The 57,274-nt window shown below is 66.3% G+C and carries 54 protein-coding genes (2 of these 54 only partly in view); 23 read left to right on the top strand and 31 right to left on the bottom strand.

The genetic code is table 11. From position 1 onward, the window contains the following. The 7 genes from AADH62_RS01000 to AADH62_RS00970 all read left to right on the top strand — a co-directional run. Positions 1-741: the 3' portion of a glycosyltransferase family 1 protein gene (locus AADH62_RS01000; RefSeq protein WP_341577869.1), read on the top strand. The gene continues 318 nt to the left of window position 1, outside the view; only the last 741 of its 1,059 coding nucleotides appear in the window; the start codon falls outside the window, past its left edge; it ends in the stop codon at positions 739-741. Positions 742-765: 24 nt separating this feature from the next. After that, a complete protein-coding gene (locus AADH62_RS00995; RefSeq protein WP_341577868.1) occupies positions 766-1,653 on the top strand; it encodes a glycosyltransferase family 2 protein in 888 nt (295 codons plus the stop codon). A gap of 31 nt (positions 1,654-1,684) precedes the next feature. Next, a complete protein-coding gene (locus tag AADH62_RS00990) occupies positions 1,685-2,626 on the top strand; it encodes a UDP-glucuronic acid decarboxylase family protein (RefSeq protein ID WP_341577867.1) in 942 nt (313 codons plus the stop codon). 23 nt (positions 2,627-2,649) lie between these two features. Further along, positions 2,650-3,522 carry a glucose-1-phosphate thymidylyltransferase RfbA gene (gene rfbA / locus AADH62_RS00985; RefSeq protein ID WP_341577866.1) on the top strand — a complete coding sequence of 291 codons (873 nt, stop codon included), beginning with the start codon at positions 2,650-2,652 and terminating at the stop codon, positions 3,520-3,522. Beyond that, positions 3,522-4,523: a dTDP-glucose 4,6-dehydratase gene (rfbB, locus tag AADH62_RS00980; protein WP_341577865.1), complete on the top strand. Its 1,002-nt coding sequence runs from the start codon at positions 3,522-3,524 to the stop codon at positions 4,521-4,523. The genes rfbA and rfbB overlap by 1 nt, the downstream gene beginning before the upstream one ends. Then, positions 4,523-5,935 (top strand): bifunctional dTDP-4-dehydrorhamnose 3,5-epimerase family protein/NAD(P)-dependent oxidoreductase, encoded by a 1,413-nt coding sequence (locus AADH62_RS00975; RefSeq protein ID WP_341577864.1) that lies wholly within the window; start codon positions 4,523-4,525, stop codon positions 5,933-5,935. Before rfbB ends, AADH62_RS00975 begins: the two co-directional genes overlap by 1 nt. Positions 5,936-6,027: 92 nt before the next feature. Beyond that, positions 6,028-6,936, top strand: a complete 909-nt coding sequence (locus tag AADH62_RS00970; protein ID WP_341577863.1) for a glycosyltransferase family A protein — start codon at positions 6,028-6,030, stop codon at positions 6,934-6,936. Positions 6,937-6,959: 23 nt separating this feature from the next. Here the strand turns inward: AADH62_RS00970 and AADH62_RS00965 are convergent, their stop codons facing one another. The 8 genes from AADH62_RS00965 to AADH62_RS00930 all read right to left on the bottom strand — a co-directional run bounded on the left by AADH62_RS00965 (position 6,960) and on the right by AADH62_RS00930 (position 14,928). After that, complete coding sequence (locus tag AADH62_RS00965) at positions 6,960-7,712, bottom strand: ABC transporter ATP-binding protein (RefSeq protein WP_341577862.1); 753 nt, start codon at positions 7,710-7,712, stop codon at positions 6,960-6,962. Further along, the gene (locus tag AADH62_RS00960) at positions 7,712-8,593 is read right to left on the bottom strand and encodes an ABC transporter permease (protein WP_341577861.1); all 882 of its coding nucleotides are present in this window, start codon (positions 8,591-8,593) and stop codon (positions 7,712-7,714) included. The genes AADH62_RS00965 and AADH62_RS00960 overlap by 1 nt, the downstream gene beginning before the upstream one ends. A gap of 61 nt (positions 8,594-8,654) precedes the next feature. After that, positions 8,655-10,913: a hypothetical protein gene (locus AADH62_RS00955; RefSeq protein ID WP_341577860.1), complete on the bottom strand. Its 2,259-nt coding sequence runs from the start codon at positions 10,911-10,913 to the stop codon at positions 8,655-8,657. Between the two features lie 185 nt (positions 10,914-11,098). Beyond that, on the bottom strand, positions 11,099-12,184 hold the full coding sequence (locus tag AADH62_RS00950) for a glycosyltransferase (RefSeq protein WP_341577859.1): 1,086 nt from the start codon (positions 12,182-12,184) through the stop codon (positions 11,099-11,101). Positions 12,185-12,215: 31 nt separating this feature from the next. Continuing rightward, the gene (locus AADH62_RS00945; RefSeq protein WP_341577858.1) at positions 12,216-13,685 is read right to left on the bottom strand and encodes an LCP family protein; all 1,470 of its coding nucleotides are present in this window, start codon (positions 13,683-13,685) and stop codon (positions 12,216-12,218) included. Next, positions 13,682-14,149, bottom strand: coding sequence for a 5-(carboxyamino)imidazole ribonucleotide mutase (gene purE, locus AADH62_RS00940; protein ID WP_341578014.1), 468 nt, complete (start codon positions 14,147-14,149; stop codon positions 13,682-13,684). The genes AADH62_RS00945 and purE overlap by 4 nt, the downstream gene beginning before the upstream one ends. A 111-nt stretch (positions 14,150-14,260) precedes the next feature. Beyond that, the gene (locus AADH62_RS00935; RefSeq protein WP_341577857.1) at positions 14,261-14,683 is read right to left on the bottom strand and encodes a TA system VapC family ribonuclease toxin; all 423 of its coding nucleotides are present in this window, start codon (positions 14,681-14,683) and stop codon (positions 14,261-14,263) included. Continuing rightward, entirely contained in the window at positions 14,680-14,928 is a 249-nt protein-coding gene (locus AADH62_RS00930) for a CopG family transcriptional regulator (RefSeq protein ID WP_341577856.1), read from the bottom strand. The genes AADH62_RS00935 and AADH62_RS00930 overlap by 4 nt, the downstream gene beginning before the upstream one ends. A 73-nt stretch (positions 14,929-15,001) precedes the next feature. Here AADH62_RS00930 and AADH62_RS00925 point away from each other — a divergent pair, with 73 nt between their 5' ends. After that, positions 15,002-15,847, top strand: a complete 846-nt coding sequence (locus tag AADH62_RS00925; RefSeq protein WP_341577855.1) for a nitroreductase family protein — start codon at positions 15,002-15,004, stop codon at positions 15,845-15,847. A gap of 27 nt (positions 15,848-15,874) precedes the next feature. Here the strand turns inward: AADH62_RS00925 and AADH62_RS00920 are convergent, their stop codons facing one another. Genes AADH62_RS00920 through AADH62_RS00910 form a run of 3 tightly spaced genes read right to left on the bottom strand, consistent with a single transcriptional unit; the run spans position 15,875 to position 18,476 of the window. Further along, positions 15,875-17,152 carry a 5-(carboxyamino)imidazole ribonucleotide synthase gene (locus tag AADH62_RS00920; RefSeq protein WP_425355634.1) on the bottom strand — a complete coding sequence of 426 codons (1,278 nt, stop codon included), beginning with the start codon at positions 17,150-17,152 and terminating at the stop codon, positions 15,875-15,877. Beyond that, entirely contained in the window at positions 17,091-17,666 is a 576-nt protein-coding gene (locus AADH62_RS00915) for a PH domain-containing protein (protein ID WP_341577854.1), read from the bottom strand. Before AADH62_RS00915 ends, AADH62_RS00920 begins: the two co-directional genes overlap by 62 nt. 18 nt (positions 17,667-17,684) lie before the next feature. Next, positions 17,685-18,476: a biotin--[acetyl-CoA-carboxylase] ligase gene (locus AADH62_RS00910; protein WP_341577853.1), complete on the bottom strand. Its 792-nt coding sequence runs from the start codon at positions 18,474-18,476 to the stop codon at positions 17,685-17,687. A 126-nt stretch (positions 18,477-18,602) separates the two neighbouring features. Between AADH62_RS00910 and AADH62_RS00905 the strand changes: the two genes are divergently transcribed. Together AADH62_RS00905 and AADH62_RS00900 are read left to right on the top strand one after the other, a co-directional pair. Further along, positions 18,603-20,192, top strand: a complete 1,590-nt coding sequence (locus tag AADH62_RS00905) for an acyl-CoA carboxylase subunit beta (RefSeq protein ID WP_341577852.1) — start codon at positions 18,603-18,605, stop codon at positions 20,190-20,192. Between the two features lie 48 nt (positions 20,193-20,240). After that, the gene (locus AADH62_RS00900) at positions 20,241-20,438 is read left to right on the top strand and encodes an acyl-CoA carboxylase epsilon subunit (protein WP_300592312.1); all 198 of its coding nucleotides are present in this window, start codon (positions 20,241-20,243) and stop codon (positions 20,436-20,438) included. Between the two features lie 242 nt (positions 20,439-20,680). On the opposite strand, the gene AADH62_RS00895 is transcribed toward AADH62_RS00900, so the two are convergent. Genes AADH62_RS00895 through AADH62_RS00880 form a run of 4 tightly spaced genes read right to left on the bottom strand, consistent with a single transcriptional unit; the run spans position 20,681 to position 24,986 of the window. Further along, positions 20,681-21,757: a hypothetical protein gene (locus AADH62_RS00895; protein WP_341577851.1), complete on the bottom strand. Its 1,077-nt coding sequence runs from the start codon at positions 21,755-21,757 to the stop codon at positions 20,681-20,683. Next, positions 21,754-23,013: an ATP-binding protein gene (locus AADH62_RS00890; protein ID WP_341577850.1), complete on the bottom strand. Its 1,260-nt coding sequence runs from the start codon at positions 23,011-23,013 to the stop codon at positions 21,754-21,756. The genes AADH62_RS00895 and AADH62_RS00890 overlap by 4 nt, the downstream gene beginning before the upstream one ends. Further along, positions 23,010-23,684 (bottom strand): response regulator transcription factor, encoded by a 675-nt coding sequence (locus AADH62_RS00885; protein WP_300591951.1) that lies wholly within the window; start codon positions 23,682-23,684, stop codon positions 23,010-23,012. The genes AADH62_RS00890 and AADH62_RS00885 overlap by 4 nt, the downstream gene beginning before the upstream one ends. 9 nt (positions 23,685-23,693) lie before the next feature. Further along, a complete protein-coding gene (locus AADH62_RS00880) occupies positions 23,694-24,986 on the bottom strand; it encodes a class I SAM-dependent RNA methyltransferase (RefSeq protein ID WP_300591949.1) in 1,293 nt (430 codons plus the stop codon). Between the two features lie 35 nt (positions 24,987-25,021). Between AADH62_RS00880 and AADH62_RS00875 the strand changes: the two genes are divergently transcribed. Together AADH62_RS00875 and AADH62_RS00870 are read left to right on the top strand one after the other, a co-directional pair. After that, positions 25,022-25,690, top strand: coding sequence for a Maf family protein (locus AADH62_RS00875; protein ID WP_341577849.1), 669 nt, complete (start codon positions 25,022-25,024; stop codon positions 25,688-25,690). Between the two features lie 78 nt (positions 25,691-25,768). Then, on the top strand, positions 25,769-27,535 hold the full coding sequence (locus AADH62_RS00870; protein WP_341577848.1) for an acetyl/propionyl/methylcrotonyl-CoA carboxylase subunit alpha: 1,767 nt from the start codon (positions 25,769-25,771) through the stop codon (positions 27,533-27,535). Positions 27,536-27,701: 166 nt separating this feature from the next. Here AADH62_RS00870 and AADH62_RS00865 read toward each other — a convergent pair whose 3' ends face one another. After that, positions 27,702-29,150, bottom strand: coding sequence for an NAD(P)H-quinone dehydrogenase (locus AADH62_RS00865; RefSeq protein ID WP_341577847.1), 1,449 nt, complete (start codon positions 29,148-29,150; stop codon positions 27,702-27,704). A 63-nt stretch (positions 29,151-29,213) separates the two neighbouring features. Between AADH62_RS00865 and AADH62_RS00860 the strand changes: the two genes are divergently transcribed. After that, positions 29,214-30,047: a purine-nucleoside phosphorylase gene (locus tag AADH62_RS00860; protein ID WP_341577846.1), complete on the top strand. Its 834-nt coding sequence runs from the start codon at positions 29,214-29,216 to the stop codon at positions 30,045-30,047. Beyond that, positions 30,047-31,711, top strand: a complete 1,665-nt coding sequence (locus AADH62_RS00855) for a phospho-sugar mutase (RefSeq protein ID WP_341577845.1) — start codon at positions 30,047-30,049, stop codon at positions 31,709-31,711. Before AADH62_RS00860 ends, AADH62_RS00855 begins: the two co-directional genes overlap by 1 nt. A 96-nt stretch (positions 31,712-31,807) precedes the next feature. Here AADH62_RS00855 and AADH62_RS00850 read toward each other — a convergent pair whose 3' ends face one another. The 6 genes from AADH62_RS00850 to AADH62_RS00825 form a co-directional block, all read right to left on the bottom strand. Further along, complete coding sequence (locus AADH62_RS00850) at positions 31,808-32,956, bottom strand: mannitol-1-phosphate 5-dehydrogenase (protein ID WP_341577844.1); 1,149 nt, start codon at positions 32,954-32,956, stop codon at positions 31,808-31,810. Positions 32,957-32,969: 13 nt separating this feature from the next. After that, positions 32,970-33,407: a PTS sugar transporter subunit IIA gene (locus AADH62_RS00845; protein WP_228177532.1), complete on the bottom strand. Its 438-nt coding sequence runs from the start codon at positions 33,405-33,407 to the stop codon at positions 32,970-32,972. Between the two features lie 106 nt (positions 33,408-33,513). Continuing rightward, positions 33,514-35,049: a PTS mannitol transporter subunit IICB gene (locus tag AADH62_RS00840; protein ID WP_341577843.1), complete on the bottom strand. Its 1,536-nt coding sequence runs from the start codon at positions 35,047-35,049 to the stop codon at positions 33,514-33,516. Next, a complete protein-coding gene (gene ptsP / locus AADH62_RS00835; protein WP_341577842.1) occupies positions 35,046-36,734 on the bottom strand; it encodes a phosphoenolpyruvate--protein phosphotransferase in 1,689 nt (562 codons plus the stop codon). The genes AADH62_RS00840 and ptsP overlap by 4 nt, the downstream gene beginning before the upstream one ends. 2 nt (positions 36,735-36,736) lie before the next feature. Then, complete coding sequence (locus tag AADH62_RS00830) at positions 36,737-37,012, bottom strand: HPr family phosphocarrier protein (RefSeq protein WP_341577841.1); 276 nt, start codon at positions 37,010-37,012, stop codon at positions 36,737-36,739. 20 nt (positions 37,013-37,032) lie between these two features. After that, positions 37,033-37,350: a PTS sugar transporter gene (locus AADH62_RS00825; protein ID WP_341577840.1), complete on the bottom strand. Its 318-nt coding sequence runs from the start codon at positions 37,348-37,350 to the stop codon at positions 37,033-37,035. Between the two features lie 195 nt (positions 37,351-37,545). Here AADH62_RS00825 and AADH62_RS00820 point away from each other — a divergent pair, with 195 nt between their 5' ends. Further along, positions 37,546-39,453, top strand: a complete 1,908-nt coding sequence (locus tag AADH62_RS00820) for a BglG family transcription antiterminator (protein WP_341578012.1) — start codon at positions 37,546-37,548, stop codon at positions 39,451-39,453. 305 nt (positions 39,454-39,758) lie between these two features. Beyond that, entirely contained in the window at positions 39,759-40,079 is a 321-nt protein-coding gene (locus AADH62_RS00815; RefSeq protein WP_341577839.1) for an alpha/beta hydrolase, read from the top strand. Positions 40,080-40,106: 27 nt separating this feature from the next. On the opposite strand, the gene AADH62_RS00810 is transcribed toward AADH62_RS00815, so the two are convergent. The 8 genes from AADH62_RS00810 to AADH62_RS00775 all read right to left on the bottom strand — a co-directional run bounded on the left by AADH62_RS00810 (position 40,107) and on the right by AADH62_RS00775 (position 49,649). After that, entirely contained in the window at positions 40,107-41,222 is a 1,116-nt protein-coding gene (locus AADH62_RS00810; protein ID WP_341577838.1) for an adenosine deaminase, read from the bottom strand. Positions 41,223-41,271: 49 nt separating this feature from the next. Next, positions 41,272-42,570 (bottom strand): thymidine phosphorylase, encoded by a 1,299-nt coding sequence (locus tag AADH62_RS00805; RefSeq protein ID WP_341577837.1) that lies wholly within the window; start codon positions 42,568-42,570, stop codon positions 41,272-41,274. Continuing rightward, on the bottom strand, positions 42,567-42,968 hold the full coding sequence (locus AADH62_RS00800; protein WP_341577836.1) for a cytidine deaminase: 402 nt from the start codon (positions 42,966-42,968) through the stop codon (positions 42,567-42,569). Before AADH62_RS00800 ends, AADH62_RS00805 begins: the two co-directional genes overlap by 4 nt. A 62-nt stretch (positions 42,969-43,030) precedes the next feature. Next, the gene (locus AADH62_RS00795; protein WP_425355628.1) at positions 43,031-44,332 is read right to left on the bottom strand and encodes an ABC transporter permease; all 1,302 of its coding nucleotides are present in this window, start codon (positions 44,330-44,332) and stop codon (positions 43,031-43,033) included. After that, positions 44,329-45,624, bottom strand: a complete 1,296-nt coding sequence (locus tag AADH62_RS00790) for an ABC transporter permease (protein ID WP_341577835.1) — start codon at positions 45,622-45,624, stop codon at positions 44,329-44,331. The genes AADH62_RS00795 and AADH62_RS00790 overlap by 4 nt, the downstream gene beginning before the upstream one ends. Next, a complete protein-coding gene (locus AADH62_RS00785; protein ID WP_341577834.1) occupies positions 45,621-47,141 on the bottom strand; it encodes an ABC transporter ATP-binding protein in 1,521 nt (506 codons plus the stop codon). The genes AADH62_RS00790 and AADH62_RS00785 overlap by 4 nt, the downstream gene beginning before the upstream one ends. Positions 47,142-47,267: 126 nt before the next feature. Beyond that, positions 47,268-48,413, bottom strand: coding sequence for a BMP family lipoprotein (locus AADH62_RS00780; protein WP_425355627.1), 1,146 nt, complete (start codon positions 48,411-48,413; stop codon positions 47,268-47,270). A 120-nt stretch (positions 48,414-48,533) separates the two neighbouring features. Next, the gene (locus AADH62_RS00775; RefSeq protein ID WP_341577833.1) at positions 48,534-49,649 is read right to left on the bottom strand and encodes a mannose-1-phosphate guanylyltransferase; all 1,116 of its coding nucleotides are present in this window, start codon (positions 49,647-49,649) and stop codon (positions 48,534-48,536) included. 212 nt (positions 49,650-49,861) lie between these two features. On the opposite strand from AADH62_RS00775, the gene sdhC reads away from it, so the two are divergent. From sdhC to AADH62_RS00745, 6 genes are all read left to right on the top strand, one after another. After that, on the top strand, positions 49,862-50,296 hold the full coding sequence (gene sdhC, locus AADH62_RS00770; protein WP_228179563.1) for a succinate dehydrogenase, cytochrome b556 subunit: 435 nt from the start codon (positions 49,862-49,864) through the stop codon (positions 50,294-50,296). Next, a complete protein-coding gene (locus AADH62_RS00765) occupies positions 50,296-50,754 on the top strand; it encodes a succinate dehydrogenase hydrophobic membrane anchor subunit (protein WP_341577832.1) in 459 nt (152 codons plus the stop codon). Before sdhC ends, AADH62_RS00765 begins: the two co-directional genes overlap by 1 nt. A 36-nt stretch (positions 50,755-50,790) precedes the next feature. Next, positions 50,791-52,596: a succinate dehydrogenase flavoprotein subunit gene (gene sdhA / locus AADH62_RS00760; RefSeq protein WP_228179561.1), complete on the top strand. Its 1,806-nt coding sequence runs from the start codon at positions 50,791-50,793 to the stop codon at positions 52,594-52,596. Positions 52,597-52,598: 2 nt separating this feature from the next. Further along, positions 52,599-53,393, top strand: coding sequence for a succinate dehydrogenase iron-sulfur subunit (locus AADH62_RS00755; RefSeq protein WP_228179560.1), 795 nt, complete (start codon positions 52,599-52,601; stop codon positions 53,391-53,393). A gap of 144 nt (positions 53,394-53,537) precedes the next feature. Next, the gene (locus tag AADH62_RS00750; RefSeq protein ID WP_341577831.1) at positions 53,538-54,752 is read left to right on the top strand and encodes an MFS transporter; all 1,215 of its coding nucleotides are present in this window, start codon (positions 53,538-53,540) and stop codon (positions 54,750-54,752) included. 9 nt (positions 54,753-54,761) lie between these two features. Next, positions 54,762-55,991: a YihY/virulence factor BrkB family protein gene (locus tag AADH62_RS00745; RefSeq protein WP_292726354.1), complete on the top strand. Its 1,230-nt coding sequence runs from the start codon at positions 54,762-54,764 to the stop codon at positions 55,989-55,991. 15 nt (positions 55,992-56,006) lie between these two features. Here AADH62_RS00745 and AADH62_RS00740 read toward each other — a convergent pair whose 3' ends face one another. Next, entirely contained in the window at positions 56,007-56,663 is a 657-nt protein-coding gene (locus AADH62_RS00740) for a DUF1345 domain-containing protein (protein WP_341577830.1), read from the bottom strand. 102 nt (positions 56,664-56,765) lie between these two features. Here AADH62_RS00740 and AADH62_RS00735 point away from each other — a divergent pair, with 102 nt between their 5' ends. Next, a protein-coding gene (locus tag AADH62_RS00735; protein WP_292726350.1) for an exodeoxyribonuclease III crosses the window boundary here: on the top strand, positions 56,766-57,274 show its 5' portion. The gene runs 340 nt beyond the window's last position; the window shows 509 of its 849 coding nt (coding positions 1-509); it begins with the start codon at positions 56,766-56,768; its stop codon lies beyond the right edge, outside the window.

Raw genomic sequence — 57,274 nt, 5'->3', positions numbered from 1 at the left:
CGCCCGGGCGACTTCTCCCTTCTCTTTCGCATCCAGTGGCAGCTGTCGACCCGTCTCGGCGCGCTCCGCCGGGGCCGCGGCGTCGTGACGGTGAGCGAACAGTCCCGGGCCGAGATCTGCAGCTATTTCCGACTCCCGCGCGACCGTGTCGACGTCGTCTACAACGGGGCCGATAGCTTCGCTGCCCCCGCGGGCGCTGACGTGGCGGACCGGACACCTGTCGCGCTGGTGTTCGGCCGGCATGGCGCGGCCAAGAACGTCCGCCGTGTCGTGGATGCCGCGGCAGCTCTGCCCGATGGATCTCCGCTGCGCGTCCGTGTGGTCGGACAACTCGATCCGGCCCTCGAGCCGTACGCGCGCGATGTCGGCATCCCCGCGAAGCGCCTGGCCTGGGTGGGCCCCGTCACCGACGAGGAGTTGGCAAGGGAGTACAGCAGGGCCCGCGTGTTCGTCTGGCCCTCGCTGCACGAAGGGTTCGGTATCCCTCCGCTGGAAGCCCAGGCTCTGGGAACGCCCGTGATCGCGTCCGACATCCCCATCAACAGGGAGATTCTCGGCGACTCTGCCCTCTACTTCGCGCCGCACGATGCCGCGGCCCTCGCAAATCTGCTCCGCGCCGTCACCGACGACGACGCACTGCATACCGAGTTGGCCGCAGCCGGGCGGCGCAATGCCTCCCGGTTCACGTGGGCCGAGACAACGCGGCACTGGAACACGATGCTCTCGCGCGACAGTGCGTGACGCGGCGGACGAGAGAAGGACAGCATGAAGCCATCGTTCGGCCTGGTCGTGACGACCCTCGGGCGCCTGGACGCACTGCGGGCCCTGCTCGCCTCGCTCGACGGCCAGCTGGCATCCGACGATCACATCATCCTGGTCGCCCAGGGCAACCAGGATGCCGTCGCCGCGCTCGCCGCCGAGTTCGCCGCCGCCGGGCTGCCGGTGACCGCGACCACCTCGGGTCGCGGTGCGTCCCGAGGCCGCAACGCCGGGGTCGCCGCGCTCCCGTCAGGAGAACGCATCCTGACCTTCCCCAACGACAACACCCTCTACCCCGAGGGGACGCTCGCACGCCTCCGGGAAGCGGTCTCAGCGGAGAGCTTCGTGGTGGGCGGGTTCACATCGTGGGACGAGCGAGGACCCAAGACGACCCTCCCCGACCCGGGCACCCCGCTCGACATCTTCAACGTGTGGAATGTCATCGAGATGGGCATCCTCATGAAGAGGTCGCTTTTCAACGAGGTCGGCGGGTTCGACGAGAGCATTGGTCCCGGCGCCGAGACCCCGTGGCAGGTCGCGGAGGGAACAGATCTGCTGCTGCGGGTGATGCAGACCCGCCCTGCCGTCGTCGACTCCTTCGTGTGGGTCGACCGCGCTGTGCACGTGAATGGCATCTCCACTGCCTACGGGCTCACGGACGTCGAACGCCGCCGCAAGCTGCGAGCATATGGCCGCGGGACGGGCAGGGCGGTGAGCGTCCACCGCTACCCGCTGTGGTGGCGCGCCGCCTTCGTCGGAGCCGGACTGCTCTACGGCATCCGCAATCCGAAACCGGTGCGGGTCAGCGACGGCTGGCCCATGTTCGTCGGACGTCTCGAAGGCGCGCTCGGCCGCACCTTCGGGCAGCGGACGATGGTCTCCACCACCCGCTGAGCACCCAATGACCCGGTGCTAGGCTGTGGCAGTGTCATCGAGAGTTCTCATCACCGGTGGCGCAGGCTTCATCGGATCCCATCTCTGCGAGCGGCTGCTCGACGAGGGTCACGAGGTCATCTGCGTCGACAACTTCTTCACTGGCAGCCGCCGCAATGTCGAGCATCTGTTCCCCAACCCGCGGTTCGAGGTCATTCGCCACGACGTGACGTTCCCGCTGTACCTTGAGGTCGACCAGATCTACAACCTGGCCTGCCCTGCCTCCCCCGTGCACTACCAGCACGATCCCGTGCAAACGACCAAGACCAGTGTGATGGGCGCGATCAACATGCTGGGTCTTGCCAAGCGGTTGCGTGTGCCGATCCTCCAGGCCTCGACCTCGGAGGTCTACGGGGACCCGGCGGTGCACCCGCAGACCGAGGACTACTGGGGCAACGTCAATCCGATCGGCCCGCGTTCCTGCTATGACGAGGGCAAGCGCGCAGCCGAGACACTGTTCTTCGACTACCGCCGTCAGCACGACCTCGACATCAAGGTCATCCGCATCTTCAACACCTACGGGCCAAGGATGCACCCCAACGACGGCCGCGTCGTCTCGAACTTCGTCGTGCAGGCGCTGCGCGGCGAGCCCATCACGATCTACGGCGACGGCTCGCAGACGCGATCGTTCTGCTACGTGGACGACCTCGTCGATGGCATGGTGCGCCTTATGAATACGGGTCACGAAGTGACGGGGCCGATCAACGTTGGAAACCCCGGGGAGTTCACCATGCTCGAGCTCGCTCAGGCAGTTCTCAACATCACCGGCAGCGGGTCGGTGATCGAACACCGAGAGCTTCCGCAGGACGACCCAAAACAACGCCAACCTGACATCGATCTTGCGCGTCGAGAACTCGGATGGGAGCCGACCGTGGAGTTGCACGCCGGGCTGGTCAAGACCGTGGAGTACTTCCGGCGAGCTCTTGGCGGCTGATCTCGACGTGTCAGGATAGACCTGTGAAGGGTATTGTTCTGGCCGGCGGCTCGGGGACTCGGCTGCATCCGGTGACACTCGGAGTCTCCAAACAGTTGGCGCCGGTGTATGACAAGCCAATGGTGTACTACCCGTTGTCGACGCTGATGCTCGCGGGCATCAGTGAGATTCTGGTAGTCACGACCCCGCACGACGCGACGTCATTCCAGCGTCTCTTGGGCGATGGATCGCAGTTCGGCATATCGATCGAGTTTGCGGTGCAGCCATCCCCGGGCGGACTGGCGCAGGCGTTCACGATCGGCGCAGACTTCATCGGCGATGACAAGGTCGCGCTGGTGCTCGGCGACAACCTTCTGTATGGGCCGGGTCTGGGCACTCAGCTGAAACGGTACGCGCAGGTCGACGGTGGGGCAGTCTTCGCCTATTGGGTGGCGGAGCCCAGCGCCTACGGCGTGGTGGAATTCGATGACGCAGGGCGGGCGGTGTCGCTCGAGGAGAAGCCAACTCAGCCGACATCGAACTATGCGGTTCCGGGGTTGTATTTCTATGACAACGATGTGGTGGAGATCGCTCGCGGCCTGTGTCCATCTGCTCGTGGGGAGTACGAGATCACCGATGTGAACCTCGCCTACCTGGAGGCTGGCAAGCTGCAGGTAGAGGTCCTTCCCCGCGGCACGGCGTGGCTCGATACCGGAACGTTCGACGACATGTTGGACGCTGCCGAGTACGTGCGCACGATCGAGCGGCGCACCGGCATGAAGATTGGAGCGCCCGAGGAGATCGCATGGCGGCAGGGTCTCCTCACCGATGAACAGTTCGCCGAGCGCGGGCACGCGTTGAAGAAGTCCGGGTACGGTGCGTACCTTCTCGATCTGCTTGAGAGGGAGGGACGCTAATGGCACGCACGCTTCTGGTGACTGGTGGCGCTGGGTTTATCGGGTCGAACTTCGTGCACCACGTCATCGAGCACACGGATGACAACGTCGTCGTGCTCGACAAGCTGACGTATGCGGGTAACCGTGCCTCGCTTGCGGGTCTGCCCGAGGATCGGGTGCGGCTGGTTGTGGGTGATATCGCGGATGCTGCGGTGGTTGATCCTCTGGTGGCGGACGCTGACGCTGTCGTTCACTACGCGGCGGAGTCTCACAACGACAACTCGTTGCATGACCCGCGCCCTTTCCTCGACACGAACATCATCGGGACTTACACGCTGCTCGAAGCCGCACGGAAGTACGGCACGCGGTTCCACCACATCTCCACTGATGAGGTGTACGGGGATTTGGAGCTCGATGACCCGGAACGGTTCACCGAGCACACCCCGTATAACCCGTCGAGCCCGTACTCGTCCACCAAGGCCGGCAGCGACCTTCTCGTGCGCGCGTGGGTACGCAGCTTCGGCGTGCAGGCCACGATCTCCAACTGCTCCAACAACTACGGGCCCTACCAGCATGTGGAGAAGTTCATTCCGCGGCAGATCACGAACGTGATCCGCGGCATCCGCCCCAAGCTCTACGGTGCTGGCGAGAACGTGCGGGACTGGATCCACGCCGATGATCACTCCTCGGCGGTCCTCACGATCCTCGAAAAGGGTGAGATCGGGCAGACGTACCTGATCGGCGCTGACGGGGAGCGCAACAACAAGACGGTGGTCGAGTTGATCCTCACCCTCATGGGTCAGGCGCCGGATGCGTACGATCACGTCACCGACCGCGCCGGTCATGACCTGCGGTACGCGATCGATTCCACCCGACTGCGCGCCGAGCTGGGGTGGGCCCCGAGGTTCCAGGATTTCGAGGCCGGTCTTGCCGCGACGATCGACTGGTACCGGGCGAACGAGGCGTGGTGGGCACCGTCGAAAGACGGGGTTGAGGCGTTCTACGCCACCAAGGGCCAGTGATGACCGAGTACGGCAAACCGCTGCAGGTGACCGAGACCGGCATCCCGGGGCTGGTGGTGTTCGACCTTCCCGTCCACGGTGACGCGCGAGGCTGGTTCAAGGAGAACTGGCAGCGGGAGAAGATGACCGCTCTGGGTCTTCCCGATTTCGGTCCGGTGCAGAACAACATCTCGTTCAACGACGCGGTCGGCACCACCCGCGGCATCCATGCAGAGCCGTGGGACAAGTGGGTGTCGGTCGCGACCGGGCGGATCTTCGGCGCGTGGGTCGACCTGCGGGAAGGCCCCACGTTCGGGCAGGTGTTCACCACCGAGCTCGACCCGTCGCGCGCGATCTTCGTGCCCCGCGGGGTCGGCAACTCCTACCAAACCCTCGAACCCGACACCGCCTACACCTACCTCGTCAACGACCACTGGTCGCCCACCGCCGAGTACAGCTTCCTGAACCTCGCCGACGAAACCACCGGCATCTCCTGGCCCATCCCCCTCGACCAGGTGCAGATCAGCGAGAAAGATCTGAAGCACCCGCGGTTGGCGGATGTGACACCGATCGGGCCCAAGCGGATCCTCGTTACCGGCGCGAACGGGCAACTCGGCCGCGCCCTGCGCGACCAGTTCGGGGATGCCGCGCACATCGAGTATGCGGCCCGTGACGACCTCGACCTGACCAGCCCCGACCTCGCCAATGCACGCCGGTGGCGGGACTACGGCACCATCATCAACGCCGCCGCCTACACCGCCGTCGACACCGCCGAGACCCCCGACGGGCGCCGCGACGCGTGGGCCGCGAACGTCACCGCCGTCACCTGGTTGGCGCGCATCGCGACCGAGAACGGCCTCACGCTCGTGCACGTCTCGAGCGACTACGTCTACGACGGAACCTCTCCCACCCCTTACACCGAGACCGACCCGGTCAGCCCGCTCGGGGTCTACGGCCAAACCAAGGCGGCAGCCGACGCCATCGTGTCCGCCGTCCCACACCACTACATCATCCGCACCTCGTGGGTCATCGGCGACGGCAAGAACTTCGTCCGCACCATGGCCTCCCTCGCTCAGCGCGGCATCAACCCCACCGTCGTGTCGGACCAGACCGGTCGACTCACTTTCACCACCGACATCGCCGCCGGCATCCAGCACCTCCTCGACACCGGCGCACCCCACGGCACCTACAACCTCACCGGAGCCGGCGAACCCGCATCCTGGGCAGACATCGCCCGCGCCGTCTACCACCTCACCGGCCACGACCCCGCCCGGATCACAGACGTGACTACCGAGCAATACTTCGCCAACGCCACCGACCCCGTCGCACCACGGCCCACCAACAGCACCCTCAACCTCACCAAGATCCAGCGTGCGGGCTACGCGTGCGTGAATCACATCGATGCCCTGAACTCATACCTGGGAGACTCATGAAACACCCATCCGCAGTGACGGCGAGTTGGTCAACGCTCACAGTCCCGCTTCCGGTCGCAAGATCGATCGACTCCTAACTGGATGGGTCGCCAGTGAATAGCCTGCCTCGCGTCAGCGTCGTTGTACGAACGAAGGATCGACCGCGCTTCCTCCGTCGCGCCCTCGACAGCATACTCGCGCAGTCCTTCGTCGACTGGGAAGCGATCATCGTCAACGACGGCGGCGACCAAGTCTCCCTCGACCAGATGATCGCGGCTCTGCCGGAGGCTCAAAGGCCTCGAATTCGCGTTATCTCCAATCCGGTCTCACTCGGGCGCTGGCGTAGCGCGAATGCCGGAGTCCGTGCGGCACATGGGGAATTCCTCGTGCTTCACGACGATGACGACACCTGGCATCCCGACTTTCTTCGCCAGGCCGTCGCCTACCTTGACGCCCACCCCACCCGCGATGGCGTCGTTGCACGCACTGAGATCCTGTGGGAACGGCGGGGCGAGGATGAAGCCTTCCATGTGGACGCACGGGAGGTATTTCAGCCGCGGATCCACGACCTGCTCTTGAGCGACGCGCTGCTCTTTAACCGCTTCGTACCGATCGGCTTTGTCTACCGACGCTCTCTTCACGACGTCATCGGTCTCTACTCAGACGATCTCCCTGTCATTGGCGACTGGGCGTTCAACCTCCAGGTACTCACGCGTGGACCAATCCACTTCCTGGGGAGCGAACCGCTCGCATACTGGCACCAGCGCATCCAGGAGACAGGTACTGACGGGAACAGCGTCATTGAGTCCCGCAGTTCGCACGCGCGCTATGACGCACTCATACGCGACGCTGAACTGCGACGCTACGTGAACGAAAACGGTCTCGGCCTCGTGCTTTACCTTACGAAGTTCATAGATCAGCGGTTCGTGGACGTGGAGAACGGTATCCGAAACGAGATCGTTGCCTCATCGCTGTGGCGCAGGCTTTCCCGCCGCGTCAGGAGGCTTCGACGTTCCCGCTAGACTAGCAGGACACGCTCCGATGTTCAGCCCCGCAACAAAGATACGGCCTCAGCCACCGGTCCATCGAAAATCTTCGCGCCCTTCTCGATGACTATGCCTCGTTCGCAGAGCTGTTGGACCATGTTCATGTCGTGACTCACAACGAGCATCGTCACACCGCTCGCCGTAAGCTCCTTGATCTTCGCCGCACATTTCGCGCGAAACGGACCATCGCCGACAGAGAGAATCTCGTCTACCAACAAGACATCTAGTTCGACGTGAATTGCCACCGAGAAAGCAAGACGCATGAACATACCGGAAGAGTAATGCTTGACTTCCTGATCGATGAAGTCACCTATCTCCGAGAACGCTACGATGTCGTCGAATCTGGCCTCGGTCTCGCTACGCGACATTCCCAGAATCGCCGCATTGAGAAACACATTTTCTCTTCCAGAGAGATCGGGATGAAACCCCGCACCTACCTCGATCAGGCCCGCCACTCGCCCGCGAGTGAAGACTCTTCCAGAGTCCGGCTCCAAGACTCCGGAGATGAGCTTCAATGTTGTCGACTTTCCCGAGCCATTCAACCCGAGAACGGCCACCGCCTCGCCCTCACCGACGTGAAAGCTCACGCCCCTCAATGCCTCGAAGACATCGGCCCGAACACGCTTCCCCTTGATCCAACCGATGAACGCTTCCTTGAAGGAATGCGTATTGCGCCGCATGAATCGTTTGGACACGTCGTCCACGATGATCGCCGGTCGCTCCGACGCGTACATCTCCATAGTGGTCTTCATCAAAGGTCCTGCGCGAATGAACGCTCGAATCGACGGAAGGTAAATTGGCCCAAAACAAGCACGATCAACGTGATTCCCGAAGCGACGATTGCATACGTGACGAAGTGCGGAGGAAGCCCGGGGCTGCTGCTGACTGTTGCCTCCCAGAACCCGTACTGGAACAACTGTACTGCGATCGTGATCGGATTCAACATGTATATGTGAAAGGCCCAGGCGGGGAGTGCAGCCTCGACATATGTCCAGAGATAGAGGATGGGAGAGGTCCAGGTCGAGAACATCCGAATGATTTCTACAACGTTCTGAGCGTCACGAAACCTCACGTTTATACCCGCGAAGAACAACCCGAGCCCGAGCGCAAAGCTCAAGATCAATAGAGCACCCAGCAGAATACCCACGATGCCAAGAAGCGTCGGACTCCAACCGATGATCAAACATATGACGAGGAGAATGGCAAGCTGCGGCAGAAAGTGAATAAATGCGACGATGATCGATGCGACTGGAAATAGCTCACGCGGCAGGTAAATCTTCTTTACGAGCGATCCGTTATCAACGATCGAACTCGTCGCGTTCCCGAAGCCCTCGTTGAAGAGATTGATGACCACAACCCCGGAGAACAGGTACACAGCAAAGTACTCGACGTCATGATGGATTCCGAGAACGATCCCCATCACGAAGTAGTAGACGGCGAACTGCGCCGCTGGCTTGACATACGACCATGTCCATCCCAAGACGGAGTTGCGATACCGGGTTGCGGTGCCCTTACGCACCAGCAAGGTGAGGAGATATCGGCGCCGGAACACATCCAAAACTCCCCGGCCGCGGCCCGGGGTATCGTACTCCGACAAATTGACAACGAAGCGGTCGGCGGTCAATACGGTCACTCCTCCAGGCCCGTCGAACGGCGGACCCCGTTGATTGTATCCGAGCTATCTCGCCGAAGTTTCAGGTCGTCGGCGGTCGAAGCCATGCGAGATATGCAGCGGAAACGGTCTGACCCGTCGGGGCGACCCCGCCATTGAGTTGCGCTGCCTCATCAGCGGAGCTAAGCCGACGGAAGCCACCTGATTCCGCGACAACCCACGAGGTGCCATCGGTCAGGAAGACTCGCCCTGTGACGTCGGAACCACTGAGATCTAGCTTGCCGCAGGTGCCGCTCGACAAGGCGACCACCGGATTTCCTGCCGAATCGCCGGAGGTTACTCGGCTGAGCACGCCACCTGCCGGAGAGAAGAGGGCTCCGTCGCAGCTCACGAAATGGCTGAGCGGGTCGGTACTCTCAGCCAGGCGGCTCATTGTCGCCGAGCTTACAGAGATCGCTGAGGTGCCGAGACCGAGGTTCTGCGCTACGAGCCAGCTCGGCAGATGATGCAGCTGTAGGTCGTCCACGAGGTAGACCGCGGGGGTGCCGGATTGTGCGATGAACGCTCCTGATACCACGCCGAGCTCCAGGACCGGCAGCCGTGCGACGGCGGAAGCCGAGACGCTGATGACACGGGGGGTTGCACCGCCAGCAAGTTGGGCCAGCTTCGACGGATTTTCGACGTGTTGAAAGAGACCATCTACCGCAACATAGACGTGGTAAGAGCCGGCGGGTGCGATGAACAGCGGGCCAGCGGCGGACTCCGACACGGTTAGCTTGGCGCACAGATCATCAGGTAGCGCGACAATCGAAAAACCCGTTGCCGCGTCCGGGGAAATCGGATACAAGACGCCCTCGCCGCCGAAATAGGAACCCCCACGACAGCTGACGAACGACGTGAGACTACCCGACTGTGCGTAGCCCTCCATCGCGGCGTCCTGTAGACCGACGTAGGACACCGCACGCGTGAGTCCGATCTGAGAAGCAGTCTCCCACGAAGGCAAGTAGATCAGCCGACCATCCGAGAGCGGCATCCACACTCGACTGCTGCCTGCGATAGTGATCCACGATCCAGTAGGGAAGATCATTCGTGACTTCGTGAATCGGCTGACCACTGAATCGGGCATTGTTGCGGCGTAAGGCGTCTTTCCGCCATTGGATGCTGCAGCGGTGGCCATGTCTACGTAGGGCTGAAGGCCCCCTTCGACAATCCGATACACGAAACCGCCTGACGCGGCCGACGCAAACTCCGTCATTGTCGAGCCGCTCGGTATGCGGGCGAAATCGTCCCCATCCATGCGAGTCAGAGACGCGCACCACCCTCCTCCCCACGACGAGACGAGACCACACGTAGGGAATCGATGCGTTGCGCCGGCGTCGAGGTAGGCAACAACCCCGCGCGCATTGTCGTGCAAGAAGAGTGTCGCCTTCCCTGCGTCTGTGAAGTGATCAATGAACGACTGATCGACGTTATACGCATCACCGAATGCGCGCTTGTAGGCTGGCCAGACTGAGGGCAGGATGTGATACCTCGCGCCCGCGGAAACGAAGTAGATGGCTCCGCTAACTGAATACAGCACACTATCTGGCGCCTGCGTGGAACCGAACCAGTCGGTGAAGTAGTTGTAGAAGTTGCGGTTTCCGTAACTCGAACAGCTGTCACCGGTACCGTAGCCCGCGCGCAGTGCGGCTGCGTTGGGACGGTAGGGCGTGAAGATATAGAGATTCGCGGTGGCCTGGTTCTCGATGTATACCTGCGACGTACCACAGGCGGCCTTCGGGCTCCAGTAGATCGTGTTGGTGCGGCCAGCCTGGTAGTTGAACGACGTGGGATACACCGTGTAGATCTTCAACTGGCGGGCGGCCCCGTACATCTGGTTGAAGAAGCCGTAGTAATACACATCGCAACCCGCCGTATCAGGGCACCCCTGCCCCATGGCTGCCTGGTAGGCCCACGAGCTCGGAGCCGTCGACGTGACGAGCCCCTGCTCTTTCTGCAGCATCACGATAAGCACCTGCGGGTTGATCCCACACGCCTGCGCAACCTTGTAGATCACGCGAGAAGCACGTTCCGTCCCTCCGCCCGAATAGGCTCCGCACATCGCACTAGCACCGATGGACCGCGTCTGCACGTAGTAGTCCTTGAGACACGTGTACCCTGACCGGCACGAAGAGACCTTCGATGCGAGGAACGACTGGATCTGCGCCTCGGTCATCGTGGCCGAGTTGTAGAAGACCGTGTCACTGATGATGTTGCCGGGGTTGAACTGGCTGAGATCGGCAGTCTTTGCAATCGATGCATCAACAAGAGACGCCGAAACCTCGGAGGCTGACGTCTGCACACCAGCTGCGCTCGGCACGGGGGCGAGACCAACAAGACCGCCCGCGACAACAAGCCCGGAGGCCACCACAGACCAGGCGGCCAGCGCTAGCCGTCGAAGTCGCCGTCGATCCCGGCCTATAAATCGCGCCATGTTACTAGTGTGACGCAAGTATGCTCTCGTGGCGCGGAACGCCGGGCCGGTAACTAGAGATCCGCGTGCAGTTGCCAGACGCGATCGCCGGCTTCGCGCCAGGAAAAGCCCCGGCCACGGTCAGCAGCGAGGGTCGCGGCCCGCGTGTGATCGGTATCCGAGGCTAAGAGTGCCGCAACGGCCGCCGCGAGATCCTCGGGGCCACCATCGACAACGGTTCCACCGTCTCCTACGAGCTCCCGGTTTACAGCGGATGCCGCCGCCACAATGGGCGTTCCCAGTGCGAGCGTCTCGAGTGCTCGCCACCCGTAGGCGGGCGTGACCCGGGGAGCGAGGAACACGGACGCCGCGGCCAGCGCAGATGAGCGATCCGCCGCATCCGTCGCAGAGAGAGCAGTAAAAGAACCGAGCGCAGCCCCCGCATCCGACGGCGCGTCGAGAACAACCACAGGCGCATCCGGAACGTTCCGACCGAGCGCGGCAAGGACCTCTCCCAGCTCGCCTGCCGAAGACCCAGCTGCATCGACAACGACCGCGCCTTCTGGAACCCCCAGCGTGCGCCGACGGCCAATCACGTCGCGCGGTTCAGCGAAACCCTCGGGCGCAGCGCCAGCGATCACCCGGATTCGCCCGCGGAGCTTCGTGCGTTCCGCGAGCTCGTCGGCCATGGCGTGCAGCGGCACGATGACAGCATCCGCGTGCTTTTCGGCGCGCTTGAGCATCGCCCGATGCCACGCGAGGGACGTCTTCGAAACGCGCTCAGGATGGGTCCAGGGCGTGAGGTCCCAGATCGTGACGACGGTCTGCTCGTGATTGTGAACGCGGTCGTGACGCACGAGCGGCGCGAAGAGCGTCGGCGAGTGCAGCATCTCACCGCCAAGGCCGCTGGGGAGGCCCAGGGAGAGCGCGGTCGACAGTTCCCGGCGCGGGATCGGGGAAGACTCGACGCCCGCAAGCCCTTCCAGTGTCCGCACCTCGGCGAGCGCGTCGTCGCCGGCCGCCGGAACAACCGCAGAGACCTCACACCCCCGTGGCGCAGCAGCGATCAGGGCACGCGTCAACTCCCGCGAAGCCATCGCCAGGTCGGGATCGGTTGGCGTGACCAGCTGGTCGAGCACCACGCGCAAAGTCGTCGTCACAGAATGGAGCCTCTTCGTAGAGCCGAACGCATCACGCGGCAGGCGTGGGCGTGGGTGTCGGCGGATGCAGCGCCTGCTGCAGGTAGTTCTGGATGAAGGCAACATCATCGGCCGAAAGTTCTTCGGGGATGATGCCGATGCCGCCCACGCCCGAGGGAGTGAGCTCGATGGTGGTGACCGGCTGCTCCTTGGACTTGAGGGCAAGCTCAGCGAAGTACGGAACCATCGACTGCGGGATGTCGGTCTGCACGATAGCCGTGCCGGCGTCCAGCACCTCGTTAAACCGATTGAGGACGTTCATCGGCGTGAACTGCGCGAGGATCGCCTCCTGCAGCTGGCGCTGGCGCAGCATCCGATCCCAGTCATTCGTGGTGTACCGAGAGCGCGCGTACCACTGCGCCGTGTCACCGTCCATGTGCTGGAACCCCGGCTCGATCCAGCCGGTTGCCCATTCCTCCGCAGGTTGCCCGTCGTACGAAGGCCCGCCGCCCTCGGGAAGCCGCTCGGACACGTCGATATCGACGCCGCCGAGCGCATCGATGAGGGCGGCGAACCCGTGCATGTCGATGAAGACGTAGTACGGGATCTCGATCCCGAGCAGGCCCTCGGCGGCATCCTTGGTCGCCTCGATGCCCGGCGCGGAGCCGTTGGCGGCAGCCTCCGGATACAGCGCGTTGCCGTCGCGGCAGACTTCGACCTCGGTGCGCAGCTGATTGATGCCACTCCCCCACCCGCAGACCGGGTCCGAGTGACCGGTGTGCCCGTTCGGGTAGAGGTCTTGCATGGGCCCCGGCGCGAACGGGACGTTGACCATGTCGCGCGGGATGCCGGTGATCGTCACGGCACCCGTGTCGGCGTTAATCGAGGCGACCGAGATGCTGTCGTACCGCATTGAGTCGCGGCCTTCGCCGCTGTCGGCGCCGAGCAGCAGGATGTTGTAGTAGCCGTCCGACGGTGGCACGGACGGTCCTGACTCGGCGAAGATCGCACCGAACGAATCACGCACGCCTCCGAGCCGGTCGGATGCCCAGACCACGCCGCTGCCGGCGAGAACGAGAGCCCCGACGCCAACGAGTGCAACGGCGAATCGCGTGATCGACCCGGTGCGCACGAGCCGTACGAGACGCAGGGTGTCGATCGTGAGGATGATCCACAGAACCAGGTAGGCGAACAGAAGACCCTGCACGCCGAGCAACACGAACCAGTTCGTCGCGATCGCGACGAAGGCTTGCTGCCAGAGCAACAGCGTGACGATGGAGAGCGCGATCAGCATCCAGCCGAAGAGAGTCGCACCGAGCCCGAACCGACCGAGGCGACGGTTTCCGGCAAGAACCTGCGCCGATCCAGGGATGAGGAAGTTCAGAACCAGCAGCCACCACGCCCGACGCGTCATCATCGGTCGCGACGCCGTGTTGGGATACCGAAGCGGACGGTTCTCGATCACAGGCCGCCGCGCTGATTGCTGCGCTCCGGCCATCCGTGGGGGGCTTGCGACGCTCACAGCGCCTCCTTGAGCCGCCGGTTCTTCTCCTCGACGACGCCCTCGAGTTCGCGCGCGTAGTTCTCGATGGCGTCGGCGTGCGCGGGATCGGCGATTCCCAGCATCCGTACCGCCAAGAGCCCAGCATTGCGGGCGCCGCCGATCGAGACGGTTGCGACCGGGATGCCGGCGGGCATCTGAACGATGCTCAGGAGTGAATCCAGGCCGTCGAGGGTAGCCAGAGGAACGGGAACGCCGATGACCGGAAGTGCGGTGACAGAGGCGAGCATGCCGGGCAGGTGCGCGGCGCCGCCAGCTCCCGCGATGATGACACGGATGCCGCGCCCTCGCGCCTCTCGGCCGTAGGCGACGAGCTTGTCGGGCGTACGGTGGGCAGAGACCACCTCGACCTCGTGGGGCACACCGAAGTCTGTGAGCGCCTGGGACGCATCGCTCATGACCCGCCAGTCGGAGTCTGAACCCATGACGACACCGACGAGCGGGGCGGGGGAACTGTGGAGCGCAGCGGTCACCGGACCAGGCTAGGGTGCATGGCTGGGGATTGCCCGGAACGGCACCCCCGAAGGGAGAATCCGTCAGGAAGGGCGGATCGCGTCGATGCCCTCGAAGCGACCGAAGTCACGATCAAAAGTTGCGACCGGGCACGCGTGGGCACGGGCGACTGCCGCAATGTAGGCATCCGACACAAGGTTTCCGATCGCACCGGAAGCAACGCACATGTCGAGGAACGGCTCGATCCCGTCAGTGAGGCCGGGAACAGACCGGTAGCCCGGAGCCCGGGTGATGGCTTTGGCGTAGGAGGCCGCTTCGGGAAGTGTCAACGGCTTCTCGAAGACTCGACGACTCGTGGCCACTCGTACAAACCCTGACCACACCGCATCGGGGACGAGCACCTCATCCGAAGCCAGACGCTCCACGAGGAAACGTCTGGCCGGCTCATGGTCCGGATGTCGGGTGGCGCTGGCAGCAACCAACACGTTGACATCGACCAGAATCACGGGGATACCGACTCGTCCTCATCGAGCAGGTCGTAGAGCGCTCGATTGGAGCTGACGTCTACCCCCGGCAGCACTCCGCCAGCCTCGAAAGAGGGCAGGTCGACGACAGCCGCGGTCTCTGGCTTCTCGACGAGGTAGGCACGCAGGGCGTCATCCAGAAAGGCGCCGAGGGTGACGCCCCGGTCGGCTGCGCGCTTCTTGGCGCGCGAAAGTAGCGCGTCATCGATGGAAAGCGTGGTGCGCATGATGCCGATTCTAGAGCATCACGCGCATCACCTCTCAGCACTCGGCAAGATAGGAGGCAAGATAGGGGATCTGATGACAGAACAACACGTCAGCATCGCGGACGACATCGATGCTCTGCTGCGCGCCCGGTATGGCGCTGCGGCTCCCGAGCTGACCGAGCCGGCCGCGCTCAACTCGGCAACGCTGGCAGGGCTCTTGCGTCACCACACGGTGCGCAGCTTCACTGACGCGCCGGTGAGCGACGAGGCAATCACCGCGATGGTCGCTGCCGCCCAATCGGCCGCGAGTTCCTCGAACCTGCAGCTGTGGAGCGTCGTCGAGGTTCGGGATGCTGCGACCCGCCGTGCCCTCGTGGGCGAGGTCGGCGCGAGCACCTTCGTTGCTGACGCTCCCGTCATTCTGCTGTTCATCGCAGACTGGGCCCGCGCCTCGGCGATAGCGGCGGCTCAGGGCGCATCGGACGAGGCTGCCGACTACCTTGAATCCACCCTCGTTGCCTTCGTCGACGCTGCGCTCGCCGCGCAGAACGCGGTCATCGCGGCGGAGTCGTTGGGGCTCGGAACCTGCTACCTCGGGTCGGTTCGCAACAACCCTGAGCGCGCTGCCGAGCTGATCGGGCTACCCGCCCGGACGATGGTGGCGTTCGGCCTCGCTGTCGGGTATCCCGATCCCACCGACACCGCAGGGATCAAACCGCGCCTCGCGCCGGGCGTCGTGCACTCCCGCGAGCGCTACACGCCGATCACGGATGCCGACGTCGCCGCCTACGACACCGAGATCGCCGCCTACCACGCGAGCCAGGGACGCCCGACGGGATGGAGTCAGGCCGTCATCCGTCGCGTGAAGGATGCGGCGGGGCTGAACGGTCGCGACCGGATGCGCGCGTGGCTGACCGGACGCGGCCTGCCCTCGAACTAGGCATCCGTCCCGGCGCCCGGTATCGCCTCAGTCCTGGAAGAACGCGGCTGCCGCGCGCGCGTCGTAGACGACGTCGTCGAGGTCCGCGCCGAAGGCGTTCACGTGCCCGACCTTGCGTCCCGGGCGCGGCTGTTTGCCGTAGGTGTGAATACGAGCAGCCGGATGCTGAGCCATCGCCGCAGCGAACCGCTCTGAGAGGCCGCCCTCGCTGGGCCCGCCGAGGATGTTGATCATCACCGACCACGGCGCAACGGGCGACGTATCCCCCAACGGGAGGTCGAGCACGGCACGCAGGTGCTGTTCGAACTGGCTCGTCACGGCACCGTCCTGGCTCCAGTGGCCGCTGTTGTGCGGCCGCATCGCGAGCTCGTTCACGAGGATGCGGTCATCCGCCGTCTCGAACAGCTCGACGGCGAGCATCCCCGTGACACCGAGCCCCTCGGCGATCCGCTCGCCGACTTCGGCAGCTGTCGCGGCGAGGCGAGCACTGGCGCCCGGCGCCGGCGCGAGCACCTCGGCGCACACACCGTCACGCTGGACGGTCTCGACCACGGGATAGGCGCGAACCGCGCCCGACGGCGTGCGGGCCACCTGCTGCGCGAGCTCTCGGGTGAACTCGACGAGTTCTTCGACCAGCAGCGCACCGCCCCCGGCATCCTCGGCGAGCGCCGTGAACCAGTCGGCAGCACCATCCGGCGACGAAACGACCCGCACACCCTTTCCGTCGTACCCGCCTCGAGGCGTCTTCACGACAGCACGACCGCCGTGACTGTCGAGGAAGGCGCCGAGTTCATCGGGGCCGGTGACGGCTGCCCAGTCAGGCTGCGGCATCCCCATCTCTTGCAGCCGCGTGCGCATCAGCAGCTTGTCCTGCGCGTACCGGAGGGCGTCGGGGCCGGGGTGCACTGCCACGCCGGCGTCCACCAACGCGCGCAGGACCTGCTGCGGCACGTGTTCGTGGTCGAAGGTGACGACATCGACTTCACGCGCGAAGGCGAGCACGGTGTCAGCATCTCGGTAGTCACCGACAGCGGATGCCGCGAGAGCCGCCGCCATCCCTTCCTGCTCGGCGAGCACCCGGATCTCGACGCCGAGTTCGACAGCGGGCGCGATCATCATTCGCGCCAACTGTCCGCCGCCGATCACACCGACGCGATAGGTCATAGCAGTCCTCCCGTTCGGATCCATTCTGTCGCGAAGCCGGTGGATCGCTCGCGTCGTTGGCGCCCAGGCCTGGGTCACCTCAGGACTCGGACGGTGCCTGACCGTCGCGGTGGGCGAGGATCTGGTTGACCTCGACCTGATCGATGAGGACTTCGTGGACGAGCGCCACCTGCGGAACACGCGTCATCCTCATCGGTGCGTCGACACCGTTGGAGAGGATGAGCGTGCCGCTGCCGGCGAGGCGCTGCAGCGGGCCCCGGCGCATCTGCACCGAGTACCCGCGAACGTGCGCGAGTTCGCGCCGCCGCGTCACGAACAGCCCGCTGCGCTCGATGACACGTCGCGTCGTGATCGTGTACACGTGCGCGCGCCACGCCAGAAACGGCAGGAACACGAGCACAAAGATGACCACGGCAGCTGCTGCCAGCAGCATCCAGTTCTCGAACGGCGCCGGCAGGTTGTCGTAGAAGTAGCCGGCCGCAGCGGCGACAGCGACGAGCACGATCGCCGACAGGATCAGCGCGGGCCGGCGACCCCGTATCTTCGCGATCAGCAGCTCAGGCGTCGAGACGCCCGGCGCGGGAGCCAGCGGCCGCCCGACAGAGCTCGGCGGCGGGGAGTAGCCCGACGGACCCGTGCCTGAATGCAGCGACATACCCCCATTGTGGGGGTCTCAGCGGACATGGATGACGTCCCCCGCCGCGACCGGCACTGATTCGCCGCCCACCGCGACGACGAGTCGCCCGGCATCGTCGAGCCCGGCGGCGGCACCCTCCAGCATCCGGTCATCGGGCAGCATCACGCGGACCTCGCGCCCGAGGGTCCCGCAGAGCCGCTGAATCTCGGCGCGAACGTCGCCGGCGCCCGCCACGGACACGGCGGCCCGCAGCATCCGGTCGAGAACCCGGAGGTAGTCGGCGAGCAGGCGATCGAGGTCGACGCCTGCTCCGGCGATCGCCAATGACGTGGCAGTGGGCACGGGAAGCTGCTCGGGCGTCATCCGTGTATTGACCCCCGCGCCGACGACGATGGCATCAGGCTCCTCAGGCACCATCTGCGACAGGATGCCGCACACCTTCGCCCCGTCGATCAGAACGTCATTCGGCCACTTCAGCGCCACGCGCGAGCTGTCGTCTGGAACGTCGGCGGCGAACTGGCCCCGAATCGCGAGTGTCATCGCCGCACCGGCGATCAGCGGAACCCAGCCACGCTGGTCGGCCGGCAAATGCGGTACCCGGAGAAGGACCGAGATCGCGAGGGCAGCCCCCGGCGGCGCCGTCCACGTGCGATCCAGGCGCCCCCGGCCGGCCCGCTGGTCGTCGGTCACCAGCACCGACAGGTGCGGGTACGCATCCGGCTGCCGTGCCACGCTCGCCAGAAGGTCGGCGTTCGTGGATCCCGTGTGCGCGAGGACATCCAGTCGGCTAGCGATGGCCGCCGTCCGCGGAAAGTCGACTGCCTGCATCCGTTCACTGTAGGGCCGCCAGGTAGCCGCTGCCGCCCCGTCGCAGCGGGAAAGGCATAACGGATGCCGCGGCGCGTTGTCGCAGGTCTCCAAGGGCTTCCCGCGACACGCCGATAGTGTGGAGGCGTGACCGACGACAACGACCTGTTCACGACGGCCGGCAAAATCGCCGATCTGCGCGCGCGCTACCAGGAGGCTGTCGTCTCCGCCGAGGAATCAGCCCGCGAGAAGCAGCACGCGAAGGGCAAGCTCACCGCCCGCGAGCGCATCGAACTGCTCGTCGATCCCGGCAGCTTCACCGAGCTCGACGAATATGTGCGCCACCGCACGACGGCGTTCGGGATGGACAAATCGCGCCCCTACGGCGACTCCGTGGTCACCGGCACCGGCACGATCCATGGCCGCACGGTAGCGGTCTACGCCCAGGATTTTTCAACCTTCGGCGGTTCGCTGGGCGAAGTAGCCGGCGAGAAGATCCTCAAGGTCATGGAGCTGGCGCTGCGGTGCGGGATGCCGATCATCGGCATCCTGGATTCCGGCGGCGCGCGCATCCAGGAGGGTGTGGTTGCCCTCGGAAAATACGGTGAGATCTTCCGACTCAACACGCGCGCGTCGGGTGTCATCCCGCAGATCTCGATCATCATGGGGCCTGCTGCCGGTGGCGCCGTGTACTCCCCCGCCCTCACCGACTTCGTCATCATGGTCGACAAGACGAGCCAGATGTTCGTGACAGGCCCCGATGTCATCAAGACCGTCACCGGCGAGGACGTCGGGATGGAAGAGCTCGGCGGCGCCTACACGCACAACACCCGGTCGGGAGTTGCGCACTATCTCGCCGAAGACGAGGATGACGCGATCGACTACGTCCGCACGATGCTGGGCTTTCTTCCCGACAACAACCTCGCCGAGATCCCCGAGTACGAGAGTCCGTTCGAGTGGGAAACCACTGATGCCGACCGCACCCTGAATGCGATCATCCCTGACTCCGCCAACCAGCCCTACGACATCCACGACGTCATCAGCCACATCGTCGACGACGGGGATTTCCTCGAGGTGCAGCCGTTGTTCGCCCCGAACATCGTGATCGGCTTCGGCCGGATCGAGGGACGGACGGTCGGCATCATCGCGAACCAGCCCTCTCAGATGGCGGGCACCCTCAACATCGAGGCCGGCGAGAAGGCCAGCCGCTTCGTTCGCTTCTGCGATGCGTTCTCCATTCCGATCGTGACCCTCGTCGATGTTCCGGGATACCTTCCAGGCACCGACCAGGAGTGGACGGGAGTGATCCGCCGTGGCGCCAAGCTGCTCTATGCGTACGCCGAGGCGACAGTGCCTCTCGTGACGGTGATCCTGCGCAAGGCCTACGGCGGCGCGTACATCGTCATGGGATCCAAGCAACTCGGCGCCGACGTCAACCTCGCCTGGCCAACCGCCGAGATCGCGGTCATGGGAGGCCAGGGTGCGGTGAACATCCTGTACCGGGGCGAGCTCAAGAGGGCCAGCGAGACCGGCGAGGATGTCGCCGCCGTGCGAACGCGGCTTGCCAACGAGTACACCTACAACGTGGCATCCCCGTTCCTGGCCGCCGAGCGCGGCGAGCTGGACGGGATCATCGAACCGGCCCAGACGCGCGTGTCGATTGCCAAGGCGCTGCGGTCCCTGCGCGGCAAGCGCGCAAGCCTCCCGCCGAAGAAGCACGGAAATATCCCGCTGTAGGACGCGATGAGTACCCGAGAACCAGCGCCCGAAGAACGCGAGCCCGCCGTGCCAATCAACATCGTGCGCGGCGACGCGACCGCCGAAGAGATCGCGGCAGTCGTCGCCGTCGTGGCTGAGCACTACGTCACCGAGCACGCCGAGGCCGTCGCCGACGAGCCTCAGCGGTCGGCCTGGGCACTCTCGCAGCGGGCGCTGCGGGAGCCGCTTCGGCGCGAACTGGGCTGGAACCGCACGCCCTGTTGACCTCGGCGACAGAATTGGCCTGGTCGCCAAGCAGTCCAATTTTGTCCCCCAAAATACCTACAGACGAATCGTTGCGACTCGGCAAGACTGGAACCGCTGGAACGCAGTAGCGTTCGGCTGAACCGCCGTCACCTCTCGTGTGACGCGGCCCAGGTTCGGCCACGCGGCCGGTTTTCGGGTAACCGTCCGCACCGGTGGGGGTGGACTATCTGTCCACCCTCACCATCTTTTTCGTACGGCTGTCAGGCCCCAGCGTCGGGGTCGGCGGGGAATCGAGTGATCTCGGTCCACAGGTCGACGGTGTCTTCGTCGCTGAGGCCGCGACCGGCATCCGATCTACCGACGACCGTTACCGCGACGCTCTCGTGGGGGGACGTGCGGATATAGAGCCGGTCAGAATGCGCCGAGCGGAGAGCTGTGACCAGACGCTCGCGGATACTCGCCAGCCCCTCGGGGTCGATGCCGTCCAGGCCTCCCTCATCGAGAACCGTGACGGTCGCGCCACGGCGGCGGGCTGACTCGAGTTCGTGGCGAACCGCATCGTCGAGCAGGCGCGCTCCGCGCAGTTCGTCGCGCAGACTTCCCTCGGCAAGCCTCGCCTCGACGCGTTCGTCGGGGGTCAACGCTCCGCCCTGCGCGATCGTGCGCGCAAGCACCGGACCAGCTACCGACAGCGCTCGCTGAATCTGCACGCGGCGCTCCCGCTGACGCACGGTGTGGGCTGCCTGCCACGCCGATGCCGCGCGCTGCAGTTCCACGAGCTTCGCGGTGTCTTTGGCGGCACGATCGGTGAGCATCACCAGAAGCTGCGCCAACCCCACCCACAGGATCGAGCCGACAAGACCCTTCTCGAGCGCGTCGAGGATGCCGAGCCAGAACCACGAGACCGCGGCGAGGAGACCGATACCCACCCACGCGAAGATCGGGCGACGCCTCACCATGACGATGACCATCAGAGCGCCGATGCCGCCGAGATACCAGACGACGTAGGGCTCCTCGATCGCCTCCCGCGGCACAGCCAGCGACAGCGCATTGGGAACGATGACCGTCGTCCCCAACGCCATGAGCGCAGCTGCCAGCGGCATCCGATCGGACGACGCGCGCGGCGCCACCGCGGGCGCGGCCGGCGTGACGTCGTCGTCGTCGGGATCCCGGTTGCCCCACAGCAGCGCGACCCCGGTGGTCACGACGTAGAGCGCCACGGAGGCGACGAGCACGAGAGGTTCGGTGAACGGGCCGGTCCACCACAGCCCCCGCACCGCCAGGTATGCGGTGAACGCAAAGGCCAAGCCGATGAGGAGCCGGCGGACGCTGATCATGCTCGGGCCCCCTGCCACGTGAGGCGCACGAGCGTTCCGCTCGAGTCGGACGTGATGTGCACGGTGCCACCGACGGCTGCAACCCGAGCAATGATCGACCCGCGTATTCCGAGTCGGTCATCCGGGACCGTGTCGAGATCGAACCCATCGCCGAGGTCCTGCACCTCGATGTGCAGCCGCTGGGTGTCATGCTCGTGGCGGGCGGACACCGTCAGGCCGATACCGCCCGCGTGCTCGATCGAATTGGCAATCGCCTGCATAGCGGCGAGGATCAGCGCGTTCGCGACCCGACCAGGGATCTCGGGCGCGTCGTGGCCGTACGCGCGTTCCACGACAAGATCGACACCGAGCCCGCGGGCGCCACGTTCGACTTCCTCGACGAGCGTCCCGAAAGGTCGAGGGGCGTCGCTACCAAGACCCACATCGGTTTCGGCGTTCGCAAGTCGCGTCAGTGCCTCCCGCGCCATCGCCACGGCAAGGCCCTGCTCACGCGGCGTTTGCGCGCGCTCAGAGGCGATGAGTGCCGCGAGGACGCTGTCGTGCATGAGGGCTGCGACAGCGACGCGCTCGCTCTCAGCCGCTTCGGTGACCGCCGCGGCGGTGTATGTCTCCACCGCAGTGCGGCGTGACTCGTCGACATTGTCGGCGATCGAGCGAAACATCCAGCCCAGGGTCACGAAGACCCCGCCCAGGATGATGGCGAACGAGACGTCCAGCAGCGTCGGCCACCAGAAATCAACAGCGAATCCAGCCTGGGCCAAGCGGGTGATCCCGAACAGCACGGGCACGAAGACCGTCCACGCCATCTGCCAGACCAACGGCAGAAACATGATCGAGGACGCCGTGACCACGCTGACGAGGAACCACGTCCACGGCGGATCCGACGCCGGGATGTCCTGCCCCGCCACGACGAATGGCCAGGCGACGAGCGTCACGACGAAGACGGCGCAGAAGGCTATCGCGGCGGGTGGGATGCTCCGACCCACGACATAGGTCACGAGCAGGGCCGTCAGCGACCCGAAGTTCGCGACCATGAAGGCCACGTGCCACGCTTCGGGCTCCTGCACCGAGCCCAGTGCCGCCACGAACGCCTGCGCACCGAGAGCGAGCGATCCGACAGCCAAGACGATGCTGATCATCCGCTCGATCCGCCGCCGGGTGAACGACCCGAGCCCCGCCGTCGGATCGTGGGCAAGGGGAATCTGCGCCCACGCGGCGGCCAGCGCTCGCTCGCGGGGGTGAGTGTCGGCGCTCATCGCTTGTCCGATGCTCCGGCAGCGAACCCGTCAGCCGAGACGAGGCCGTCTTCCAGCGCACGACGAATGAGGTCGAACTTCGTAGAAGCCGAGCGCCCAACCTCGACGTACTTGAGCCGCACGCGGCTGATGTTCTCTTTCGCCGTCGAATACGCGATGCCCAGGCGCTCCGCGACAGCTTTCAGAGGCAAGCCGGCGGCATACAGACGCAGCACATCTCGTTCCCGCGCCGACAGCTGCGCGTCCGCGAACTCACGATCGCCCTCGATGGCGCTCGCCCATTCGACGTTGTTCAGGGGATCGCCGTCGGCCACGGCGTGGATCGCCGAGATCACGTCATCGATCGGAGAGGCCTTGCTCACGACACCAATGGCCCCGGCGACGAGAGCTTCTCGCACTGCCGACGGTCGGTCCGCCACCGAGTGCACCAGAATGCTGGAGCCGTCGGCCACGAGCCGCCCGACGTTCTCTCGTACTGTCGTTCCGTCGCCCAGGGTGAGATCGAGCACGACCACGTCGACCGGTGGCGCGCTCGTCGCGCGCCGCCAGCGGACGTACTCGGTGACAGTGCTTCCCGAGAAAACCACCTCGGGACCCCCGTCTGTCACACACGCCGCCTCTACCCCCAAGCGGACGGACTCATGGTCATCGATCAGAGCCACCCGCGTCATGGGGTCACTCTACCGAGCAGCATCGGGTCTGAGCAGAGCGACAGCCTCCATGTGATGCGAATGGGGAAACAGATCGATGCCGCGGACGCGATCGGCTCGGTAGCCGTGGTCGGCGAAGCGGGCGAGATCGCGGGCGAGAGCTACCGGGTCGCACGCGACATAGACGATGGATGCCGGCCCCAAAGCTGCCAGATCGTCGACCACGGCAGCACCCGCGCCCGTACGGGGCGGGTCGAGCACGACGGTTCCGCGCGCGAGCCGTTCCCGGTCGCGGTCGCTTATCTTCTGGCGAAGTGCGCGCGTCCACCGGTCTACCCGCGCCGTCTCCACTCGCGCTCCGACCCACTCGGCGAGGTTCTCGCCGGCGTGCTCTGTGGCCTGCTCGTTCCCCTCGACCGAGGTGATGCGCGCCGCGGGGCCGGCCAGGTCACCCAGAAGCGCCCCGAAGAGGCCGACGCCGCCGTAGAGATCGAGGTGCCACCCGTCAGGGTCGATGCCGTCAGCGAGTTCTTCGGCGACGACGGTTGTGAGGGTGGATGCCGCCAGGCGGTGGACCTGCCAAAAGCCGCCGGCATCGACGCGGAAGCGCCGGGCACCGACGTGTTCGACCACGACCTCGCTGGGTCGTCGGGCTGAGCCACCACGTCGATCGGCGGCGTCGGGGCGCGGGAGCACGCGAACGTGGCCGTCGGCGGGCTGGACCAGGTCGACGCGCCCGGGTGCGTGACGTCCGAGCGCCGCGGCTGCCCGCTCGATCGCGGCCGTCGCCAGCGGCATGCTCTCGGTCGGAATGACGCGATGGCTGCGCGCGGCGTACGCACCCAGACGACCGTCATCGTCCACGTGCAACGAGACCCGGGTTCGCCACCGCGTGCCGTCGGGCTGCTCGGCAACGACGTGGTTGCCGACGGATGCCGGGCGAGGGCCCTCGAACTCGACGGGCACCTCCAGGTGGCCGGTGCGCTGCAGGGCTGTCGCCAGGATGTGCCGCTTGAGTTCGCGCTGGTGGCTGAGCTCGATGTGACCGAACTCGGCGCCCCCGGGCCGATCTACGGGATCGCGATCGACATCGGCTTCAGGCCAAATGTGGCGCTGGCGATGGGGCGATGGGTCGGTCACCTCGACGGTGTCCGCGCGCCAGAATGACGCCTTCGAAGCGTCGGTGAGCCGGGCGCGCACCCGTTCACCGGGGATCGTGTCTGCCGTGAACACCACGCGACCATCGAGCCTGCCGACGAACACGCCGCCGTGTGCGGCATCCGTGATCTCGAGGTCGACGATCTGTCCCACTTCGCCGGTCATGCATCGAGGATCTCACGGCCCGCTACCTTGGAACGATGCGCGTCCTGCTGGCATCCACCTCCCCGGCCCGGCGCGCACTGCTGCACCAGGCCGGTATCGAACCGCTCACCATGGCTCCGGAGGTCGATGAAGATGCGGTCATCCACGCCGTCGAGACAGCCGAGGGGCGAACGCTCCCGCCGGACGAACATGTGTTGCTGCTCGCACGACGCAAAGCCCTGGATGTCGTCGCGCGGCTCGCGCTCGAGGACGCCGAATTCGACGGGCTCGTGATCGGTGGCGACTCGATGTTCGAGCTCGACGGCCGGGTGCTGGGTAAACCGCACGAGCCGTCCATCGCAACCGAGCGGTGGCACGCGATGCGGGGGCGTACCGGCATCCTGCACTCCGGGCACAGTGTGTATCGCGTCATCCCCGGGCAGACTCCGATCGAAGCCCATGCGGTGGCTTACGCCTCGGTGACGTTCGTCGACGACATGACGGATGCCGAGATCGAGGCCTACGTCGCAACTGGCGAACCGCTCGCCGTTGCTGGCGCGTTCACGGTCGACAGCCTCGGCGGCCCGTTCATTTCCCGTGTGGAGGGCGATCCTTCAACAGTGGTCGGGATGTCACTGTCGACATTGCGAAGACTGGCTCGCGAGCTCGGCGTCGCGTGGACAGAGCTGTGGAATCGCTCAGAAGATTCAGCGCAGCATCCGTAGACCTCGCTGCACGTTCACCGGGGTTTCTTGTCGGATCAATCCAATTTCGCACCCTGGGGCCTCGGTAGGCTGACATCCATGCCTCACATCGCCAAGGTCCTCGTAGCGAACCGCGGCGAGATCGCCGTCCGCATCATCCGCGCAGCACGGGACGCCGGCAAGGGCTCGGTGGCGGTGTACGCCGACCAGGATCGCGACGCTCTGCACGTCCGCCTCGCCGACGAAGCGTACGCCCTAGAGGGCGTAACGAGCGCCGACACCTACCTCTCGATCGACAAGATCCTTTCGATCGCCCGGCGCTCGGGTGCCGACGCGGTTCACCCTGGCTACGGCTTTCTGGCCGAAAACGCCGAGTTCGCGCGCGCCGTAATCGCCGCCGGCCTCACCTGGATCGGCCCTTCCCCGGAAGCGATCGAAGCACTCGGCGACAAGGTCACCGCGCGCCACGTCGCCGAGAAGGTGGGCGCGCCGCTCGCCCCCGGGACCCCCGGCCCCGTCTCTGGCGCCGACGAGGTTCTCGCGTTCGTCGATACCCACGGGTTGCCGATCGCGATCAAGGCAGCGTACGGCGGCGGCGGGCGCGGCCTGAAGGTCGCCCGCTCTCGCGACGAGGTTGCCGAGCTCTTCGAGTCAGCAACGCGGGAGGCAATTGCAGCCTTCGGGCGCGGCGAGTGCTTCGTGGAGAAGTACCTTGACCGACCTCGTCACGTCGAAACCCAGTGCCTCGCGGATGCCGAGGGCACGGTTGTGGTCATCTCCACCCGTGACTGCTCGCTGCAGCGACGCCATCAAAAGCTTGTCGAAGAGGCACCGGCACCGTTCCTGAGCGACGAACAGCACCGCATCCTCGTCGGATCGTCCAAGGCGATCCTGCGCGAGGTCGGTTACCTCGGCGCCGGCACGTGTGAGTTCCTCATCGGGGCCGACGGCACGATCTCGTTCCTGGAGGTGAACACGCGCCTGCAGGTCGAGCACCCCGTCTCGGAGGAGGTCACGGGGATCGATCTCGTCCGCGAGCAGTTCCGCCTCGCCGAGGGAGAAGCGCTCGGCTACGACGACCCCGAAGCAGTCGGCCATTCCATCGAGTTCCGCATCAACGGCGAAGACCCGGGCCGGAACTTCCTGCCCCAGCCCGGCGACATCCACGTCTTCAAGACCTTCGGTGGTCCCGGCATCCGCCTCGACTCGGGTGTGACAGCGGGCGACTCCGTCAGCGGTGCGTTCGACTCGCTGCTGGCCAAGATCATTGTGACCGGCCGTGATCGCGCCGAGGCGCTGGACCGCGCTCGGCGGGCACTCGACGAGTTCGAAGTGGCCGGGATGCCGACAGTGCTGCCCTTCCATCGCAAGGTCGTGCGCGACCCCGCCTTCACGGCCGAGAACGGTCAGTTCGGGGTCTACACAAGCTGGATCGAAACCGCTTTCGACAATGACATCCCGGCCTGGGATGGCGAGCTCGGCGCACCGCGCGCGGAGGAGTCCCGCCACACCGTGGTCGTCGAGGTCGCCGGAAAGCGCCTCGAGGTGAGTCTGCCCGACCGCGTCGTGACGGCACCTGCCGGCCGCGGGCGTCCCGCTGTTGTGCCGCCGTCGCGCCGCTCGCACGCTGGCAGCGCCGTGTCAGGCGCCTCGGGCGACGCGGTGATGGCGCCGATGCAGGCGACGGTCGTGAAGATCGCCGTCGAGGACGGCCAGCAGGTCGTCAAGGGTGACCTGGTGCTCGTTCTCGAGGCGATGAAGATGGAACAGCCGATTCAGGCGCACAAGGATGGCGTCATCGGCGCGATCAATGCCACGCCCGGTGCGACGGTGTCGGCGGGGCATCCCCTGCTCACCATCTCCTGAGACGGCCTCCGCGTCCCGTTCAGTCGCGCCTACCTGCGAGGTGCGCGCGCAATCATCCGCACGACGACGCGACCGAAACGGAAGAGTGCCGAATCTCAGTCGCGCCGATCTGTGGGGTCAGACCGGACCCATCCGCACGACGACGCGACCGAAACGGAAGAGCGACCTATTCTTCGGGCTCGTCGCGGTCGACGATGTGCATTGCGCGCGCGGCGTCCGTGATGGTGCCGGCCAGCGACGGGTACACCGCGAACACCCGGGAGACCTGGTCGACCGTGAGGCGACGCTCGACGGCGATCGCGATCGGATAGATGAGCTCGGACGCACGGGGCCCGACAATGACGCCGCCCACGACCGTGCCGCTGCCCTCGCGGGCGATGAGCTTAACGAAGCCATCCGAGATCCCCATCATCTTCGCCCGGGGGTTCGACGACAGGGGCAGCTTGTGGACGACACCGCCAATAAGGCCTGCGGCGATGTCTTCCTCACCCCACCCGACGGTTGCGATCTCGGGCGCCGTGAAGATGTTGGCGGTGATACGGCGCTTCTCGAGCGGGATGACGACATCACCGAACGCGTGGAAGACGGCCGTGCGCCCCTGCATAGCCGCAACGGATGCCAGGGGGAAGAAGTTCGTGCAGTCGCCGGCGGCGTAGATGTTCGGGACGGAGGTTCGTGCCACTCGGTTGACGCGGATGTGCCCGCTCTGGGTCAGCTGCACACCGGCCTGTTCGAGACCGATGCCCGCGGTGTTCGGAATTGAGCCGACAGCCATCAGGCAGTGGCTCCCCTCGACGCGGGTGCCGTCCGAGAGGGTCACGACCACACCGTCGCCTTCGCGCACCACGGACTTGGCTCGCGACTTGGGAAGAAGCGTCATACCACCGCGCAAGAAGACGCTCTCGATGACGGCAGCGGCATCCTTGTCTTCACCCGGCAGAACCTGATCACGACTCGAGATGAGAGTGACCTTGGAACCCAGGTTCATGTACGCCGAGGCGAATTCTGCACCGGTCACACCCGAGCCGACGACGATGAGGTGCTCGGGCAGCGTCTTCATGTCGTAGAGCTGCGTCCAGGTCAGGATGCGTTCGCCGTCGGGCTTGGCGCTGGCAAGCTCCCGCGGTGAGGCGCCCACCGAGATCACAAGGGTGTCGGCTTCGACGCGGTCGAAGTCCGTGCCGCCGGGGCCCGTCGAGACGACGACAGCGTTGTCATCCTCGACGCGACCGTGCCCCTCGAGGATCGTGACCCCCGCCTGCAGCAAAGACGCACGCATGTCTTCGGACTGCTGGCGCGCCAGGGCGAGGAGCCGCTTGTTCACCTGCGCGAGGTTGATCGCGATCTCGGGCTTGAGCGGACGCCCGTCCCCACCCTTGGCGAACAGCTGCACACCCAGCTCGCCGGCGCCGGCGATAGCGACAGCTGCGTCGGCCGTCGCGATAAGTGTCTTGGACGGCACAACGTCAGTGATGACCGCGGATCCGCCGACGCCGGCCCGCTCGACGAGCGTGACATCCGCCCCGAGTTGCGCTGCCGCGAGCGCCGCCTCGTATCCGCCGGGGCCCCCGCCGATGATCGCGACGGATTGGGTGCGCTCGAAGCTCAAAGACATGCGTCCATTGTTTCAGCACGGCCCCCGTTGTTCACGCCAGCGCAAGGTTCCTAGAGTGGGAGCATGTCAGACACGCTGAGCAACCCGCTCGATGATCCTCACGCCGACCCCTTCGAGGTCGCGCGCACCGCTGCATCCGATATCGCTCGTCTCACTGGTGTCGAGCATCATGACATCGCACTGACCCTGGGAAGCGGCTGGGGGAAGGCAGCCGACCTCCTCGGCGAGACCGTCGCGACGATTGCGGCGACGGATGTCACGGGCTTCAGCAAGCCGGCATTGGAAGGGCACGTGGGGTCGCTGCGCAGCATCCGAACCCCCCAGGGCAAGCACGTGCTCGTCATCGGCGCGCGCACCCACTACTACGAGGGTCACGGGCCGCGCCGCGTCGTGCACAGTGTGCGCACCGCAGCGGCGACAGGCGCGAAGACGATGGTGCTCACCAACGGCGCTGGCGGCATCAAGCCGTCGTGGAAGCCGGGTCAGCCCGTGCTCATCAGCGACCACATCAACCTCACTGGCGCGTCCCCCCTCGAGGGCGCGACCTTTATCGACCTAACCGACCTCTACTCGCTGCGACTGCGAGACGTTGCCCGGATGGTGGATCCGACCCTCGATGAGGGCGTGTACTGCCAGTTCCGCGGCCCCCAGTACGAAACTCCGGCCGAGGTCCGGATGGCAAAGACCATCGGCGGACACATCGTCGGGATGTCGACCGCCCTCGAGGCCATCGCCGCGCGCCAAGCCGGCATGGAGATCCTCGGGTTCTCGCTCATCACGAACATGGCTGCCGGCATCCAGACGACCCCGCTCAGCCATCAAGAAGTGATCGAGGCCGGCAAAGAAGCCGAGCCGGTGATTTCGGCGCTGCTGGCGCGCGTCATCGGCGAGCTGTGATGGCGCTGATCGACACAGCCCGGGCCTGGCTCGAGCAAGATCCCGATCCGGTCACGCGGGAAGAACTCGCCGCGCTGTTGGAAGCAGCGGATGCCGGTGACGCCGCTGCGCTGGGCGAGCTCGACGATCGCTTTGGCACTCGCCTCGCGTTTGGAACCGCGGGGCTTCGGGGCGCGCTGGGAGCCGGATCGAACCGGATGAACCGGGTCCTCGTGACACAGGCCGCGGCGGGTCTTGCCGCGTATCTGCGCGAGCGAGCAGGGGCTGACGCCACCCCTCGCGTGGTCATCGGGTATGACGGACGTCGGAACTCCGATGTCTTCGCTCGGGACTCGGCGGAGATCTTCGCGGGAGCGGGGTTCGAGGCCGTGCTGCTGCCCCGGCTGCTCCCGACTCCCGTGCTCGCGTTCGCCGTACGCCACCTGGATGCCGCAGCCGGTGTCATGGTGACGGCATCGCACAATCCGCCCGACGACAATGGCTACAAGGTGTATCTCGGCGGCGCTGACGCCGGGTCGCAGATCGTGTCGCCAGCGGATGCCGAGATCGCGGCTCACATCGACGCGGTGGCTGGTGACGACATCCGTGATCTGCCGCGCGGCTCGGGGTACGAGATCGCGCCGGAGTCCGTTGTCGACGCCTACGTCAAGGCTACAGCGGCGGTCGCTCCCGCAGGTCCCGGAGCGGACGGGATGCGGTGGGTCTACACCGCCATGCACGGCGTCGGGTGGGAGACGCTCGCCCGCATCCTCGACGCTGCCGGGTATCCGGCGCCGACGCCGGTGACCGCCCAGATCGAGCCCGACGGGCGGTTCCCGACCGTGTCGTTCCCAAACCCCGAAGAGCCCGGGGCGATGGACCTTGCCTTCGAGACGGCTCGGCAGGTCGGGGCGGAGTTCATCCTCGCCAACGACCCAGATGCTGATCGACTCGCCGTTGCGGTGCCCGACCCGGCCGCGCCGGAGGAGTGGCGGCGCCTGACCGGGAACCAGATCGGGCTGCTCCTCGGGTGGCGCGCGGCGCGGGCGGCGGATGCGGCATCCGGTGCAACCCTCGCCTGCTCCCTGGTGTCTTCACCAGGCCTCGCTGCCGTCGCCGAGCACTACGGGCTGGGCTTTGCGGCAACCCTCACCGGGTTCAAGTGGATCTCCCGTGCCCCGGGAATGATCTACGGGTTCGAGGAGGCTCTCGGCTACCTCGTGAACCCCGAGACCGTACGCGACAAGGACGGGATTTCGGCGGCGGTCGCGATGCTGGGGATGATCGCCGAAGCGCGAGCATCCGGTCGCACGGTCGGTGACCTGTTGGCCGAGTTCGACGAGACATTCGGCGCGTTCGCCAGCGACCAGATCTCGCTGCGGGTGAGCGATCTGTCGCTGATCGGCCGGATGATGTCGGCGCTTCGGGCAGCTCCCCCGGCGGCGATTGGCGGCGTGACGGTGGCGCGCATTGACGACCTGCTGCACGGGGTCGACGGCCTTCCGCCCGGCGACGTGCTCCGCCTATGGCTCGAAGACGGGTCTCGCATCATCATCCGGCCCAGCGGCACCGAGCCCAAGCTCAAGGTGTATCTCGATGTTCGCGCAGAGACGGCCGACGCGGCATCCACCCGCCTGACCGATCTGGCCGCCGGCGCGCGCGACTTGCTCGCCGCCGTCAGCTGACGGGGCCGCAGCCAACTCCTCGAATCCGGGTCCGGGGCGCAGCCGCGGCGCCGCGAACGCGCGGTTTGCCGGCGATGTTGAGGAGTTGGCTGCGGCTCACAGCTGGCGCTGGCGGGCGTGGACGACCTCGAGAAGGTCGACGAACAGCGGATGCTGGGGTGTCAGGCCCGCGATCCGAGTCACGGCGGCGGCGGCATCCGTATCGCGAAGCAGCTGCTGCAGCTCCTGGGACTGCGGGTCGTCGGGGTCGTCGAACTCCAGGGCAGCACCGACAGCCGCGAGCAGTCCCGACACCGACATCCCCCGCTCCGCGGCCTCAGCGGCAGGGCCGATGAATCGCTCGTGCCGCGACAGCTTGCGCAGCGGCTGGCGCCCGACCCGACCGACGGTGTCGGGCAGCGCAGGGTTCTGGAATCGCCGCAGGATCGTCGCCCGATAGTCGGCGAGCTCTTCGACGGGCAGTTCGTGCTTGGCCGTCAGAAGCGCCGAGGTCTCTTCGAGGGCCGCGATCACCTGACCTGCGATCGCTGGGTCGGCGAGAGTCTGCGCGATCGTCACGTGCCCGGCGCGAGCGCCGAGGTACGCGGCTGCGGCGTGCCCGGTGTTGACGGTGAAGAGCTTGCGCTCGATGTAGGGCGCGAGGTCGTCGACGAAGTGGGCGCCGGGAATCTGCGGCGGGTCGTCGCCGAACGGCGGCCGCTCGATGGCCCATTCGAAGAAGGGCTCAACGGTGACATCCACCCCGGCACCCTCAGGCTGCGCCGGCACGATTCGGTCGACGGCGGTGTTCGCGAAGACGGCCCGGGCCTGGAGGTCAGTCCAGCTCTCCCCCGCGGCTGCGGCGACCTCATCCCGCAGCAGGTCGGTTGCGTTGATGGCATTCTCACACGCCATCACGTGGAGCGCCGCCTGCGAGGCCTCCCGCGCGGCGAGCCCTGCGGCGATGTGCGGGGCGACGAATCGAAGGACAGTCGGACCCACAGCGGTCGTTACCACGTCGGCCGTCGCGATCTCAGCCACGAGAGCATCGGGGTCGGTGGCGGAGTTGATCGCCCGAAACCCCGTCACCGTCTTGTCGACACCACCCTCGCCGACCTCGTGGACGGTATACGAGGATGCCGCGTTGATCGCATCGACCAGGGGCGCCGCGACATCCGAGAACACAAGCTCGTAGCCGCCCTCGTGGAGGAGCAGCCCGACGAAGCCGCGTCCGATGTTGCCCGCGCCGAAGTGGACGGCCTTCATGACTGCCTCCTCCTCAGACGCCGGCGGCGGAGACGATGGCGAACAGGTCGTCGCTTGTCGCGGCAGCCTTTAGTCTTGCGACGTCATCCTCGTCGGAGAACAGGATCGCGATCTGCGACAGGATCTCGAGGTGCTCATCGCCGACACCGGCGATACCGACGACGAAGGTCACGGTTTCGCCGTCCCAGTCGACGCCGCCGTCGTACCTGACGACGGACAGGGCCGACGCGAGGATGGCGTCCTTGGCGTCGTTCGTGCCGTGCGGGATCGCAAGCTCATTGCCCATGTAGGTCGAGACGGTCTGCTCGCGGGCAAGCATCGCGTCGTAATACGCCGAGGTCACTGCTCCGGCAGCGACCAGAAGATCTGCCGCCTCCCGGATCGCTTCGTCCCGCGTTGCCGAGCCCGCATGAATCCGCACGCGGTCGCTCGTGAGAACCTCACTGGTCATAATGAAACCTTCCTCCCCGGGAAAATTGCCGTCTCGTCGCATACGGGTGACGAGACGAAGGACGAGGGTGCGGGGCGGCCTGCGCCGCCCCGCACCGACTCATCGGTTATGCACCATCCTGGTGCTGGTCGCGGACCAGCTCCACAACCTCGTCGTACTTCGGCGAGTTCATGAAGTTGTCGACCGACACATGTACGGCATCCGGAGTCTTCTGCCGGGCCCGGTCGGTGAGCTGGTTCTGCGTGATCACCAGGTCGGCGGAAGCATCCAGATTCGCGATCGCCTTGTTGGTGACCGTGACATCGGTGATCCCCGCCTTCGTGATCTTGTTGCGCAGCACGCTCGCGCCCATCGCGGACGAGCCCATGCCGGCATCGCACGCGAACACGATGTTCTTGATCTCTTTCTGGGCGGTCGCCGCTCCGGCGCGCTCGGAACGCAGACCCTGGAGGTAAGCCGACTCCTTGCCCTTGGCGTTCTCGCTCTGCGTGATCGCGGCACCGAACGCGTCGTCGGTGTCTGCCATAGCCTGCAGATCACGCTTGCGCGAGGCCCGCAGAATCAGAGCCGAGACCAGGAAGGTCACGGCCGCCGAAAGAACGACAGACAGGATGACGGCGAAGTACGCCCCGGGAGCAGTCTGAAGCATCACGGCGATGATGCTTCCCGGCGCCGCCGGTGCGCGCAGGGCGCCACCGAGCAGCATGTTGGTCGTGACCCCGGTCATGCCACCGGCGATCAGACCGAGGATCAGGGCAGGCTTCATGAGCGCGTACGGGAAGTACACCTCGTGGATACCGCCGAAGAACTGGATGATCGCAGCACCCGGGGCCGACGCGCGAGCTGCGCCGAGACCGAAGAATGTGAAGGCAAGCAGCAGTCCGACGCCGGGGCCGGGGTTGGCCTCGAGCAGGAACAGGATCGACGATCCACTCTCGGCTGCTTCCGACAGACCCAGGGGGGTCAGCACGCCGTGGTTGATGGCGTTGTTGAGGAAGAACACCTTCGCCGGCTCGATGATGATGCTCGTCAGCGGCAGCAGGTTCATGTCGACCAGCCAGTTCACGGCGTTGCCGAGCACCTGCATGATCCCGTTCACCAGCCAGGCGATCGGGTAGAACCCCACGACCGCCATGACGAAGCCCCAGATTCCCGCCGAGAACATGTTCACGAGCATCTCGAAGCCAGCGCGGACCTTGCCTTCCCACAGGCTGTCGAGCAGCTTCATGGTCCAAGCTGCGAGAGGACCAAGAATCATCGCACCGATGAACATGTGGATCTGGCCGAGCTGATCAGCCCCCTCGGGGAGCGCCGCATTGAAGTTCGCGATCAGCAGGTCGGAGCCCGCGATCGCACCCATCGTCGCGATGGAACCGACGACGCCCCCACGGACGCCGTACACCATGGTTCCGCCGGTGTAGGCGATCAGAATCGGCAACAGGTAGTGGATGAAGGGACCCACGATGGTCGCGAGATCCGCGTTCGGCGTCCAGCCGACACCGATGAAGAACGCGGTGAAGATACCCCACGCGATGAGCGCGGGGATGTTCGGCATGATCATGCCGGAGAGGAAGGTACCGAATCGCTGAACTGCGACTCGGGCGCCTCCCTGCTTCGCCACTCCAGGCGACGTCGTTGTCATTGCATTCTCTCTTTCTGTGAGTCGGAGGCTGCGTGTGCCGCCTCCCGTGCGGTTGCCGCATCCGTTGCGGCCATCGCGGCCTCGGCGATGCGCCGGGCATCGTCGAGGGAGTAGGTGAGCAGGGTCGCGCGCACGTCGGCGAGCGCCGTGGGCGCCATCGAGAGCGAGGTGGCTCCGAGCCCGACGAGCACGACGGCCAGCAGCGGGTCGGCTGCCGCTTCGCCGCAGATGCCGACGGGCTTGCCTGTCCGCGCGCCGGCTGCGCCGACCTCGCGGATGAGGCGCAGGACCGCCGGATGCCACGGATCCTGGTAACCCGCGACCGAACCGAGCAGGCGATCGGCGGCCAAGGTGTACTGCGTCAGGTCGTTCGTCCCGATGGAGGCGAAGTCCGCGTGCGCGAAGATGTGCTCGGCTAGGAGTGCCGAGGAGGGAACCTCGACCATGACCCCGGCGGTGCGGATGCCGTACTCCCGCGCGATCGTGGTGAAGTACTCAGCCTCATCAACGGTCGAGACCATGGGAGCCATGACCCACAGGTCGGCCCCGGAGCCGTCCTTCTTGGTCTGCCCGTCAGCCTCGGCGAGCGCGGTGAGCTGTTCGCGCAGGATGTCTTCGCTGGCACGGAGGGCCCGCAGGCCGCGCAGGCCCAGCGCGGGATTCTCTTCGTGGGCGTCGTTGAGGAAGGGCAGGGGCTTGTCGGCTCCGGCATCCAGGACGCGAACCACGACCTTCTTGCCAGCAAACGCCGCGAGGAGCTCGGCGTACGAGGCACGCTGCTGCTCGATAGTGGGCGCCGAGCTGGCGGAGAGGAAGAGGAACTCCGTGCGGAACAGGCCCACACCCTCGGCCCCGAGCGCGACGGCTTCGGCAGCCCCAGCCGGGTTTCCGAGGTTCGCCAGAAGTGGCACCGGCGTGCCGTCGGCAAGAGCTCCAGCGGTGATCGGGGCACCCGCTGCTGCCGCCCGCGCGTTCGCCCGGTTCTCGGCCCGAGTCAATTCGTCGGTTGTCGGTTCAGTCGTGACGGCGCCGGCCGCGGCATCCACGATCACGGTCTCGCCGTCGACCAGGTCGGCGGCGCCCGCAACACCCACGACCGCCACGATGCCCTTCTCGCGCGCGAGGATCGCGGTGTGCGAGGTCGGGCCGCCCTCCGTGGTCACCAGCGCCAAGACCTGATCGAGGTCGAGCAGGGCGGTGTCGGCTGGAGCAAGGTCTTTGGCGACGAGAACGAACGGATGCCCCGGCTCGGGAACTCCGGGGGCGGGAACACCCTGCAGCCGAGCGATCACACGCTGCGCGACATCGTCGAGGTCAGCGGCACGCTCGCCGAGGTAGCCGCCGACAGCTTCGAGCTGAGCGCGGAAGGACGCGAACGCCTCGTGCACGGCACGCTCGGCGGTCTTGCCCTGCGCGAGCGACGCATCGACCTCATCGGTGAGCGTCGGGTCCTCGGCCATCATGGCCTGCGCCTCGAGCACCTCCTGAGCCGCTCCCCCCGCCTGCTCTCCGCGCTTCTCGAGCTCCCGCGCGACAGCCGCGAGCGCCTCCTGGACCCGGGAGCGCTCCTCGTCGACCCCGATGGCGCTCGGGGTGTCATCGGGTGCGGGCAGGGGTTCCGCCATCCGTGCGACGGGGCCCTGGGCAACGCCCAGGCCGATGCCGACTCCTCGCAACTGCGCCATGATCAGGCGGCGTCGTGGTCGGTGGTGAGCAGTTCCGCGAGTGTGTCCAGAATCGCCTCCGCGCCGTCACCGTCGGCGGTCAGCGTGACGTAGTCGCCGTGCTCGACGCCGAGCGAGATGACACCGAGGATGCTCGCCGCGTTCACCGGAGCCCCGGCATCCTTCGCGATCGTGATCGGAATGCCGGCATCCTTCGCGGCCTGGGCGAACAGCTTTGCGGGGCGTGCGTGCAGGCCGTGTGACGAGCCGATGCGGACGGTGCGGGTGATCTCAGACATGGTTCCCTCCCTGGAACTGGCTATTCGGTGGCGGATGCGGCGCGAGCCGCGGTGAGGAGCTGAAGAATCCGCGAACCATCGCGGTCTTCAAAGGCATCGGACGGAAGAAGCACCGCGATCGACCCCGCGACGCTCGCGACGGCGCGGACCCGATCGAACGCGGATTCGAGATGAGGGCCCACAAGCACGATGTCCACGGGTTCAGTGAGACCCGCGAGGGTGTCCTCGGTTCCCGCAGCAACCTCAAGGGGTACGCCGCTTCGCACGGCGGCGCTTCTGAGCCGCTGTGCGACGAATGTGCTGGACGCACCTGCGCCGCATACCACGAGGATCCTCATCGACCCGCCTCCTTCGGATCGATTCTTGTGAGAACGCTGAGAGGCAACAACCAGTCCTTTTTCCGCGGGGGCGGAAGAGCGTTTCCGCCCCCGGAGCACTGCGCGAGCGCTCGTCATGATTGACTGACACGGTCGAGGACGCGCCTGGTGCGACCTCGCGCGAGGAGTTCGGTGACACGACCACGACAAGACCGGATGCTGAGCCTGCTCGTCCGGGAGGGCGAGTGGGTCACTGCCGCGACCCTCGCCGACGCCCTCGGTGTGACCCCGCGCAGCATCCGTTCGTATGTCACCGCCGTCAACGCGCGCGTCCCATCGGGCGCCGCGATCGAGTCGGGCCCGTCCGGGTATCGCGCCGGCGTCGACGCCGCAGCAGCACTCCGCGCGTCGGCGGCAGCTGACGCCGGGACGCCGCGAGACCGGCTCCACACGCTCGTCCGAGCGCTCCTGAACGATCCGGCCGGTATCGACGTGTTCGAGACCGCCGACGAGCTGCATGTGAGCCCCGCGACACTCGAGGCAGATCTGGGCCGAGTGCGGAGCCTGCTCGGGGGCACCGGCATCACTCTCGAACGGTCGGCTTCGATCGCGCGTCTTCGCGGTACGGAAGTCGCGCAGCGGCGACTGCTGAGTTCGCTCGCGCACGACGAGATGGAAGCCGGCGCGTTCGACTTCGATGCGCTGCGCCGATCCCTCGGCGGATCCTCCATGGGCGCCAATGTGTTCGGGCCGTTCAAGCCCGCGCTTGTCGCCCGCATGGGTGAGCTCGGGTACTACGTCAACGAGTTCGGCATCGCCGACGTGCTGATGCACATCGCCATCACCGCCGACCGGGCCTCGCAGGGCCGCTCGCTCGAGGCGACTACCGGCTCACCGATCTCGGAGGATCGTCGCGCCGTCGCAGAGGTTCTTGATGCCCTTGTGCGTGAACACATCGGGGTCGAGCTCGGACACGGCGACCTGGACCATCTGGCGATCCTCGTCCTCACGCGAGTGGTCGCTCCGGGCGCCGCAGCGCCGAGCGAGCGGGCGCGGGAGAACCTCGACCCCCACCTCGAACAGGTCGTTCGCGAGATCGTCCAGGACGCGGCATCCGAGTTTCTCGTCGACATCGCGCACGAGGATTTCGTCGTGCGGCTCTCGCTTCACGTGCAGAACCTCCGGCAGCGCGCTGCCGCCCAGGCATGGTCTCGAAACCCGCTCACCCGGTCGCTGAAGACGAGCTACCCGATGGTGTTCGAGGTCGCCGTCTTCATCGCGGGTCAACTCCACGAGCGTCTCGGCATTCCGCTGCTCGATGACGAGATCGCCTACATCGCGATGCACGTCGGTGGACGGCTGGAGCGCAGCCGCCGCAGCGAACAGCTGCTGACCGCGACCATCGTCTGTCCCGGGTACTACGAGCTACATGAACTGCTGCGTTCGAGCGTGGACCGCTCTCTCGGCCGCGCGATCGAGGTCATCGGCGTCGACACCCGCGCCGACCCCGACTGGGATGCGATCCACACCGACCTCGTGCTCTCGACGATCGACCCGCCGACGCCGTCGGAGCGGATCGTCAGGGTGCAGCCGTTTCTCACCGAGAGCGATGTCGATCGCGTGCAGGGGGCTGCGAGCCGCATCCGTCGCGGGCGGCGCCTGGCGCGGCTGCGCGCGGACCTCGCACGCTACTTCGTGGCCGGCGCGTTCAGCCGGGAGCTTGCCGCGGCAGGCAGCGAGGAAGACGCGATCCGGCTGCTGGGCGCACCCCTGGTCGCGGAGGGCGTCATCGACCAGGACTACATCGAGCGCGCCATCCACCGCGAGCAGCTCTCGTCGACGGCGTTCACGGATGCTCTCGCCGTTCCTCACGCGATCGGGATGACGGCAACGCGAACGGCGATCTCGGTCGGGGTCTCCGAGAGCTCGATCGCCTGGGGTGACTCGCGCGTTCAGGTTGTCGCGCTGGTGGCGTTCTCGGAGTCCGACCGCGCCGCGTTCCAAACGGTCTTCGAGCAGTTCGTCGAGGTGTTCTCCGAGCGTGAGAGCGTGCAGCGCATCGTCCGCCGGTCGACGGATCTCGCCGGTTTCCTCGACGAATTGGCCGCGGTCATCGACGGCTGATCCCTCTCCGGTTCACTACGCTCACAGTGTGGATGCCGACTCTGCCCCGCCCCCGCGACGACGCCGCTCGCGCGCGGTACGGATCGTTGGATGGATAGGGGCAAGTCTCGGCATCCTGTTGATCGTCGCCTTTGTGGGGATCGTCATCTACTCGCAGGTGGGCGTCATGGCAGCAGAGCCCGAGCCGCTTGCTGCCGTGCAGGCTAATCCCGCGATCTCGATCACGCATGATTCGGCAGCCATCGTGCTCTCCCCCGCCGAGGGCGCGACCGGCGACGGTCTCGTCTTCATCCCGGGTGCGAAGGTTGACCCGTGGGACGCAGGATGCCGAGGCGCTGATTCTGTTCGCGTCATACTGCGCGAACGACCTCAGCGCGTCGGGGTTGCCGGTGCTCAGCCTGGCCGGCGAACTCGACGGCCTCTCGACTCCCGAGAAGATCGCGGATGCCCGGCCGCTGCTGCCTGCGAATGCCGACATGGTCGAGATCGCGGGCGCGGCGCACTCGTCCTTCGGCGACTACGGCCTGCAGCCGGGCGACGGCACACCGACCATCTCCGATGCCGACATGACCGAGACCATCACCTCCGAGATCGACCACTTCTTCCAGACGCAGGTCGCCGGCTGACCCGCCCACGCGGGCGCCAGGACGGGTCTAGCGGTCGAAGCCCTCGCCGATGAGTTCGATGAGTTCCTCGCGCTCCTCGACCGGCAAGAAGGCACCCGCCGCGGCGTTGAGCTGGAAGACCTCGAGGTCGTCGAGGTCATACTCGAAAGCGTCAGCCAGGAGGGCCAGCTCGCGGGTCAGCGACGTGCGGCTCATGGTGCGGTTGTCAACATTGACCGTCACCGAGAAGCCGAGCTGATAGAGCAGGTCGAAGGGGTGGTCGGCGAGCTCCTCGCCCCACTTTTCGATCGCTCCGGTCTGCAAGTTAGAGCTCGGCGAGAGCTCAAGCGGGATCTCGCGGTCACGTACCCAGCGAGCAAGGTCACCGAACTGCACCAGCACCTCGTCACCCGCGCGGGAGACGACATCGAGGTCTTCCGCGATCCGCACACCGTGGCCGAGGCGCAGCGCCCGCCCATCCAGAAGAGCCGAGCGGATCGAGTCCAATCCGGCAGCCTCACCCGCGTGAACCGTGACGGGAAAGAACTCCCCCGCGAGGTAGTCGAAGGCCTCGCGGTGGCGTGAGGGAAGGAATCCGTCTTCGGGGCCCGCGATGTCGAACCCGACGGCCCCGCGCTCACGCCACTGAACGGCCAGCCGCGCGATCTCCAGGGACCGGTCGGTGTGCCGCATCGCGGTGATCAGTTGCCCGACACGGATGTCGTGACCGGCCTGTTCTGCGGCATCCTCACCCTCCTCGATGCCGTCCTGCACGGCCTCGACGACCTCCTCGAGCGACAGTCCGCCCGACAGGTGCTGCTCGGGCGCCCACCGCACCTCGCCGTAGATCACGCCGTCGGCGGCAAGATCCTCGACGAACTCGCGGGCGACGCGCGTGAGCCCCTCGCGAGTCTGCATGACCCCGACCGTGAGGTCGAAGGTCTTGAGGTACTCGACGAGCGATCCGGAGTCCGAGCGCTCGGCGATCCAGTCGGCAAGATCGTCAGCAGTGTCCTCGGGGACATCGAGCCCGACCTGGTCGGCAAGCTCGAGGATCGTCGCCGGGCGCACACCGCCGTCGAGGTGGTCGTGCAGCGACACCTTGGGGAGCTTGCGGATCGACATCCCTTGCAAGACGTGGTCACCGTGCTGATCGATCGACATGGGGGCTCCTGAGTGTGGGGATGGCGGGCGCGGGAAGAACGAAGGATGCTCAGGCGGTGATGCGTTCGAGAACGATGGGTGTGCGCGAGACCTCGGCCTCCCCAATCTCCCACGCGTTCTCGAGCGCGTCCAGCGCTCGCGGGAACCGCGCGGCATCCTGCGCCGACAGCGTGAACAGCGGGGCGCCGGCGGCAACCGCGTCGCCGGGCTTGACGTGAAGATCGATACCCGCGGCATGGATGACGGGGTCTTCGGCACGCGCCCGACCGGCACCCAGCCGCCACGCGGCGATTCCGAACGGCAGGGCCTCCATGCGGGTCACGATCCCCGCGCGAGGCGCGGTCACGGTGTGGGTCTCGCGAGCGACGGGCAGCTCGGCATCCGGGTCCCCGCCCTGCGCGAGGATCATCGCGCGCCAGGAGTCCATGGCGCGTCCGTCGGCCAGCGCCGCCTCGACATCGGCGTCGGGCTGTCCGGCCAGAGCCAGCATCTCCCGCGCAAGGGCGATCGTGAGTTCCACGACGTCGGCGGGCCCACCGCCGGCAAGCACCTCGACGGACTCCCGGACCTCGTTGGCATTGCCGATCGCACGTCCCAGCGGCGTGTCCATATTGGTCAGTAGCGCTGTCGTGGCAACCCCGGAGTCGGTCCCGAGAGCGACCATCGTGCGGGCGAGCTCGCGGGCCCGGTCAACGTCACGCATGAAAGCGCCCGACCCGAACTTGACGTCCAGCACCAACGAATCCGTGCCCTCGGCGATCTTCTTGGACATGATGCTCGAGGCGATGAGAGGGATTGCTTCGACGGTGCCGGTCACATCGCGCAGCGCATAGAGCTTCTTGTCGGCGGGGGCAAGGCCGGAGCCGGCGGCGCAGATCACGGCGCCCACATCCCGCAGCTGCGCGGTCATCTCGGCGTTCGAGAGCGCCGCGCGCCAGCCCGGGATCGACTCGAGCTTGTCGAGGGTTCCCCCGGTGTGTCCGAGGCCTCGTCCCGACAGCTGCGGCACGGCGACGCCGAAGGACGCCACCAACGGCGCGAGCGGCAGCGTGATCTTGTCTCCCACCCCGCCCGTGGAGTGCTTGTCGACGGTGGGCTTGCCGAGTCCCGTGAAGCTCATCCGCTCCCCCGAGGCGATCATCGCATCGGTCATGACCCGGATCTCGTCGCGCTGCATGCCGTTGAGCAGGGTCGCCATCGCAAACGCCGCCATCTGCGCATCGGCAACATATCCGCGTGTGTAGGCGTCGACCATCCAGCGCAATTCCGCTTCGGGAACGGCACCACCGTCTCGCTTGATACGGATGACGTCGACGGCGTCGAACGGCTCGATCGATGCCTCGGTCACGCGCGTGCCTCCTCGAGGTCGCGGGGCCCGAAGGCATCCGGCAACACCTCATCGATCGTGCGGATGCCGGAGACGGTGTGCAGCAGCATCCCGGGCGCGGAGTGTTCGTAGAGGAGCTGGCGGCACCGGCCGCACGGCATGATGATCTGCTCCTGCCCGTTGACGCACACGAACGCGGTTAGTCTGCCGCCACCGCTCATGTGCAACGCCGAGACGAGTCCGCACTCAGCACACAGTCCGACACCGTACGAGGCATTCTCGACGTTGCATCCGACCACGATGCGTCCGTCGTCGACGAGCGCGGCGGCGCCGACCGAATAGTTCGAGTAGGGGGCGTAGGCGTGACGCATGGCCGAGATCGCCTCGGCGCGCAGCCCGTTCCAATCGATGTCTGTCATGCGGATCCTCCCGGTTCACGCAGGTTTCAGCGCCCCCGCTGGTGGCGAGGGCGCTGATTCCGTCATTCCTTGATATACGGCTTTCCGTCGGCTGCAGGCGCCCGCGAGCGTCCGACGACGCCGGCAACCACGAAGATCGTGACGACGTACGGCAACATGAGCATGAACTCGCTCGGCACCGGGGAACCGACGATGCTCAGGGTGTTCTGCAGGCTCGACGCGAACCCGAACAGCAACGCCGCGAGGGTCGCCTTGATCGGGTCCCATTGGCCGAAGATCACGGCTGCGAGCGCGATGAAGCCCGCTCCTGCCGTCATCTCCTTGTTGAAGGCGATGCCGTTGCCGATCGTGAACACGGTGCCGCCCAGGCCCGCGATGGCGCCGGCGAGCAACACGTTCCAGAACCGGGTCGCGTTGACCTTGATGCCGACGGTGTCAGCGGCCTGCGGGTGCTCGCCGACGGCGCGCAGGCGCAGGCCCCAGCGGGTGTGGAACATGCCGACGTAGACCGCCGCCACGGCGATGTACATGAGGTAAACGATGATCGTCTGGTTGAACAGCACCGGGCCGATGACCGGGATGTCGGCAAGGAACGGAATCGGCATCCGGTCGAACCGCGGCGGGCTGTTGAGGGTTGCCCCGTTGGGCTGCAGCACCTGCGAGTACAGGAAGCTCGTCAGCCCGATCACGAGGACGTTCAGCACGACACCGACGATGACCTGTTCGACGAGGTACTTGATGGCGAACGCGGCGAGGATGAAGGCGACGAGCATGCCCGCGACCATGGCTGCAAGAAGCCCGAGGAGAGGCTGGCGGGTTGCCGAGGCGACGACGGCTGCCGTGAACGCGCCAGCCAGCAGCTGACCCTCGATCGCGATGTTCACGACACCGGCACGCTCGCCGATCACGCCGCCCAGCGCGCCGTAGATCAGCGGAACGGCAAGTCCGAGAGACCCCGCGAGGAGCCCCGCCACGGGAATGGCAGCGCCCGCTGCGGCCCAGGTCAGGAAGCCGACGACGATCGCAAGGATGTACACGATCACGATCCACAGCGGCGAGCGCGCGTACGAACGGACGAAGAACACGGATGCGACAGTCAGCAGCACGAGCAGGACGACACAGATCCAGGCCGTCGCCATGACGGGCACAACGAGCTCGGGAAGCTGAATCGCATCGGTGGGCGTGGACAGCCGGAAAGTCGTCGCTCCCTCCCGCGGCGCGGCCAGCAGCAGGATGGCGAAGAGCGCGGTGAAGATCGTGAGAGCGATCGGAACCTTCCAGCTGCGGATCTTCTCCGGCTGGGCGGTTGCCAGGGGGGCGATGGGTACGGTCCCTTCGCCCGTGGGGGATGCAGTCGTGCTCACGCGGCACCCCCTTCAGTGCGGGCTTGCGCTTTCAGCTGCTTCTGCCGTGCCTTCTCGCGCTTGCGGCGGTCGCGCTCGGGCGAGGGCAGGAAGAAGATCGTACGCACCAGCGGCGGCGCCGCAATGAACAGCACGATGAGCGCCTGGACGACAGTGACGATCTCGACCGGAATCTGCTCGGCGGCTTGCATCGAGTACCCGCCGGCCTTGAAAGCGCCGAACAGGATGCCGGCCGCGAACGTTCCCCAGGGAGTGGAACGTCCCAGCAGCGCAACCGTGATGGCGTCGAATCCGATGCCTGCGTCGATGTCGGCCGAGAAGCCGGTCGTCACGGTTCCCAGCACCTGGTTGACACCGGCGAGACCGATGAGCGCACCGGAGATCAGCATGCCGTAGACATACATGCTCGAAACCTTGATACCGGCCACCCGCGCCGCGTTGGGATTCTCACCCACGGCGCGGAACTGGAAGCCGAGGCTTGAGCGCGACAGGATCCACCACACCAGCACCGTCGCACCGATCACGAGGATGAAGCCGAAGTGCAGGTTGTAGGAGGGACCGAGAAGGTCGGGGAACACCGCGGTGTCTTTCATCGCTGGCGTCTTGGGGTTGCTTGATCCCGGGGCCTGCAGCAGGCCAGGGGTACGCAGCATCCACGAGATCAGGTAGAACGCGATGTAGTTGAGCATGATCGTCACGATCACCTCGTGCGCACCGGTGCGCGCCTTCAGCAGGCCGGCGATCCCAGCCCACAAGGCGCCGGCGATGAGGCCCGCGATGAGGGCGACGACCATGTGGATGCCCCAGGGCAGGTCGAGCGAGAACGCGACCCATCCCGCCGCCGCCGAGGCCATCAGCATCTGACCGCGACCACCGATGTTGAACATGCCGATGCGGAATGCGAGCGCGACACCGAGGCCTGCTGCGATCAGCGGCGTCGCGAAGGTGAGCGTCTCGGTGATGGGCTTGATGGCTCGCTCGAAGGTGGGCGCATTGAAGTTGTAGATCGCCCCCTGGAAGAGGGCGATGTAGGCGCCGCTGACGGCATCCCACACGGCGGCAATGGTGTCCATCGGGCGTGCGAAGAAGTAGGCGGATGCCGCCTGCACGTCTTCGTCGGTGAACGCGATCATGATGCCGCCGACGATCAGGGCCAGGAGCACAGCGAGCACGGAGATGATCGCGTTGCCCTGGGTGATGCGGCGGAAGGTCTCGTGCCACTTTCCGGGGGGCGGGACCTCTTCGAGGCCGGGCTTCGAGCTGCGCGTGGGCTCGGATGCCGTGGTGCTCATGCGGCAGCTCCTTCCGTGCTCGGGGTCTCTCCGGCCATCATGAGGCCCAGGACCTCGCGCGGCGTGTCTCCCGGAACGATCCCGACGATGCGCCCGCGGTACATCACCATGATCCGGTCCGCGAGGGCGACGACTTCGTCCAGTTCCGTGGAGACGACGACCACCGGTATGCCGGCATCCCGCGTCTGCACGACACGCTTGTGGATGAACTCGATGGAACCGACATCCACGCCGCGCGTCGGTTGCGCGGCGACCAGCAGCGACAGCTCGCGACTGAGCTCACGAGCGAGCACGACCTTCTGCTGATTGCCACCCGAGAGGGTACCGACGGGAGTATCTACGCCCTGTGCGCGGACGTCGAACTCCTCGAACTTCTCCTGCGCGAACGCTGCCAGTGCGGCGCGCTGCACCGTGCCCGCCTTCACGAACGGGGCACCGTGAGCGCGATCGAGCATGAGGTTTTCGGCGATCGTGAACGGGCCGACGAGGCCATCTTCCTTGCGGTCCTCCGGCACGAACCCGACCCCGGTGTCCAGGATGCCGCGGACGCTCCGGCCGATGAGCTCGGTTCCGTTGAGCGTGGCAGAGCCGCGCACAATCTCCTGGAGGCCGACCAGCGCCTCCGTGAGCTCGGTCTGCCCATTGCCTTGCACACCCGCGACCGCGAGGATCTCGCCACCGCGGACCTCGAAACTGACGTCATCGACGAGCGGATGACCGGTCGGATCGAGCACCGACAGGTGCGAGACCACAAGAGCGGAATCGCGCAGCTGCGGCGGATCTTTGTGGACCGTGAGTTCGACGGCCCGGCCGACCATCATCGACGCGAGCTCGGCGTTCGACGACTCGGGCGATGCTTCGCCGACGACCTTGCCGAGGCGGATGACGGTGATGCGGTCAGCCACTTCGCGGACTTCGCGAAGCTTGTGGGTGATGAAGACGATGGAGGCGCCGGCGTCCTTGAGCTGGCGCATGATCGCCATGAGCTCGTCGGTCTCTTGCGGCGTGAGCACGGCGGTCGGCTCATCGAAGACGAGGACCTTCGCGTCCCGCGAGAGCGCCTTGATGATCTCGACGCGCTGCTGCACCCCGACCGGCAGCTCCTCGACGAGCGCGTCGGGGTCGACGTCGAACCCGAACCGCTCCGAGATCTCCCGGACGCGCTGCCGGGCCGCATTCAGGTCGAGGAACCCTCCAGCTTTGGTGGATTCGTGACCGAGCATCACGTTCTCGGCGACGGTGAACACCGGGATCAGCATGAAGTGCTGGTGCACCATGCCGATGCCCGCGCGCATGGCGTCGCCGGGACCGTGAAAGTTCTGGACGTGATCGTCGAGGAGGATCGTGCCCTCGTCGGCCTGGTACAGACCGTAGAGAACGTTCATCAGCGTTGACTTGCCGGCGCCGTTCTCGCCGAGGAGACAGTGAATCTCTCCGGGTTCGACCACGAGATCGATGTGGTCGTTAGCGACGAGGCTGCCGAACCGCTTGGTGATCCCGCGGAGTTCGAGCTTCATGATGCCGATCCTAGGAGACAGGTCGGGCCGGCGCACCGAAATGCGTGGCCGACAGGCGGGCGGTGAGGGGCGATAACGACAGTGGCGGGGAGGCTGGATACCCAGCCTCCCCGCCACTGAGGGTTATCAGCCCGCGAGGTACGACGTGACCGGGATCGATCCGTCGATGATGCCCGCGGCGATCTCGTCGAGCTCTGCCTGCAGGTCGGGCGAGACCTTGCTCTCGAAGTCGTGGAACGGAGCCAGGCCCACACCACCGTTTTCGAGGGTGCCGACGAACGGAGCCGAGTCGAACTCGCCGATACCGGCGGCCAGGACTGCATCCTCGACGCCCACGTCGATCAGCTTGCGGATCGACGTCAGGAGGAGATCGGCAACGGTCGGGTCGGTCTCGTAGACGTCGGCGTCGACACCGATGAGGGCGATGTCCCGGCCCGAGTCCCGGATGACGGATGCGGCGCTCTGGTAGATCGGACCACCGACCGGGAGCAGGACGTCGACACCCTGGTCGACCAGGCCCTGCGCGGCGTTGATCGCGTCCTGGTTGGCGACGAAGCCACCGGTGAAGACACCATCGGTGCCGTCCCAGCCGAGAACCTCGACGTTGGCGCCGTTGGCCTCGTTGTAGTACGCCACGCCCTGAGCGAAGCCGTCCATGAAGATCGACACTGTCGGGAAGTTCATGCCACCGAAGGTGCCCACCTTGCCGGCGGTCGAGTATGACGCTGCGGCGTAGCCGGCGAGGAACGCGGCCTGCGCGGTGTCGAAGACGATCGGCTTGATGTTGGGAGCGTCGGTCTCACCGTCGAAGTCGTTGTCCACGACGTCGTCGATCGAGACGTACTCGATGTCGGGGTTGGCCAGGGCCGACTCGCCAGCAGCGGAAGCCAGCGCGAAGCCCACGGTGATGATCATCGAGCAGCCCTGGTCGACCAGGTTGGTGAGGTTCGGCGCGAAGTCAGACTCCGAGTCGGACTGGACCGTCAGGAACTCGACGCCCAGCTCGTCAGCCGCACGCTCAAGGCCTTCGTAGCCGAGCTGGTTGAACGACTTGTCGTCGAAGCCGCCGGCGTCCGAGACCATGCAGGGCAGGAAGCCCTCGACGACGTCGCCGCCTGCGGATGACGTGGTCTCCGTGTCAGTGGGGGCCGACGCGCAGCCGGCGAGTGCAACGAACATGCTTGCGGCAACGAGGCCGCCGAGCACGCGCTTACGGGTGGAAATGGTCAACTGTGCCTCCAGGTGAAGGGCCCGCCCAGACGGCGGGTGCATCTGGAGAATCTACCTAGCGAATCGCCACGATGCATGCTCCAGACAGCCGCTACTGAGCAATGGTTACAAACCCGCAATAGAGTCGTCACGCAAACTGCTCGCGCCGGCGCTCAGGCAATGTCAGAGGACGTCGCCGCGACCGCCGAGCTTGAGCGCGTCGACGACACCCTTCACCCGTTGCGCGTGCTCGCTCGTGGTCACCAGGAGAGCATCCGGAGTGTCGACGACGACGATGTCCTGCACACCGATCAGGCTGATCACCCGCGATGTCTGCGACACGACGATGCCGCTGGAGGCGTCAGAGAGGATGCGGGCATTCTCGCCGAGGATGGCGAGGTCGTTCTTGCGGCCGTGGGAGTTGAGCTTTGCCAGGCTCGCGAAGTCGCCGACGTCATCCCAGTCGAAGTGACCAGGGATCACAGCGAGCTTGCCCTTCTCGGCGGCGGGCTCGGCGACCGAGTAGTCAATCGCGATCTTGGTCAGGGCGGGCCAGACCCGGTCGACGACCGGCCCCCGACGGTCGCGGTCGTCCCAGGCCTCGGCGAGTTCCACCAGCCCGGCGTGAAGTTCGGGGTTGTTCGCCTCGATCTCGGCGAGCAGGACATCGGCGCGGGAGATGAACATCCCCGCGTTCCAGAGGTAGGAGCGGTCGGCGAAGTACGCGCGTGCCGTCTCGAGGTCGGGCTTCTCCACGAACCGCTCGACGGTCGCCGCCTCCGGCGCGCCGTCCACGAGAAGCTCGTCGGCCTTCTTGATGTACCCGAAACCGATGGAGGGCTCAGAGGGCTGGATGCCGATCGTGCTGATGTATCCCTGCCGCGCCACCGCGACGGCCTGCTGCACCGCCCACTGGAAGAGGTGCGGAGGCCGGATGACGTGGTCGGCCGCAAAGGATCCGATGATGACGTCGGGTTCACGGCGCACGAGCACGGCAGCCGCCAGTCCGATTGCTGCCGTCGAGTCGCGGGGCTCCGATTCGAGGAAGACGTTGCGATCGGGCACGCCGGGCAACTGGGCCTCGACGGCTGCGCGGTGCGCGCGCCCGGTGACCACGGCGATGCGCTCGCTTCCTGCCAGAGGTTCGAGCCGATCCCAGGTGTCACGGAGCAGGGAGTGCCCGGATCCGGTGAGGTCGTGCAGGAACTTCGGGGCGTCGGCACGCGAGAGCGGCCAGAGCCGGCTGCCGATGCCGCCCGCGGGGATGACGGCATAGAAGTCGGAGATCTCCTGAGACATGCCCCCAGGCTACTGGGGCGGCCTTTCGAGCACGTGTCCGGGAAGTGACAGCACGCGACAGCAGTACCCCCGAACTAAGGGTGGCCTAAGAGCCGCGCCCGCTCCGGGCGCAATAGGATGGGACTCGCGCCCGAGTGACGCCGAGGGACCTGCGCCAGGTTCCCGTTGGGGCACTGACCGCCCCGCTCGTGTTCGATCCAGGGAGGACGACCGTGTCTGCACCAGCACGCGTCACACCGTCGGTATCCGAAACCACCTCCAAGACCCCTCGTGGAACGCTATACCGCGGCCACGAGGGCATGTGGTCGTGGGTTCTTCATCGCATCACCGGCGTCGCCATCTTCTTCTTCCTTCTCGTCCACATCCTCGACACCGCGCTCATTCGGGTCTCCCCCGAGGCCTACAACGCGGTGATCGGCACCTACAAGAACCCGATCATGGGCATCGGCGAGGTGTTCCTGGTCGGCGCGATCGCCTATCACGCCTACAACGGCCTGCGCATCATCATCGTGGACTTCTGGTCCAAGGGTGCGCGCTACCAGCGCCAGCTCTGGTGGATCGTCCTCGGCGTCTGGGCAGTGACGATGATCGGGTTCACCCCCCGTCACCTCATCAATGTCTTCAGCTCGATGGGAGGCGGTCACTGATGAGCGCTCCCGCGATCGCCGAACCCCGCGCCTCCCACAGCACCCCGCGCCGCCGCGGCGTCAACCTCGAGAAGTGGGGCTGGGTCTACATGCGAGCATCCGGCATGGTGCTCGTGGTCCTGATCTTCGGTCACCTCTTCGTCAACCTCATGGTGGGCGACGGCATCCACGCGATCGACTTCGCCTTCGTTGCCGGAAAGCTCACCAACCCGTTCTGGCAGTGGTGGGACGTCCTGATGCTGTGGCTCGCGCTGATCCACGGCGCCAACGGCATGCGCACCATCACCAACGACTACGTGACTCACGCCAAGACCCGCACCGTGCTCGTCACGGCGATCTGGGTCACCGCGGCGCTTCTGATCCTGCTCGGCACCCTGGTGGTCTTCACCTTCGACCCCTGCCTCGGGTTCGACCCGGCTACCGCGTCCGACACGATCATCGGCCTGTGTGCCTCGTAATCCTGCCGCTCACCTGACATCGAAAGCACAGCACCCGTGACTACTCAGAGCGCCGAAAGCGTCGTCAAGGACGGCGTCCATTACCACCAGTTCGACATCGTGATCGTCGGCGCCGGCGGCGCCGGCATGCGCGCGGCCATCGAGGCAGGCCCCGGCGCGAAGACCGCGGTGATCTCCAAGCTCTACCCGACCCGGTCCCACACCGGCGCGGCCCAGGGCGGCATGGCAGCTGCCCTCGCGAACGTCGAAGAGGACTCGTGGGAGTGGCACACCTTCGACACCGTCAAGGGTGGCGACTACCTCGTCGACCAGGACGCTGCCGAGATCTTGGCGAAAGAAGCCATCGACGCGGTCATCGACCTCGAGAACATGGGTCTGCCCTTCAACCGCACCCCGGACGGAAAGATCGACCAGCGTCGCTTCGGCGGTCACACCGCCGACCACGGCAAGAGCCCTGTCCGTCGCGCCTGCTACGCCGCCGACCGCACCGGGCACATGATCCTGCAGACGCTGTTCCAGAACTGCGTCAAGCTCGGCATCAACTTCTTCAACGAGTTCTACGTGCTCGACCTCATCACGGTGAAGGATGCCGAGGGCAAGACCCAGGTCGCGGGCGTCGTGGCCTACGAACTGGCCACGGGCGACCTGCACGTCTTCCAGTCCAAGGCAGTGATCTTCGCGACCGGCGGCTTCGGCAAGATCTACAAGACGACCTCCAACGCCCACACCCTTACCGGTGACGGCGTCGGAATCGTCTGGCGCAAGGGACTGCCGCTGGAGGACATGGAGTTCTTCCAGTTCCACCCGACGGGCCTGGCCGGACTCGGCATCCTGCTCACCGAGGGCGCTCGCGGCGAAGGAGCCATCCTGCGTAACGCGAGCGGTGAACGCTTCATGGAGCGCTACGCCCCCACGATCAAGGACCTCGCTCCTCGCGACATCGTCAGCCGCTGCATGCAGCAGGAGGTCGCCGAAGGTCGCGGCGCCGGCCCCCACCGTGACTACGTGCTCCTGGACTGCACGCACCTCGGTGCCGAGGTGCTCGAGACCAAGCTCCCCGACATCACCGAGTTTGCTCGTACCTACCTGGGAGTCGACCCCGTCGTCGAACCGGTGCCGGTGATGCCGACCGCGCACTACGCGATGGGCGGCATCCCCACCAACATCAAGGCCGAGGTGCTCGCAGACAACGAGACCGTCGTGCCGGGTCTGTACGCGGCCGGTGAGTGCGCCTGCGTCTCCGTGCACGGCTCGAACCGCCTCGGAACGAACTCCCTCCTGGACATCAACGTCTTCGGCAAGCGCGCCGGCCGGTACGCGGTCGAGTACGTGAAGACCGCCGAGTTCGTCGACCTCCCCGAAGACCCCGCGGCAGGCGTCCGCGAGATGATCGAGGGCCTGCGCAACAACCCCGGCGGGGAGCGCATCGCGGTCCTGCGCAAGAAGCTGCAGGACGAGATGGACAAGGGAGCCCAGGTGTTCCGCACCGAGGAGTCCCTGAAGCACGTTCTCGGCGTCATCGAGGAGCTGCGTGCTCGGTACCTCAACATCCATGTCGACGACAAGGGCAAGAGGTTCAACACCGACCTGCTCGAGGCTGTCGAGCTCGGATTCCTGCTCGACATCGCCGAGGTCGTTGTCGTCACTGCCCGCAACCGGCTCGAAAGCCGCGGCGGCCACATGCGCGACGACTACCCCAAGCGCGACGACGAGAACTACATGCAGCACACGATGGCCTACCTCACGGGCGACCCCCACTCGTCGGTCGCGGATGACCACATCCGCCTCGACTGGAAGCCCGTGGTCATCACTCGCTACCAGCCGATGGAGAGGAAGTACTGACGATGAGCGCGACGCTTGTCTCCACGGATGCCGCCACCGATGAGCAGGGCGACATCGAGCAGTCCCCCGAGCCCACCGGCATCCAGTCGTTCCTGGTGACCTTCATCATCCGCCGCTTCGACCCTGAGGTGGATTCCGAGCCGCGCTGGGTCGACTACGACGTCGAGCTGTACTCGACTGACCGCGTGCTTGACGCCCTCCACAAGATCAAGTGGGAGGTCGACGGGTCACTGAGCTTCCGCCGCTCCTGCGCGCACGGTATCTGCGGGTCGGATGCGATGCGCATCAACGGGCGTAATCGTCTGGCGTGCAAGACCCTCATCAAGGACCTCGACATCTCCAAGCCCATCTACGTCGAGGCCATTAAGGGTCTGCCGCTGGAAAAGGACCTCATCGTCGACATGGAGCCCTTCTTCGCGTCGTACCGTGAGGTGCAGCCGTTCCTCATCTCGAACTCTGCGCCGGAGCCCGGCAAGGAGCGCATCCAGTCGATCGCCAACCGCGAGATCTTCGACGACACGACCAAGTGCATCCTGTGCGCAGCCTGCACCTCGTCGTGCCCCGTCTTCTGGACCGACGGCCAGTACTTCGGGCCCGCCGCGATCGTCAACGCGCACCGCTTCATCTTCGATTCGCGCGACGACGCCGCCGATGTGCGCCTGAACATCCTCAACGACAAGGAAGGCGTGTGGCGCTGCCGCACGACCTTCAACTGCACGGAGGCCTGCCCCCGCGGCATCGAGGTCACCAAGGCGATCGCTGAGGTCAAGCAGGCGGTGCTGCGCGGGCGCGCCTAAGCCGGGCCGCATTGCGGCGCGGCAAAGCCTGAGCCGGGCCGCATTGCGGCGCGGCACGGCCCCGTGCCCCACGTCGGGCTTCATGCCTCGTTGAGGATCTGAATCGCTTCTTCGCCGGGGCTCCCTGGTCGCTACTCTGGCCGAATGAGTACCTCAGACGCGTCGATGGTCGCCGGCGCTGCGCGATCGACGTCCACGCGCGTCGCAGTGTTCGCCGCCTACGCGGCTCAGGGACTCGGGTATGCCGTCGTGGTCACCTCCCTCCCCGCGCTCAAGCAGCGGCAGGGCGTGGATGACACTGTCGTCACGCTCATCGTCCTGGGTGTTGCTATAGCCGCCGCGGGTGGTTCCGTGCTCGCCAACGCGCTCGCCGTGCGCTTCGGGAGCCGCACCGCGCTCGTTGTGGGACTCCTCCTTCAGGCGGCGGCCCTTCCCGCCATCGCACTACCGACCCCCTTCCCGCTGTTCGTCTCCCTCTTCGCGGTCTACGGCATCGGCCTCGGTTGCGTGGATGCCGCAACCGCGATGCAGGGCGTCATCGTGCAGCGCGCCCACGGCAAACCGCTCCTCGGCGGCTTCTTCTCGGCCTACACGGCTGCCGCGATCGCCGGAGCCCTCCTCGTGTCGGCGATCGCAGCGTCCCCCTTTGCTGCGGGCGTGGCCATCGGGACGGCGGGCGTTGCAATCCTCGTGGTGGCTGTGGTCGGCATCCGCCTCTTTGCGCGGGAGGTGCCGATCGAGACTGCCCTCCCCGCGACTGAGCGCGCTCGCCTGCCCCGAGCCGGAATCTGGGCTTTCGGTTTCGTCATCCTGGCAGTGTTCGTCGTCGACTCCGCCGTGAGCACCTGGAGCACGGTCTACCTGCAGGACGACCTCGGGGCTCTGCCCGCCCTCGCGCCTCTCGGATACGCCGCCTACCAGGTGTGCGTCCTGATCACCCGCCTCGCGACCGACCGGCTCCTGGGCATCATGAGCAGGGGCCGCCTGGTGACCGGCGCGATCGTCGTCTCGGTGATCGGCGTCGTGGCTGTCGCGCTTCTTCCCTTCGAGATCGCGGCGATCCTCGGCTTCGCTCTAGCTGGGGCCGCGACCGGCATCCTCATCCCCGTGACCTTCGGCGCCGCCGGCGACCTCTCCCCCGCTCACTCCGACCAGGTGATTGCCCGGGTCAACATCTTCAACTACGCCGGGGCGATCCTCGGAGCCGTCATCGTCGGTCTTCTTGCCGACGGTCCGGGACTTGCCATCGCATTCCTCATCCCTGCGGGGGTCCTCGCAGCCTCCCTCTGGGTGGTCCGCTGGTTCCGCACGGATTCGCGCCACGCGGTCGAAACGGATGCCGCGCGTGAGGCTCGATAACCTGAGAGCGTGAGTTCGCCCGACCGAAACCGCCGCGACACCGCGCGCGCGGCGCAGCAGCAGGAAGAGACCCTGCGGGCCCGGTGGGAAGAGACCCAGGAGCGTCTACTCACACGGTTCGAAGAGCCGATCTCGTTCGCGACGCGAGTCACCAAGCGGACGCTGGCGTGGTTTCCAGTTCGCGTGTGGCGCCACTTCCTGATCGCCAACGGATTCCTGCTTGCCGCCGGAGTGAGCTACCAAGCCTTGTTCGCGATCTTCGCCGCCGTCTACGTCGCCTTCGCACTGGCCGGGCTCTGGCTCGGCGGCAGCGAACAGGCAATCCAGAACCTCATCGACCTCATCAACCAATACGTTCCGGGATTGATCGACAAGGACGGGCCGATCACGCCTGATGCCGTGGCGGAGATCGCGACCAACTCGGCGAGCCTGTTCGGCATCACGGGTGCGATAGCTCTCGTGACGTTGATCTGGACGGCGATCGGCTGGGTGACGTTCTCGCGCCGCGCCGTCCGCGAGATCTTCGTCCTCCCCCCTGACCGGCGGCCGTACCTGCTGCTCAAGAGCGGCGATCTTCTGGCAGCGGCGCTCTTCGGCATCCTGCTGCTGATCGGCGGCGGACTCGGGGCAGTCGGCACCTGGGCACTGGATATCGTGTTTTCGCTCTTCGGGCTCGACACCGGATCGGTGTGGTTCTCGATCGGCGTGCGCACCGCGACCCTTCTCATCTCCTTCGCCATCAACGCCGCAGCCCTGGCCGCGCTCTACCGGTTCCTCACCGGCACGAGCCTGCGGTGGCGCACGATCTGGCCAGGAGCTCTGCTCGCCGGAGCGGCGGTCACGGTTCTTCAGCTCGGGGCCGGGTGGCTGCTCAGCTACACGCCGACGAACGCGCTGCTGGCCACCTTCGCGATCTTCGTCGGTCTGCTGCTGTGGTTCCGACTCATCGGCATCATCATGCTGGTCGGCGCAGCATGGATCGCGATCTCGGCCCGCGACGAGAACATCCCGCTCTTGGAGAAGACCGAAGCGGAGCAACTCGCTGAGGAGCACGCCGCGCTGCTGCTCGCGGCCCAGGTGCGCCTGCGCACCGCACAGGAAGCGCTCGATGCCGCCCCGTGGTACGCGCGGTGGGCAGCGTCCCGGGACGTACGCCGCGCCGAAGAGGAGCTGGCGGAAGTGAAGGCGTCGGCGCCGCCGACGCCCCGCGGACCCAGCGCGCTTGACGGCTTCGTCTGACGCACCGCGCGCCGATCACGAGCCGAACGACGTCAACCGGCTCAGCGCGAACACGATGATCGCCCCGTTGAAGAAAAACGAGATGACGGAGTGCACCGTCATGAGCCATCGGATGCGTGATGAGTACGTCTCGACATCCGATACGGCGAACGTGGTGCCGATCGTGAAGGCGAGATAGGTGAAGTCGACGATCGAGGGTTCCGGAGTTCTCGGGAACCGCAGCGGCGGCTCCGCGGCGGTGCGGTAGCGGTACATGTACCACTGGGCGAAACCCCAGTGCAGCAGGCCCCACGACAGCACCATCGCCCAGACCCCGATGAGGCGGAAGATGATCCCGGTATTCGACCCGTCGTCTGCGATGACGACGGTGATGGCTGCGATCACGCCGATGAGGCTCGGCAGAACCGTCACCGCCACCAAGACGACGCTGACCCAGGCGCTCCGCTCAATCGCAAGGGGCTCCGGAACGGGATCTCCGCGGTACGCGAGCACGGCGAGAATCACCATCGCGCCGACGGCATAAGCCGAGCCGGCGATGCACCACACCACGAGCGCCTCGATCGTGTCGTCCGCGATGACAATGAGTCCGGTTGCGGCGACGGCTAGCTGCAGTGCCCATCCGAGGATGAAGAACGTGGCGCGCCCGCGCCTGCTCAGGACGGCTCGTGCCACCGCGACCTCCGGGCTTCGCGACGTCGATCGCGCGCGCCGCGCGTCGTCTCGACGAGCGTAGCGCGGGACCGGGTGTCGGTGACGGCGCCTAGGCTGAAGCGCGTGCCCCGAACCGTCCGCATCGCCTCCATCAACGTCAACGGCATCCGCGCCGCTACCCGCAAGGGAATGCTCGAGTGGATCGACCAGGCAGGTGTCGACATCATGGCCCTGCAGGAGGTCCGTGCGAACGAAGAACAGCTGACGGCGGCCCTTCCCGGGTGGCGGATCGTGCATCATGAAGCGCTCCAAAAGGGCCGCTCCGGTGTCGCGGTAGCGAGCCGGATGGATGCCGGGGCCTTCCGGACAGTGCTCGGCCCAGAACCGCTCGACCAGTCGGGTCGCTGGATCGAGGCTGACTTCGACATCGACGGGGAAACGCTGACGGTGGTGAGCGCCTATGTTCACTCCGGCGAGGACGGCACCCCTAAACAAGATGCCAAGTACGCCTTCTTGGACGCGATGCAGGCACGGCTGCCCCAGCTTGAGGCCCACTCACCACTCGCGCTCGTTATGGGCGACATGAACGTCGGGCACCGCGAGCTCGACATCCGCAACTGGAAAGGCAACCT

The organism is Microbacterium schleiferi (genome assembly GCF_038150145.1).
Classification (GTDB): domain Bacteria; phylum Actinomycetota; class Actinomycetes; order Actinomycetales; family Microbacteriaceae; genus Microbacterium; species Microbacterium schleiferi_B.
This window is presented reverse-complemented; position numbering and strand designations above follow the sequence as displayed.

What these genes read in the sequence shown, in the direction of transcription:
- AADH62_RS00875 (WP_341577849.1), top strand. Translation starts at nt 25,022, where the DNA reads ATGCGCGTCCTGCTGGCATCCACCTCCCCGGCCCGGCGCGCACTGCTG.
- AADH62_RS00965 (WP_341577862.1), bottom strand. Translation starts at nt 7,712, where the DNA reads ATGAAGACCACTATGGAGATGTACGCGTCGGAGCGACCGGCGATCATC.
- rfbB (WP_341577865.1), top strand. Translation starts at nt 3,522, where the DNA reads ATGGCACGCACGCTTCTGGTGACTGGTGGCGCTGGGTTTATCGGGTCG.
- AADH62_RS00765 (WP_341577832.1), top strand. Translation starts at nt 50,296, where the DNA reads ATGAGCGCTCCCGCGATCGCCGAACCCCGCGCCTCCCACAGCACCCCG.
- AADH62_RS00910 (WP_341577853.1), bottom strand. Translation starts at nt 18,476, where the DNA reads ATGCAGGCAGTCGACTTTCCGCGGACGGCGGCCATCGCTAGCCGACTG.
- AADH62_RS00800 (WP_341577836.1), bottom strand. Translation starts at nt 42,968, where the DNA reads ATGACAGACATCGATTGGAACGGGCTGCGCGCCGAGGCGATCTCGGCC.
- AADH62_RS00850 (WP_341577844.1), bottom strand. Translation starts at nt 32,956, where the DNA reads ATGAAGGCCGTCCACTTCGGCGCGGGCAACATCGGACGCGGCTTCGTC.
- AADH62_RS00915 (WP_341577854.1), bottom strand. Translation starts at nt 17,666, where the DNA reads ATGTCGCTGCATTCAGGCACGGGTCCGTCGGGCTACTCCCCGCCGCCG.
- purE (WP_341578014.1), bottom strand. Translation starts at nt 14,149, where the DNA reads ATGGGTTCAGACTCCGACTGGCGGGTCATGAGCGATGCGTCCCAGGCG.
- AADH62_RS00855 (WP_341577845.1), top strand. Translation starts at nt 30,047, where the DNA reads ATGGCGCTGATCGACACAGCCCGGGCCTGGCTCGAGCAAGATCCCGAT.
- AADH62_RS00975 (WP_341577864.1), top strand. Translation starts at nt 4,523, where the DNA reads ATGACCGAGTACGGCAAACCGCTGCAGGTGACCGAGACCGGCATCCCG.
- AADH62_RS00870 (WP_341577848.1), top strand. Translation starts at nt 25,769, where the DNA reads ATGCCTCACATCGCCAAGGTCCTCGTAGCGAACCGCGGCGAGATCGCC.
- AADH62_RS00930 (WP_341577856.1), bottom strand. Translation starts at nt 14,928, where the DNA reads ATGCGCACCACGCTTTCCATCGATGACGCGCTACTTTCGCGCGCCAAG.
- AADH62_RS00750 (WP_341577831.1), top strand. Translation starts at nt 53,538, where the DNA reads ATGAGTACCTCAGACGCGTCGATGGTCGCCGGCGCTGCGCGATCGACG.
- AADH62_RS00790 (WP_341577835.1), bottom strand. Translation starts at nt 45,624, where the DNA reads ATGAGCACCACGGCATCCGAGCCCACGCGCAGCTCGAAGCCCGGCCTC.
- AADH62_RS00995 (WP_341577868.1), top strand. Translation starts at nt 766, where the DNA reads ATGAAGCCATCGTTCGGCCTGGTCGTGACGACCCTCGGGCGCCTGGAC.
- AADH62_RS00860 (WP_341577846.1), top strand. Translation starts at nt 29,214, where the DNA reads ATGTCAGACACGCTGAGCAACCCGCTCGATGATCCTCACGCCGACCCC.
- AADH62_RS00845 (WP_228177532.1), bottom strand. Translation starts at nt 33,407, where the DNA reads ATGACCAGTGAGGTTCTCACGAGCGACCGCGTGCGGATTCATGCGGGC.
- AADH62_RS00830 (WP_341577841.1), bottom strand. Translation starts at nt 37,012, where the DNA reads ATGTCTGAGATCACCCGCACCGTCCGCATCGGCTCGTCACACGGCCTG.
- AADH62_RS00825 (WP_341577840.1), bottom strand. Translation starts at nt 37,350, where the DNA reads ATGAGGATCCTCGTGGTATGCGGCGCAGGTGCGTCCAGCACATTCGTC.
- AADH62_RS00925 (WP_341577855.1), top strand. Translation starts at nt 15,002, where the DNA reads ATGACAGAACAACACGTCAGCATCGCGGACGACATCGATGCTCTGCTG.
- AADH62_RS00785 (WP_341577834.1), bottom strand. Translation starts at nt 47,141, where the DNA reads ATGAAGCTCGAACTCCGCGGGATCACCAAGCGGTTCGGCAGCCTCGTC.
- AADH62_RS00890 (WP_341577850.1), bottom strand. Translation starts at nt 23,013, where the DNA reads ATGAGCGCCGACACTCACCCCCGCGAGCGAGCGCTGGCCGCCGCGTGG.
- AADH62_RS00775 (WP_341577833.1), bottom strand. Translation starts at nt 49,649, where the DNA reads ATGTCTCAGGAGATCTCCGACTTCTATGCCGTCATCCCCGCGGGCGGC.
- AADH62_RS00885 (WP_300591951.1), bottom strand. Translation starts at nt 23,684, where the DNA reads ATGACGCGGGTGGCTCTGATCGATGACCATGAGTCCGTCCGCTTGGGG.
- AADH62_RS00755 (WP_228179560.1), top strand. Translation starts at nt 52,599, where the DNA reads ATGAGCGCGACGCTTGTCTCCACGGATGCCGCCACCGATGAGCAGGGC.
- ptsP (WP_341577842.1), bottom strand. Translation starts at nt 36,734, where the DNA reads ATGGCGCAGTTGCGAGGAGTCGGCATCGGCCTGGGCGTTGCCCAGGGC.
- AADH62_RS00840 (WP_341577843.1), bottom strand. Translation starts at nt 35,049, where the DNA reads ATGACAACGACGTCGCCTGGAGTGGCGAAGCAGGGAGGCGCCCGAGTC.
- AADH62_RS00810 (WP_341577838.1), bottom strand. Translation starts at nt 41,222, where the DNA reads ATGTCGATCGATCAGCACGGTGACCACGTCTTGCAAGGGATGTCGATC.
- AADH62_RS00820 (WP_341578012.1), top strand. Translation starts at nt 37,546, where the DNA reads ATGCTGAGCCTGCTCGTCCGGGAGGGCGAGTGGGTCACTGCCGCGACC.
- AADH62_RS00865 (WP_341577847.1), bottom strand. Translation starts at nt 29,150, where the DNA reads ATGTCTTTGAGCTTCGAGCGCACCCAATCCGTCGCGATCATCGGCGGG.
- AADH62_RS00880 (WP_300591949.1), bottom strand. Translation starts at nt 24,986, where the DNA reads ATGACCGGCGAAGTGGGACAGATCGTCGACCTCGAGATCACGGATGCC.
- AADH62_RS00780 (WP_425355627.1), bottom strand. Translation starts at nt 48,413, where the DNA reads ATGCACCCGCCGTCTGGGCGGGCCCTTCACCTGGAGGCACAGTTGACC.
- AADH62_RS00895 (WP_341577851.1), bottom strand. Translation starts at nt 21,757, where the DNA reads ATGATCAGCGTCCGCCGGCTCCTCATCGGCTTGGCCTTTGCGTTCACC.